Genomic DNA, 57671 nt, shown 5'->3' with positions numbered 1-57671 from the left:
TGCTAATTCACGTGGATTAGTTTTTAATTTTTTTGCCGCGCCCATCGCGCCATTTATTTGGTAATCACCAAATTGTGGGCGTGTGCTTTGTGTTACTGCTGGATTTGAACCTTCAGGTAAGCCAGCAGCATCCATAGCCACTAGAGCTCTTTCTACTAATAATTGACGAATATTCATTTTTATCTCTTTAAATTCTTTCGATTTAAGATGATTCATCATCTTATTTTTATCAAATAAATCTTTTTCAATTCATAAATGATTAGGGCAAAGCCGCAGAATGTTTTTCGATGGGAGTTTAGTCCACTAAATGACTATCGAAAAACATGATGGCAATGCAGCCATCATCATTTATGAGCCGAAAAATTAGTGTTCACGTGTCTGATGGAACTCAACATCTGGATAACGCTCTCTAGATAGGTTCAAATTAACCATACTAGGTGCAACATAAGACAAGTTACCACCGCCATCTAACGATAAGTTCACTTCACATTTACGCTTAAATTCTGCAAGTTTTTTCTCATCATCACATGTAACCCAACGTGCAGTTGCGACATTAACACTCTCGTAAATAGCATCAACGTTATATTCTGATTTTAAGCGTGCAACAACAACATCAAACTGTAGTACACCAACGGCACCAACAATGAGGTCATTACTGATCAAAGGCCTAAATACTTGAACAGCACCTTCTTCAGATAACTGAATAAGCCCTTTAAGAAGTTGTTTTTGCTTTAACGGATCTTTTAAACGAATACGACGGAATAATTCCGGTGCGAAGTTAGGTATGCCACTGAATTTCAACTTTTCACCTTGCGTAAAAGTATCACCAATTTGAATGGTACCGTGATTATGTAAACCGATAATATCACCTGCAAAAGCCTCTTCTGCACGAGCACGATCACCAGCCATAAACGTTACCGCATCTGAGATGCTTACTTTTTTACCTAAACGAACATGATCCATTTTCATACCTTGGCTATATTTGCCCGATACAATACGCATAAATGCAATGCGGTCACGATGTTTTGGATCCATATTAGCTTGTATTTTAAATACAAAGCCTGAGAACTTTTCTTCTTTTGCTTCAACTTCACGTTCAGCTGTTTGACGAGATAATGGCTCCGGTGCCCATTTTGTTAAACCATCTAACATATGATCTACACCAAAGTTACCTAATGCAGTACCAAAGTAAACAGGTGATAATTCACCTTTTAAAAATAGTTCTTGATCAAATTCATGTGAAGCACCAATTACAAGTTCTAGCTCTTCACGTAAACTTTCAGCTAGGTCTTCACCAATTTCAGCATCAAGGTCGGAATTGTCTAAACCTTTAATAATACGTACTTCTTGAATAGTATGACCTTGACCTGTTTGATAAAGAATCGTTTCATCACGATGTATGTGATAAACACCTTTAAACTCTTTACCACAACCAATTGGCCAAGTAACTGGAGCACAAGCAATTTTAAGCTCATGTTCTACTTCATCTAATACTTCCATTGGATCACGTGTATCACGGTCACATTTATTCATGAAAGTAACAATTGGTGTTGTACGTAAACGTGTTACTTCCATTAATTTACGAGTACGATCTTCTACACCTTTAGCCGCATCAATGACCATTAAACATGAATCAACAGCAGTTAATGTACGATAAGTATCTTCCGAGAAATCTTCATGTCCAGGAGTATCTAGTAAATTAACTAAACGATCGTTATATGGAAATTGCATTACAGAAGTAGTAACAGAGATACCACGCTCTTTTTCCATTTCCATCCAATCAGATTTAGCATGTTGATTAGAGCCGCGCCCTTTTACTGTACCGGCTTTTTGTAAAGCGTTTCCGAATAAAAGAACTTTTTCAGTAATAGTCGTTTTACCGGCATCAGGATGCGAAATAATCGCGAAGGTGCGTCTTTTCGCTACCTCAGTTGGAACACTGGACATTTAAACCGCCAATCTCAGAATTAATAGAATAAAAAAATGGACCCGATTATAGCAAAAACAAATTGCTTTTTGCAGAGAAAATAGCGAATTATAAAAAAATATAAAATGAAAATAATTTCCTCATTTGCGTAAACTTATTAACATTTTTATGCTAAGTTAGAATCATCTATCAAGTTATTTAATTTATTGATGAAATACTCGTACTTATCCATATTAGTTTTATTATTTACCTCCAATCAACTTCATGCGAATGGGGGTGAAGCTAATATTTACAATATAGATAAATTACAATCGTTATCATTAAATGAGTTACTTAACTTAGAAGTGGTCAGTGCCAGTCGGAAAAGTCAAAAAATACTTGATGCACCAGCCAATATCACTGTAGTTACAGCTAATACCATTGAACAGCGCGGTTACGAAAATTTAGTTGAAGTATTAAAAGATGTACCTGGTTTTGATTTTGCGACAGGAGAATCGAATGCGGGTGAATATACAACACATAGCATCAACCGTGGTATTGGCGGATCTCCTGGAAATGTGCAATTACTTATTTTAGTTGATGGTATTGTACAAAATCATATTGCATTTAATTGGTCTCAGCCTTGGGATAATCAACAAATTTTTGTCGATTTAAAACGAATAGAAATTATTCAAGGCCCAGGTTCTGCAACATATGGTGCCAATGCTTATTCTGGTATCATCCACTTTATTACAGCGCAATCAGACAATGAAATTGGCGACCAATTTTTATCTACCATAGGTGAAAATAATACTCGCTCAAATAGCTTTATTGTTGACCATCAATTTAGTGAGCTATATTTACAAGCATCTGGTAGGCTTTACGAAACAGATGGTGACTCTGGACTAGATCGTGCAGATCCAGCTGGATATTTTTCTTCACTACCTTGGCCTACACATATTACTTATAACTATGATGAGCAAGGTAACTTTATTAGTGATAGCCCAAATCCATACGCAGGAACCAATCAACAACTTGGTTATAATAATCAGAGTACAGAATGGGCTTTAAGAGGTAAAGCTGTTTGGCGACCTAAACAAACCGTCAAAAACGGCTTTACACAATTCGCTTTAGGCATGTCGCTTTGGGATCAAAAGCAAGGGCTTGGTAACTATATTGCTGGCTTTGAATATCAAACTCGGGCTTCAAGTTATAAAAAACACCATAGTGCACAATCATTTAATATAGATGCTGATTACAACATAAATTCAAACATTTCACTTATCAATAAACTTTGGTATCGACAAAACAAACAACTACCCGATACGGGTTTTCAATATAGTTACAGGTTTGTGGATTTAGTTAAAAGTTACCATAGCGTAAGTTCGCAAACAGGTTTTGAGCAACAACTAGAATGGCAAATTAACCCCAAGCAAAACCTATTACTTGGTTACAGACTGCAAAGCTCTGATAAAATGGAGCAAGTTGTTTCTCTCGGTGCTTATCAAGATGTAAACAACCAAGGTACTCATTCATCTTGGCTACAAGCATTAAAGGGAAATGGCTTAAATCAATATGAATATGCGCAAGTCAATAAAGTAGATGAAAAAGCAATTTATATTCAATATCAAAACACACTTACAACCAATATTGATTACACATTAGGTTTAAGACATGACATAAGTGATGAGCATGATTCAACAACAAACCCAAGAGTTGCTTTAACTTATAATGCAGATGAGTATATCGAAAAAGCAGATTGGCGTATTAAATTTTTATATGGTGAAGCATTTAGAGAGCCCTCTATTTTTGAGCTAAATGATGAATTTAGAGGCAATCATGATTTACAACCGGAAAAAATAAAAACCTATGAAATAGTCAGTCAATTGGCATCTAATTCAAATGATTTTGATGCCAGCTTAAAAGCATCCGTTTTCTTCAGCCAACAAACTGATATCATCACTTTAAAAATTGATAACTCAGATAGTGGTAGCGGATATATGAATCGAGATCATACTGATACATATGGTTTTTCTTTGGATAGCCAGTGGCGACCAAGTCATTCTTTATCACTATATTTAAATTATCAATATACCGATGGTAAACATGCTTGCCATAACAATCCTTTAGCACATATTGCAAAGAACAAGATCAATTGGGGCTTAAATTATTTAACTTTAAACGACAAATTAAATATCAATTTAAGGTTCAATCATGTTCTTGATAGGCAAGCACCTGAAATTAATAGTTACTTCACTAAAAATGTACCTAATTATCATGTAGCCAACTTATTAGTGAGTTATAAAAACTTTAATATTGGTGAATTAACACTGACACCTTCGATTGAAATTAAAAACTTATTCGATGAAAAATATCTAGGGGTTGGTAGGCAAGATGGTAGTAGTGATATATCCCGATATGACCCACTAAATAACGCTAACCCTCTAGGATTCATTCCCCCTTATCATCCGCAACCAGGTCGCGTGATAGAAGCAAAAATAAGAGTGAAATTTTAGTTAGCGTTTTTAAATTAAACTTAATGGATCCGCTTGTTCTATTTTACATATACCAATGCGACAACCAAATGAGCATTCAGAGCTTAATTTTACAATTCTAGCCATGCCAGAGAATTAATAGTATTAGTATATTTCGGCGACTTTTAAGATTTTCTGATCCCACTTTAACCCTGAAGCAGCACTTGTCGCTAAGTTAATATAAAAATGTGGTCGACCATCCTTTGTGCCTATCGCGACGGTTATTCCTTTTTTTACCCATTGGGTATTTGGTGCAACTAATAAAGCATTATTTTGTGCAGCATACCTCACAGCGGCTTCTATTTTTGTTTCATCGCCAACATAAATTATATTAAAGGATTTTTTTGGTAAACTAGCGCCTATTTCTAATTGGTTTATACTAATTTCACCATAATTTTTAATTTTGAGTTTATTAAATGCTTGATATATCTTCGGCGAACCGAGCACAAAAATAGATACTTGTTTTTTATGGCTGCTAGAGTGTTCAAAAGACAGGATTTTAGATATTAAAACAACTTGAAGGCTTGCTGGCAGCTCAGTTGCACGAAGCGAAAAAGAAAAAATAGCAAACACAAATGCATAAGTGCCCAAACGCCACTTATTCATCCTTGTTACTTTCTCCTTGCTTTGTAAACTGTAGATCATGCTATTATTTAAAATAAGTCCTTTATTAAAATAAACTAATACTACAAATAGATTAATCTATTTAATTATAATCCACCAGATGTTATAAATAAAAAGTAGCAACTATTTACCAAAAAATAAGGAAAGGAAGAATAAATAATGATTGAAAGCAAGTTGAGCATTAAGTTACTTTGGTATGTAACGCCTCTTGTGATTATTCCTTTACTTTTTTTAGGTGGGTTCACATTATCCAATGTAACCCAATCTACAGAAAAACAAGCTGATATAATTGTGAGTCACTTTGTTCAGCAACAACAGCAAAACATTTTCAATTACATAGAAGTATTTCACTCTGCAACAGATCTTTTATCTAATTCACCCGTTTTAAGTCAATTTATAGAGACAGACTCAAATGAACCTTCTAATAATACCGCTCGCATTGGCGCCCTATTAGATGTTTTTGCCAGTTATACAGATGCATACCCTGATATATTAAGTATTGACTTAATAACCTTAGAAGAAAAAAGTTTAGCTTTTTATTCTAGCGACCTCTTTGCTGAACCAAAAAAATATCCCTTTACTAAATATTTTAAAAAAAATAACCTCTCTAGAATGCAGTTTATGCAGCAATCTGAAAATGGCATAACATCAATTTACTTTGTAAAACCCATTTTTAAATCACAGTTTCATTTAGAAAGCCCCAAACTATTAGCCTATTTAATATTGCATTTAGACCCATCAGTGATTAATGCGAGCATTTTAGATGCGCCTTATGAGCATACACTTAACCTTATTATAAATAATGAAGGCAAAATATTATTTAGTTCTGACTTTTCAAAACGCGGTATATTTTTAACTGAATATGAATTAAGAAAAATTAAGCTTGCAGCAAAAGGCGAGCATCTTATCCCATTAAAAATAAGTAGCATAGATCAAAAATCTCGCATGTTATATTCATACCAAATGAATGATGGCTCTTATTATGCGTCTTCAATCCCTAAAGATACTTTGTATGAATCAGGCAAGACTATTAGTCTGATCACTGCATTAATCGTACTTATTTCTGTTGTTTTATTGCCTATATTAATTTTTATCGTTGTCAGAACATTATTGTTAACGCCTTTAGCGCAATTAGGTAAAGCTAGTCAAAGAGTCGGAGATGGCGATCTAAAAGTACGTTTACCGATTGTTAGTAAAGATGAAATGGGCGCATTATTTCACGACTTTAATCACATGGTTAATCAGATCAGACATTACCAAGGTCAATTAGAAGACTATAAGGAACATCTTGAAGATAAAGTTCATGCCAGAACTGAAGCCCTAGCAAAAATGAATCATCAACTTGAACATGCTATAGATCAAGCAAAACAGGCAAGCGAGCTGAAAAGTCGATTTTTAGCAAATATGAGCCATGAAATTCGCACCCCGCTTACCGCGATTATCGGTTTTACTGAACAAATGCTTGTAAAAGAGGTTCACCATATTCAAGATAATCATTTAAATACAGTATTAAGAAATTCAAAACATCTATTGGAGCTGATAAATAATATTTTAGATCTTTCTAAAATTGAGGCCGAAAAATTAGAAATAGAACAACAAGAATGTGATTTAGCACAACTTATTGAAGATGTTAATTCCGTTATCAATGTATTAGCTAACAGCAAAAACTTAGAATTTAGAATTGACTATAGCTTCCCTTTACCTAGAACAATCAAAAGCGATATCACGCGACTTAAACAAGTATTACTCAACATTTGTACTAATGGCGTAAAGTTTACTGAACAAGGTTATGTAAGCCTTGCTATTGAATATATTCCCAATATTGAAAAGCTCAAATTTGTTATTACCGATTCAGGTATCGGCATGTCTAAAAATGAACTTGAAAGAATTTTTAAACCTTTTGAACAAGCTGATTCAAGCACCACAAGAAAATTTGGTGGAACAGGTTTAGGTCTATGCATCTCTAAAAATCTGGCTCACTTATTAGGCGGGGATGTTGAAGTCGCCAGTGAAAAAGGGATAGGCAGTCGGTTTTCTCTTACTATTGCAACAAACAACCAAAATACCGATATTAAATTATTAGAATCAACAGTAGATTTAAACCCGATTAAAATAATAAAACAACCAATTGAATCAGCACATTATGATGCAAGAATTCTAGTCGCAGAAGATAACTTAGATAATCAAGAATTAATAAGGCTATTACTTGAACATTGGGGGTTAAATCCAGAGTTTGCCAACAATGGTTCAGAAGCCGTTGAAATGGCTTTAACTAACGATTACGACTTGATCCTAATGGATATGCAAATGCCCGTTATGGGAGGCCAAGAAGCCACTCAAATGCTAAGGCATACGGCCTACGATGGCCCTATCATCGCTTTGACTGCAAATGTAATGAAACATGATGTAGAAACCTATATTGAAGCAGGCTGTAATGAAGCGTTAGCCAAACCAATTGATAAAAAAGCACTTGAATTTACACTTGAAAAATATCTGAGCTTACAAAAAATAAGTAATCAAAAGTGGGATGATATTTTAGCTAACAATGAATTTACAAAATTAAATGAGACTTATAAAAGTAAATTGCCAGGCCTTGTAACTGATCTTGAATCATTTCACGACGCCCAACAGTGGGAAAAACTAAAAGACTTGTCACATAACATTAAAGGCAGCTCCGGCTGTTTTGGTTTTATGGCGATTAGCGATGCGGCTTCTACGTTAGAAATGAATTTAAAACAACAAGAGTATGATAATGTACAGCATAGTTTTGATAAGCTAATACATTCTATAAACCAAAGTGCATAACTTTATTAAACAGATCTATTATTTAACTAAAAGAGAACAGCACTAAGCCCATTAATTTACCATCTTCACGTCCATTATCTGCAGGATAATAATCTTTTCTTATTCCCATCTCATTAAAACCACATTTTTCATAGAGTGAAATTGCACTGAGGTTACTGACTCTGACTTCTAAGAATATACTTTCAGCACTACGATTATTGGCTTCTTCAATCAGGTTTGCGATTAATAATTTAGCATACCCTTTACCTTGATACTGAGGTGCAATGCAAATATCCATTAAAGTAAAATCTGGACCTGCCATCTCAGCCATATAAAAACCAACTAAGGTATCAGCGATATATAGTCCTTTACTAAAATAGCGCCCGCCAAAGCACGACAGCATGTTTTTGTGCGTCATTGGGTGAGTATGGCAAGATTGTTCTATTAACATCATAGAATCAATGCAGGCCTCTGTTAGTGCTTGTATTTGTGTCATAGAGCGTCACTGCTAATTTTTAGAGTATTGGTTAATGCCAGCCATAGCTGTTTTTTATGTTCAATGCTTAAACCTTCAAAACAAATTGAAATACTCAAAACATCGGTTTGTAATATTTCATAACCGGCCTTTTCTTGGGCGACTAAACAATACGCCTGGTTATTATCATCATTGAGCGATTCGATCGTTTTAATCAAATCCCTTTGAAGTTGTTCAGGCATATTAAAAGGTGCATCAAAGTTACTTTGTTCATCACTGTCTATTAGCTTTGAAAAGTGTTTATTTAAACTTAATGATTCGACACCAAAAATATCGGCATAATTTAAGTGCATTTAAAATTTCCAGTCTAAAAGCTAAAAACAAAATTGAAGATAAAGTATTTTAAGGAATTTGTAATTTAAGGTAAAGCTAAGATATAAAAAAGAAGTGGCAGGGGCGGAGAGACTCGAACTCCCAACCATCGGTTTTGGAGACCGCTGTTCTACCAATTGGAACTACGCCCCTGCAATGACGTCGTATTATAGGGAGATAACTTTAAAGGTAAAGTACTTTTTTCACTTTTTTAATTAACCGCTTAGTAATTAAACACAACGATTATTTAGCCATCAATTATCTCTATAAAACCAATAAAACAGTTAAATTTAATTAATGTTTTATTTTTAATAAAATTATTAAAAACAAAAAACGCGACTAAAAAGCCGCGTTTTAAAAAATATTTAAGCTATTTTTAAATAATTTAAATTATTCCCACTCTATTGTTGCAGGTGGCTTTCCAGAAATATCATAAACAACTCGCGAAATACCATCAATTTCATTTATGATTCTATTTGAAACTAAACCTAAGAAATCATATGGTAAATGTGACCAACGCGCTGTCATGAAATCGATTGTTTCAACACAACGTAGTGATACAACCCAATCATATTTACGTGCATCGCCCATAACACCAACAGATTTAACTGGTAAAAATACGGTAAATGCTTGGCTTACTTTATGGTATAGCTCAGCTTTATGTAATTCTTCAATGAAGATTGCATCTGCACGACGTAATAAGTCACAGTATTCTTTTTTGATTTCGCCAAGAACACGTACACCTAAACCAGGTCCAGGGAAAGGATGACGGTAAAGCATGTCATATGGTAAACCTAGCTCTAAACCAATTTTACGTACTTCATCTTTAAATAACTCACGTAAAGGCTCAACTAAACCCATTTCCATATCATCAGGTAAGCCACCTACGTTATGATGTGATTTAATTACATGTGCTTTACCAGTAGCTGATGCAGCTGATTCGATAACGTCAGGGTAAATAGTACCTTGTGCTAACCATTTTGCATTTTTGAGCTTTTTAGATTCAGCATCAAAAATATCAATAAATGTATGGCCAATGGCTTTACGCTTAAGTTCTGGATCTGATAAACCTTCAAGATCTTTTAAGAACTGCGCTTCAGCATCCACTTTAATAATATTTAAACCAAAGTGATCACCAAACATTTCCATCACTTGCTGACCTTCGTTTAAACGAAGTAGACCGTTATCAACAAATACACATGTTAGTTTATCGCCAATAGCACGATTTAATAACATAGCAACAACTGATGAATCAACACCACCCGATAAACCAAGAATTACTTCATCATCGCCAACTTGCTCTTTCATACGCGCAACAGCGTCTTCAATAATTGTTGCTGGCGTCCATAATTTTTCACAACCACAAATATCAATCGCAAAACGTTCTAAAATACGTAAGCCTTGTTTTGTATGTGTTACTTCTGGGTGGAATTGAATGCCGTAGAAACGTTTTTCATCATTAGCCATAATTGCATGAGGACAAGTATCTGTTTGTGCAATTGTTGTAAAATCACTTGGAATTTCAATTACTTTATCGCCATGGCTCATCCACACATCTAATAAACCATTACCATTGTCTGATAAATGATCTTCAATATTTTCCATTAGGTTAGAATGTGCAATGTTTTCTACTTGTGCGTAACCAAACTCTTTTTTATCTGAGCTTTCAACTTTACCGCCAAGTTGTTTTGCCATTGTTTGCATGCCGTAACATACACCCAATACTGGCACACCTGCATTAAATACATATTCAGGTGCACGTGGACTACCTTCTAATGTAGTCGACTCAGGACCACCAGATAATATGATACCTTGAGGATTAAATTCTTTAATTTGCTCTTCAGTAACATCCCATGCCCAAAGTTCACAGTAAACACCAATTTCACGTATTTTACGTGCAATTAATTGCGTGTATTGAGAACCGAAATCTAAAATTAGGATACGTGAATCGTGTATGTTTTTGCTCATGAATAGTCTCTCTTAAAAATTCCAAAATAAAATCATATTTCGATATTTTTACTGGTAATAGCTTTGCTATTGAATATTTCAGGATCAAGCAGATAATACGATGTTTTAATATTCTGCTATATAAAGTATAAATAAAGGCTAACTCATGTTAGCCCTTATTATGCTTTTGTCATCCTGTGGACTTAATAGAATTTATTAGTAATTCTATTGACGGTAGTTTGGCGCTTCTTTAGTGATTTGCACGTCATGAACGTGCGACTCACCCATACCAGCAGAAGTAACACGTACAAACATAGGTTTAGTGTTCATTTCTGTGATAGTTGCACAACCCGTTAAGCCCATAGAGCTACGGATACCACCAACTTGCTGATGTATAATATTAGCAATAGGTCCTTTATATGCAACACGACCTTCAATACCTTCAGGAACGAGCTTTTCAGCTTCTTTAGAGTCTTGGAAGTAACGATCTGATGAACCTTCTTTTTGGTTCATCGCACCTAAACTACCCATACCACGGTATGATTTGTAGTAACGGCCTTGGTATAGCTCAACTTCACCTGGCGCTTCTTCAGTACCAGCAAGCATAGAACCTACCATTACACATGATGCACCAGCAACAAGTGCTTTAGCGATATCACCTGAGAAACGAATACCACCATCAGCAATCACTGGAATACCGCGACCCTTTAAGCCTTCAACAGCATCTGAAATTGCAGTGATTTGTGGTACACCACAACCTGTAACGATACGTGTAGTACAGATTGAACCTGGGCCGATACCAACTTTAACAGCATCTACACCCGCATCTGCAAGTGCAATAGCACCTTCAGCTGTTGCAACATTACCAGCAACGATTTGTAAATCAGGGAAATCTTTACGTGCTTGGGCAACACGGTCAATAACACCTTGAGAGTGACCATGAGAAGTATCGATTAGTAATACATCAAGGCCGGCTTCAACTAGTGCATGAATGCGTTCATCAGTACCCGCACCAACACCTACAGCAGCACCAACACGTAAACGACCAAACTCGTCTTTACATGCATTCGGTTTCTCTTGTGCTTTTTGGTAATCTTTTACTGTGATCATACCTTTAAGTTTAAATGCATCATCAACAACTAGAATTTTTTCAATTCTGTGTTCGTGCATTAAGCTTAAGATTTCTTCACGTTTAGCGCCCTCTTTCACTGTTACTAACTTGTCTTGCTTAGTCATAACAGTTGAAACTGGTTGCTCTAATTTAGTTTCAAAACGCATATCACGGCTTGTCACTATGCCCATTAAAGTATTGTTAGCATCAGTTACTGGAAAACCAGAAAAACCTTTATCTTCAGATAAGATTAATGCATCTTTAATTGTTAACTCTGCAGTAACAGTAACAGGATCAGAAACAATCCCTGCTTCGTAATTTTTTACTTTACGAACATTGTTAGCTTGTTCTTCAATCGTCATATTTTTATGAATAAAACCTAAACCGCCCTCTTGTGCCATAGCGATCGCAAGACGCGCTTCTGTCACTGTATCCATTGAAGCAGATACTAAAGGTAAATTAAGTTCAATACCACGCGTTAAGCGCGTATTTAGATTGGCAGTATGAGGTAATACAGTAGAATGACCAGGTACTAAAAGTACGTCATCAAAGGTTAAAGCTTCTTTAGCTATTCGTAGCATGTGGCAACTTCTCACAATTGAAGGTTAATATAAAATTATATAGAGTTGCGGCCGGATTTTAACAGCAGTTTGTCGTTTAGTAAATTAAAATAATTATTTATTTATGGTACAGTGAGCGTGCTACAACTTATTCACTTGGAAAATCATGTTTGGCTCAGAAAAAATGCAAAGTAAACAACAAGTTTATACAGTCTCAAAATTAAACAAAGAAATTCGCTTTTTATTGGAACGAAATTTTGCTTCACTCACTTTGAACGGAGAAATTTCTAATTTTGTTGCGCCTGCATCAGGACATTGGTATTTCACTTTAAAAGACGATAACGCACAAATTCGTGCTGCTATGTGGCGAGGCAATAATCGCGCATCAAGTTTTAGACCTAAAAATGGTGAGCAAGTCACCGTACGTGCACGTATTTCCTTATATGAGCCACGAGGTGATTATCAGCTTATCGTTGAACAAATTGAACCCGCTGGACAAGGTTTATTAAAACAAGAGTTTGAAGCGTTACAACAAAAATTAGCCGCTGAAGGTTTATTCAATGCCATGGATAAACAAGCTTTGCCAAGTGCTATAAATAAAGTAGGTGTGATCACCTCTGCAACGGGTGCTGCTTTTAAAGATATTTTAACTGTATTAAAGCGCCGTGCTCCGCAACTTGAAGTTATTTTATATCCAGCCCAAGTGCAAGGTGCACAAGCCCACCAGCAATTGATAGACAAAATTAATCTAGCCAATCAAAGAGATGAAGTTGATGTCATTATTTTAGGTCGCGGTGGTGGCTCATTAGAAGATTTATGGTGTTTTAATCATGAACAACTTGCTTATGCTATTTTTGATTCTGATATTCCGATTGTAAGTGCTGTAGGCCATGAGATAGATACGACCATCAGTGATTTTGTTGCAGATATACGTGCAGCAACACCTTCGGCAGCAGCAGAGTTAGTAAGTCCTGATTCAAGCTATATACATAATCAAATAAATGAATTTAAAAGCCGATTACAACGTGCATTTACTTTATATTTAACGCAGCAACAACATAAACAAAACGATTTATACCAAAATTTAAAGTTACATCACCCAGAACATAAACTACAGCAGCAAAGTCAAAAATTAGATGAGCTATCAATGAGGCTTGAACGTGCCATTGAAAGAAAGATCAATAATAATCAGCATCAGTTAAACTATTTAAAACCAAGATTACAAAGACACAACCCACAAGAAAACATTAACCAAGCAAATATGAATTTGGCTTATTTAAAAAACAAGTTAGAAAATGTGATGTCAGTCAAATTACAGACTTGTCAAAATAAACTGGCGATAACAGCTTCAAAATTAGATAGCACAAGCCCGCTAACAGTACTTTCACGAGGATACTCAATTACCAGTAATCAAGGGAAAGTGATCAACTCAGTTAAATCAACTAGCCTTGAAGATGAATTAGTAACTCAACTAGCTGATGGTAAAGTGATAAGTAAAGTAATAGAAATCAGTTAATAAAAAAGGCGGGTTAAGTCGCCTTTAGTTTAATTTATTTTTAAATAAAACTTACAAATAAGCACTTGATAATGAATCTTCATCTTCATAAAAATTTTGTTCCATAGATTTAGCTGGGCATTGAGAATCTGGTTTACCAACTGATTTAGCAGGTACACCGACTACTGTTGTATGTGGTTTAACATCATTTAGTACAACAGAACCTGAACCAACTTTAGCACCCGCACCCACTTCAATATTGCCTAATACTTTAGCGCCTGCACCAATTAATACACCTTCACGGATTTTAGGATGTCGATCACCTTGCTCATTACCTGTACCACCTAAAGTAACGGACTGTAGAATCGATACGTTGTCTTCAATAACAGCTGTTTCGCCAATAACAATACCTGTCGCATGGTCAAACATTATGCCTTTACCTACTTTACAGGCAGGATGAATATCAACACCAAATACTTCAGAATTACGGCTTTGAATAAAACGAGCGAGTTCTTTACGGTCTTGGCGCCATAAACAGTGTGCTAATCTGTGTACTTGAATTGATTGAAACCCTTTAAGGTTCAGTAGAACAGTTAAATAATTAACCGCTGCAGGATCTCGCTCTGTTACCGCTTTAATATCAGTTGCAACAAAAGTCAGCATGCGATCACAATCAACAAAAGCCTGATCAAATAACTCTCTAAATGTAAAAGGAGAAACCACTGCATCAGATAACTTATTGGCAACAATAAAACTCAAAGCAGATCCTAAACACTCATGGTTTAAAACACATGAATATACATGACTTGCCAAAAGTGGTTCTTTTTTTACTAAGGCAGTAGCTTCAACTCTTAATTGTTCCCAAACTTCATAACGCATTATGCTGTACTCTTATCAATATACGATCGTTCACTTCTTATTATAACAGTTTAACTGAATTCATGTTTAATGTGTGATCACATCCTTGCTTTATTGGTTATAAGCCATAACTAAAAGTTAAATAGCATTAAATGTAACAAAATATAAGTTTGTGTTTACGCAAATAAACACGTATTTTCGACGTCTAAAAAAAATACCAAAAACTATAAATGAATAAAAATGTATTAATACTCGCTTTTTGCCAAGGTTTAATTACCACTGGTAATATTATGCTAGTAACAGTGACTGCACTCATTGGCCAGCAACTCAGCCCTAATGAAGGCTGGATCACCCTACCCGTTGCGACACAAAGTTTAGGTTTATTATTTGCAACTATTCCAGCCTCTTTACTAATGGCAAAAATAGGCAGAAAAAATGGCTTTAGCTTAGGTAATGCAATCGGCATCGTGGGTATTTTAATAGCGGTTTATGCGTTAGAAACAAGCTCATTTAGCTTATTTTGTTTTGCCACAGGTTTAATAGGTATCGCGATTGGTTTTGCCACCCTTTATCGCTTTGCAGCGATTGAGGCTGATCCAAAAAATCCAAGCCGTGCAATCTCACTTATAATGGCAAGTGGCATAATCGCAGCCATTTTAGGTCCAAACTTAGCGATTTGGGTTGAGAAATCATTCCCTTCGCTTAATTTTAGCAATACATTTATAGCCCTTGCCTGCCTTTATTCTTTGGCTATTTTTATGTTGCAGTTTGCCTCTTTTGCTAAAATACAACAAACACAAAATGAAGATCCTGAAAGGGATTTAAAAACGATATTAATACAACCAAAATTTATCATAGCTGTTACTGCTGCAATGATTAGTTTTACTTTAATGAACCTATTGATGACAGCAACCCCCCTTGCCATGCACCGCCATGGTTTTGACTTTGAAGATTCCGCTTTTGTTATTCAATGGCACGTACTAGGTATGTTTGTACCTTCACTTTTTACAGGCAAACTCATAGAGAAATTTGGCTCAATTAATATGATATTTATAGGCGCTGTTTTAATTGGCTTATGCATTATTATAAATTTACATGGCATTACTCATACTCATTTTTTATTGGCCTTATTTTTATTAGGTGTGGGTTGGAACTTTATGTTTATCAGTGCTACGCAAATGGTGAGCACAACATATACCTCAAGTGAGAGGGCAAAGACCCAAGCTGCGAATGAATTTTTGGTATTTAGTACGGTAACGCTTTCTTCATTAAGTGCCGGCTGGCTTGAGTCTAGTTTAGGTTGGCAAACGCTAAACCTTATCTCAATCGCGCCACTGTCTATTATAATAATGGGTGTAATCTACTATCAGAAAGTAAAGTTAAAGGTAATTAATTCATAACAAGCTGATTTTAACTTGTTTTAATATTTATAAGCCAGTACACTTTTTATACTTTTATTGTATTTATTACTTCGTTAATAGTTTTTACTTTCAAAGTAAATGGATGAATACATTGCATGGAGCCACTTATATTATAAGGCGTTAATGTGAATGTATTAATAATTGAACCATCAAAAACTTACTGTTTATTACTTGAGGAGTTACTCAGAGGATATTCGGTCACACCTACAATAGTTTCTAACCCCCAAGATGCATTTATAGAACTTAAAAACAGCACCTTTGATTTCATATGTATTTCAATGCACTTATCAAATATGACAGGTATTGAGTTTAGCACTCAAATAAAATCTGATGTAAACAATAAAAACCCGCTTACGGTTATTTTAAGCAGTGAAACTAATACCAATAAATTCCCAAAAATAGCAAAAAATGAAGCTAATTATATTTGTCAAAAAATGGATATTGATTCATTAAAAAGCTTATTCTCAAGTTTAACTAAAAATGAAATCATAAAGTGTGAAAGATCTGGTCATGTATTATATGTAGAAGATCATTTATCTGTTGCAAATATGACAATGGAAATTCTAAAGCAAATGGGCCTATCTATTACCCATCATATAGATGCTAATGCAGCATTAACAGCCTTTGAAAGTTCAAATTTTGATTTGGTTTTATTAGATATTATTTTACCTGGTGATAAAGACGGCATTGAGGTTATTAAGCAGATACGTGCTCGAACCGATGGAAAATCTTTGATCCCAATTTTAGCGCTATCGGGAAAACTCAATTCAACACAACGCATTGATGCATTAAAAAAAGGCGCAAACGATTTCATCACTAAACCTGTGATCCAAGCAGAGCTAGCAGCAAGAGTAAATAACCTTGTTTTAGCCCATCATCTATATTTGCAAGTAAAGCAACAGCAACATGCATTAGAACAAGTCGCTATGACAGATCATCTAACTGGCTTATATAACCGCCACTTTTTAATGCCATTTGTAGAAAAAGCCCTGATGCTCGCTAAACGACAAAACCATGACGTCAGCTTAGTTATGATTGATTTAGATAACTTTAAACCTATAAACGATCAACTTGGACATGATGCAGGAGATGAAGTACTGATCGCTGTCGCCAATATATTGCAAGCTTCAACACGTGTAGAAGATATCGCAGTGCGACTAGGTGGTGATGAGTTTTTAATGGTGCTGCCTTATTGTAATTTAGCGCAAGCAAAAGAAAAAGCAGAAAGTGTTCGCAAAAAAATTGAACAAATAATAATAAAAAATGCTTCTGTATCAGCAAGCTTTGGTGTGTCATCTAGCCAAAATGATTGTTTTGAGTTTAATGAATTATTAGCAAGTGCAGATAAAACAGTATATTTAGCTAAAAAGTATGGCCGTAATCGCGTAGAAAACTAATCAATAAATTGTTACATAAAAAAGCCCATTATAATATATATTGCAATGGGCTTATCTTAAAAACTAAAAAGTTTATTTAAAAACATCATCTATTGCTAATACTTCAATATTCTTTTTAGGAATACTCAGTTTATAACTTTCAATGATCTTATCTTCAGCGACAAGTTCAGCTGGTTTATCAGTATTATATTTTAACGGTGAAACCTGCTCAGACGCTAAGCGTTTTTGCATATCTTTACCATCACCCGTGATAAATACGTATTGAATATTATCAGTTTGTAAGTTCTCTTTTATTACACGGTTTATATCTGCAACTGTTAGAGATTCTAATTGTTTACGTACATAAGATACAAACTCATCCGTTTTATAGAACTGGCTATCGAGCGCATAACCTAACTGTTTATCTTGGCTAGCAACCATTTGTGGCACAAAGTTAGTTAAGAAATTACGAGTTGCTTCAAAACTTTCTTGAGTCATACCTTCTTTTATTAAGTTGTCTAATTCAAATAAAGCAGTACGTGTTGCAAAATGAGCATCATTATTTGAACGTAATGGTCTTAGCCAAATTTGGAAGATTTGTTCAGAGCGCCCTAAATTAGCATCTGGTTTTGTTTGATACATACCACGAGGGAAATATTCAATATAAGAATAATCACCATAGTTCATACCACGCGTTTGACGAATTCTTTGATATAAGAAGCTATTAGAGCTTCTATGCTCACCAAAATATGAGCGTACTAACCAAAGTGCTGTCCAGTCTTTATCACTACGTATGGTATCAATCGGGAAACCAAACGATACCGCTGTCGATTTAGCTGATTTCTCTACGATAGTTGCATGATGTCCTACAAGTTCGGGTGCATCAGCAACCTTTAGGCGAGTTTCATCGCCTTTAGGCAAGCTCATTAAATCAGTAAACATGTCTTGTTTCAGTTTTTCAGGCATGGCACCTGTAATACCAACATTTAATTTAGCTTGCGTTAACTCTGCTTTATAAAAAGCCTTAACATCAGCGAGTGTTATCGCTTCTAAATCAGATAAGTCACCATAGTTATAACTTTCATAAGCATGATTTCTATAAAGCTTAGAATAAAGCACCTCTTTACCTAACTCTTCATCATTAGAGGCTTTTAGACCTGCTTTAATGCCATCTACCATCTCTTTTTTGATGCGTTTAAAGTCATCTTCACGCCAGCCTGGGTTCAATAATTGGTCGCTAATTAATGCGTACCAAGTATCAGCTTTGTTTTTATGCACTCGGCCTGAAAAAGATATCATCTCTTTATCTAACTGAGCAGAAAAGCTACCCGCGAGTGGATACATAGCTTTTTTGATCTCTTTATAACTACGAGACTCTGAGCCGCCTTGTGAAATCATGTTAGCAGTTAATGCAGCTAAGCCTTTTTTACCTTGTGGATCTGCAGCCGCACCCGTGTAAAATAAAAAGTTAACATCAACTAATGGTGAGTCATTTGTTTTATCTAATACATTAAAGTGACGTTCTGTTGATTTGTTATTTAAAGCCGTTACTGCGGTATTTAAATCAACTTCTTTTTCAAAACCTGATACAGACTTCAAGTCAGACATAGTGACAGTTGTACGACCAGAATCTACAAAATACTTATTTGCAATATCTTTAATATCTTTTGCAGTAATCGAATCAGAGCTTGCATAAAGTTGGTTAATCACTTCAGGATCACGCTCAAAATGCATATACCTGGCAAGCGTAGAAGCAATAGATTGTGATGAATCTAAGCCATTAATAAAACTATATTTTAAATTAGACTTTAAGTTTGCAAGCTTATCAGCGTCAACAAGTTCAGTACGCACTTGCGCATATGTTTGGTTAACTAAATCTCGTGCTACCGCTAAATCAGACTCTTTATCTACCTTCACAAAAACGTGTAATAAGCCTTCATCTTTGGTTTCTGGATTATAAGTAAACATTTGGCTGGCAATTTGTTTTTCTACTACTAGCTCTTGATATAAATCTGAGTTTTCAGAAAAATAAAGTTGAGAGATTAAATCTAAGCCCGCTCTGTCTTTTTGCTTAGGCTGCCAAGCAGTGCCTTTGTAAGACACTAATAACCAATGACCAGGTAAACCATCATTTTTTTCGTGAATATATTTAGGCGCAGTTTGTTTAGGCTCTGCTGGTACTAAAGCATCTACGCCCTTTGCTTGCCACTGACCCCAAGTTTGTTTAACTAATTGCATAGTTTGAGCAGGGTCTACATCACCTACAATCACTAAAGATACATTTTTTGGCACATAGAAATTTTCAAAGAACTTTTGCCCGTATTCCATTTGATCTGGCATTGCTTGAATATCTTCAAAAAAACCCATAGTAGTATGTTTGTATGTATGGGTATCAAATGCTTCTTTACGTACAGCTGATAACAATTTACGAATTGGGCTTGCATTATTCTTTAAATATTCGCCTTTAACCGTTTGAGCTTCTGTTCTAAATTGCTCTTCTGTATAAGATAAATTTTGAAAGATATCAGCTTCTATTTCTAATACTTTAGCTAAATGCTCTTTTGAAAAGTTTAAATGATAGTTTGTATAGTCATTTGTTGTATAAGCGCGGTTATCAACACCTGAGTTTTTCAAAATATCTGAATAGACTTCTTGCGGATATTTTTCTGAACCTTTAAACATCATATGCTCAAAAAAGTGAGCAAAACCTGTTTTGCCAACTTCTACTTCATCACGAGAACCAACAGATACTGGAATTTGTAATGACACAACGTCCGGGTAATCAGTTTTAACTACCATAACCTTTAAGCCATTTGATAACTCTTCTAATACATAATCTTGTGCAAAAACTTTATTGTTTGACTTCTGAGTGGCTTTCACACTTGTTGTTTGTTCTGATGAAGCCTGTGCAGAGTTGTCATTATTATCACGATTATTTGCATCAATATGGAATACACAACCCGATAACGCCATAGACACAGCCATTGCAGATGCCAGTAATTTAAATTTCATTCATTTCCCCTGAACTTTTATTATATGAAATACTAATTGAACTAAACTTTATTAGTATCAAACACCGTCATTATGCTAGAGCAATATTTTCTAATCGAGTAAATCCGATGAATAACGTGAAAAAATGTAAACAGTAATTACTATGCCATCAAAGCATCAACTTGAATTTAATTCAAGCCAAATGAAAAAGACTCAACAAAAAAAGACTATCTAGACGTCTAAATGGCTGCTATATTTAATTCCTAAGATAATTACGGTGGAAAAAAAATGGCTTTATCATTAAAACAGAAAATTCAAGACCCAAAGCAAGGTGTATATCTGATCGGTACTACTCCACCAAAAATGGGCACTGATAAAGCACAACTAGAAACCATTGCTAATAAGCTATTAGCGCGTTTACATGAAATTGAATACGATGGTGTAATAATTTACGACATTCAAGACGAAAGTAGCCGCACTGCAGTGCCACGCCCTTTTCCATTTAGAAAAACAGTTGACCCACGTGAATATAGTCAGCTTATCAGCCAATTATCTGAATTAGACGTTATTACCTATAAAAGTGTCGCGCAACGTGATGAAGCTGAATTTAATGCTTGGTTAGATGAGACAGCTGAAAAATATAAACTTAAGAACATTGTTTTAGTAGGTAGTCCTTCTTCAACTGGCGATATCAAGCTAAGTCTGCCAAATGCGTACAAAGCGTTAGGTGAACATAAAAGTAATACATTTTTAGGTGGTGTTACTATTGCGGAACGCCACGCAAGTAAACGTAACGAACATGAGCGTTTATTAGAAAAAATTGATCAAGGCTGTGAATATTTTATTTCTCAAGCTGTTTATAACGCACAAGAAACAATTGATTTGATCACAAGTTACTCTAGAAGCTGCCGTCATAAAGGTATTTCTCCAAAACGTATTATTTTGACTTTCACGCCTTGTGGAGGTGAGAAAACCCTAGATTTTATGAAGTGGTTAGGTATTTCAGTGCCTGAAGCAACTAAATGGCGTATTCTAGATTCGAATGATTCTTTAAATGAATCCATTAGGATCTGTCGTGACAACCTAAACCAAATTTTACAAAGCTGTGCGCACTTAGATGTGCCATTAGGTTTAAACATAGAAAGTTTAACTAACCGTAAAGAAGAAATTGATGCATCAATTAATCTTTACCGTTTATTAAAAGCAACTATGGAATTAAACCTAGCTGAGAAACAAATCGCTTAAAGATTTAAACGATCCCGTCTGTGAAAGGCTTAACATTATTGTTAAGCCTTTTTTTTCTTTTGAGATATAAAATATGTAGAAACAATTTCGTATTTCAACTTGTTAGTAAAATCCTTTATATTAATCAAAAAAATATAAGGAAGTTACAGTGCGTCAACTCAATTTTTTTTCATTATTAGTCTTATTTTTTAATTGCCTATCAGCCAATGCTAACAATATAGAAATAGGTCAAACCTATCATCTGGATTCTAAAGTATTAAAACAAACACGCCCTTTATCAGTCTATTTACCGCCCTCTTACCATAAAAATCCAAAGCAAACATACCCTGTAATATATGCTTTAGATGGCGACCAAACCAGATTTAAAGGCTTAGTGGGTATGGCTGAGTCATTAAGTTCCCATAATTTAGAACAGCAAATAAATGAGCATATTATTGTTGCGCTACCCAATGTCGGTTCACGAGAGCAATACTTTACGCCAAGCAATGCTGAATTTACATTTGACGGCAAGTTATTAGACGATTTAGGTAAAGTGGGTGATGCAAACAAGCTCATCTCTTTTATTAATGAAGAGCTATTTACTTATATGGGCAATAACTTTCGCGTAAATAAACAACGCACTTTAATTGGCGAGTCGTTTGCAGGTCTGTTCACAGCACATGTATTGCTTAGCCAACCAGAGCTATTTACCCATTATTTAATCACCGATGCCACTTATATCTGGCATGATAATTACTTAAACCGAATGTATTCTGAAAACTCATTAAAAAATACCCGAGCTAAAGTATATTTTGCACTGGCTAATAATTCACACCTAGGAAAAATAGGTAAAACTAACTACCAATGGGGTTTAACATTCGCCAATAAAGTTAAAAATACTGATAGTTTAAATAATGATGTTAAAGTGCAATATTTTGAACAAGAAAGGCATGGCACGGTTGGTATGTTAGCTTGGTATCATGGTTTAAGGTTTTTACACCATAAAAGCAATTGATTTATATGCTTTATTTATTTTTAGATTCAAGCGATAATTTCTTTAAGTAAAACAATAAGACAGTATATGAAAATATTAATTGTAGGTTCTGGTATTGCGGGTTTGAGCCTTTTTCATAATTTAAAGCATACCCAGCATGAGATTGATCTCATTGAAAAAGCACCAAGTGCGCGCCTGCAAGGTGCTGGTATTTGTTTACCTGCAAATGCTATGGCTGGTTTTGAAAGCTTAGGTTTTAAAGATGAAATATTAAAACATGCGCATCAAGTGACTGAAGTGCGTTTTGAAAAAGCCTCCAGAAAGCTATTGAGCAAAGCGTCATTATTAGAAGCGCCGCTCAATCAGCAGCCTTTTGTTGCATTAGAGCGTGATAATTTAATGCAGGTTTTACTTAAAGATATTGAAACTGATGTGCAATATAATAAATTCATCTGTGATCTACAGCACAATGACAATGCATGCTTAGTCTCTTTTAATGATAACTCACAAAAAGAGTATGATTTAATCATTGCAGCTGATGGCATTAATTCAGATACACGAAATAAAGTATTTGATACGCCAGATTTACTCGACTTAAAGGTATCAAACTGGCGGTTTTGCATTGATTACCCAAATCATAATATGCAACCAAGTTACCTACTTGGGGAAAATGATTTATTCATGTTTTACCCAATATCAAAAGATAAACTTTATTGTTATGGTCAAATTTCAGACCCTACCGGTGAGATTTTTAAACTTGATGCCAAACAAGCGATGAAACAGGTGTTTTCTGGTTATGAGCAATCAGTACAAAATGCCATTTATAACGCGGATGAGGTTATTAAAGGCCAGATAAAATCAGTGAAATCTCGTGAAGTATTTAAACATAATGTATTGCTTATTGGTGATGCTTTACATGGTTGCCCTCCTTCGTTACAACAAGGTGTTGGTATGGCACTCGAAGATGTTTTAGCACTAATCGAACTATTAGCTGACGCTAACAATACATCAGAACAAGTTTTGAGGTTATTTAAAGAACAGAGGCTTACTCGGATCAGTTGGGTCATTGATGAATCAAACAAAGTGATAAAGCTAGCTGAGCTTGGTAAAAGTTTATGTGGCCGTTTATTACGTAATACCATAGTGCGGTTCACAGGGCCACAAAACGTAAAAGGTTGGCGAAAGTTAATTAATAACGACCTCTAAATAATCATTTTATAAGTACTGAGTTATTTCACACCATTAAACAGCACTTATAATACTTTCATTGAATTGTCATTCACAAGTAACACTTCTGTCATATTTTCAATTTAAAGTTTGCATAAACCACAAACAAGGAAATAATCATGGCAGAATCACAGTTTTTAGACGACATTTCAGATTTACTGGAAGACTCAGAGAATACAACATCTGAGCGCAGAGGCAGAAAAACAAAAAAAAGAAAATGGCGTGAAATAGAGGCTATTAAGGAAAAACAACGCTTACGCCGTGAATTGATTGAATACAATGAATTCACTTATGAAGACGATATCGAAGAAATTTTTGCTTAACTACCCAGCTTAATTACGACTTGTATTACACAGTTTGGGTTTAGATATTAAACAGTGTTTATTGTGCATAAGCTAATACACGAAACACTGTTTAAATCTTATAATTTGATTTTAGTATGAAAAATATTATTAAGCTGCCTTCTCATACGTATTTTGGTCTACTAGTTTTAATAACTCACTCAAGTTATTATCTTTTTATTATAAGTCATTTTCCCAATACTCAAATTACTTATTGGTAAATTTTGGGTACTTAAATTATGTAAATTAGAATTTTAAAGATAATGATCATATTTGTTAAATTTGATTCGAATTTGATATGTAAAACCACAACAAATTCATTATTGACTAAGCTGACAATTACATCAACGCCTCTAAATTCATGCTTAGAGTAAAAGTAAATACTTTCAAAACTTTCTCAACCACATCATTTCAAAAATTATCGTTCAGGTTTTTAAAGTCATTAATATCAATAAATAATACCGCGGATTATATATTCATTTTTGATCCAATAATCAATCATATGTATTTAGCATTAGCCACCTCAAAGAATAGCCTCTGATCACTTAAGATTGGTTTTTTATTTTAATAAGCAAATATATCAAACAAGTTTTTATTCAGTAACTTTGACCTTTATTGGATTTTTTAAGTGATACTACTCATAATTAAATATCACTTTTTTGAACTTAACATCTCTATGAACATGCGTTTATACTGCTTTTTTATTTTGTTATGTATATTCAGTGACTCGTCCACTTTTGCTGAATCAAAACGTCCAAATTTAATTAGGGATTACGACATTTTGGTTGTAACTGAACCATGGCCACCATTCAATTATGTCAACAAAGATAATCAAGTCGCCGGCATAGCAACAGAAATACTCAAAAAGGTAATGAAAGAAGCAGGATTTAAATACAAAATAGAAGTGTATGGTTGGAATAGAGCGTATAACCTATCTAAAAATAATAAAAACACGCTTATTTACACGATTTTTAGAATTGACAGTCGAGAGTCTGATTTTCAATGGATTTGCCCGCTAATTTCAACGCAAGGAGTTAGCATATACAGCTTAGATAATCGAAAGGATATAAAAATAAGCCATATAAATGATCTAAAACAGTATCATTTAGGTGTCGTAGGCAGCGGTGTCACTTATGACTATTTGATGGCTCAAGGGTTTTCTGTCGATAAGAATGTGGATATCGCAACCAATGAATTAGCCAATATTCGAAAATTATTTAAAGGCAGAATAGATTTAATCATTCAAGAAGAAGAACCTTTAGAACTTAGAATGCAACAAGCAGGCTTACCTATAGCAAGACTGAAAAAGGTATTTTCAATTTTATCTAACGAAGAAAGACAAGCATGTATGGCTATGAGCCTAGATACACCAAAGTTAGTTACTCAAAGATTACAAAACGCGTTAAATAAAGTACAGAATAAAAAGTAGCGCAATTATTTTTTCAGAATAACTCAAGTGTTTTCCTAGCGATTAAGGTATATTCTTGCCCAAGAGTAATCAAGCTAAAATATATAACCATGAAAGAAGATATTCCTAAGGTATCAACCTCTGAGCGTGATGCTTTACTTGAAAACGTAAAAACAGATTTTGAATACTACCAAGCTAGTATTATAAAAGATGATGAAACAGGCAACGGTCAAAAATTTAAACTATTTGTAATGGCTAATATGACCACGTTTCACTTGATCCATAACTCAAGTACCGCAGCTGAATTAGATGAGTTTTGTAATAAATATCAATGGTTTTACCCACTATTTATTACCATCAAAGAATTACTTGAAGAAAAAGAATAAAGTGACTATTTGCTTTATTCTTTTTTTAAATCTATCAGTCTTTAATTAGTATGAATGTTTTTTAATATCATGATACTGCCAAAGCACATTAATAATTTGCCATTGATTTTTATCATTTTTTACTAAGTGCATATAATCAACCCAATCATCAGCAGTTAATTTAACAGAAGCAATGCGTTTATCTAAAGCGAGAACTTCTATTTCAACTTTTGGATTATCTTCAAATTTATCTCCATTTTTATTATAGTTTTTCGCTACTTTAAGCATAGTGTCAAAGCTTGTTTGCATAATAAACTCTGAACCATCTTTTTGTTGCCAATGGGTTCTTTTAGCTAATTCAGGATGCAAAGCCTTTTCAATTATTGTCTAAGCTAGCTTTTAATAATTTCACCAAAGTTCACATGAAAATGCAGATGCTTTGAATCTTGGTAATCACCTAAGTTAGTCATTACTCTGGCTGCACCATGTTCCTCACTGACCTTTTTAGATATAAGCTGCACAACTTTAATCAACTCATCAAATACCGCTTTATAGGGAGACTCGACTTCAATAAATGAGCTAATATGCATCTTAGGGATCACCACAATATGCACCTGCCAATGAGGCTGAGTATGCTTAAAAGCTAAAATAGCATCTGTTTCATGTACAACCTCAACAGCTAACTCGCCTGTTAAAATTAAATCACAATAAATATCTGTTCCGGTATAAAGCATATCAACCTCCAACAAAGATGAACCTAATTTAAATAGCATAAACTCTCATATTGGTAATAGCTACACATGTAGCATTCATTAATTGCTCATAAATAATCTTGTGAAAAGTTTTTAATTATTTATAACTTTTTAAAAATATGTGATATTAGCGCTACTTAAGTAACTGTTTCATAAACCCATATCCTTTATTGAGAATTCTGTTCTATATGCCCTTTTTAATCACAATTTTTATTAGTTCCTTTTTATTGTTTCAAGTGCAACCTATTATAGCCAAAATGGCCTTGCCTTATTTTGGTGGTGGTGCAGCAATTTGGACTGCATGTATGTTATTTTTTCAACTATTTTTACTACTTGGTTATTTATACGCACATACATTAAGTAAAATTAAAAAAGTTAACCAACAAATAACGATCCACAGCGGGTTTATTTTATTAAGTCTAGTGGCTATTCCCATTGGTCAATTGAATTCAGAACATTTACTGACTAGCCAAACGCCACAAATCAATATCATAACTAGCCTTTTTATGGCAATTGGCTTTCCCTATTTTTTACTCAGCACGACAGCACCATTAATTCAGAAATGGTACAGTTTAAACCCTAATAACAATCAACCTTATCGCCTTTATGCTTTATCAAACTTAGGCTCTTTATTAGCATTATTATCATATCCATTTGTTATAGAGCCTAATTTAGACACCACACTTCAAAGTACTATTTGGGGCTATGGATATTATCTATTTATGATCAGCATTCTTTTTTGTAGTTTTAGATTATTTAAGTTTAATTACTTACTTGAAAACCAAAAGAATGATAAAGCGCCGACCGATTTTAAGTGCGTTTGTTTATGGTTAGGGTTATCTGCTTGTAGTGTTATTTTAATGATGGCAACAACCAGTGCGATGACTATTAATATTCCGCCAACGCCATTTTTATGGATACTGCCTTTGTGCATCTATTTATTGACTTATATTATTTGTTTTAATAGCCCCAAGTGGTACATACAAAAATTTTGGTTTACGTGTTTTGCATGTAGCAGTTTTGCTGGCACTTTTTTATTTTTTGTTGGTATACAATTTAGCCTCCTACAGCAAGTGTTCACTTACAGCATACTATTATTATCAGCATGTATGATTTGTCATGGGGAGCTCGCTAAATTACAGCCACATAAAAATAAGTTAACGCTTTTCTATTTAATCCTTGCACTAGGCGGTGTACTTGGTAGCTTGTTTACAGCGATTGTTGCTGAGAAAATTTTTACGCAATATTACGAACTTATTGTGGGAATTGGTTTTATATATCTTTTATTTTCACTCAGCTTATACTGGCAAAACCAATCACCTGAACTAAGTAAAATTAAAAAGGCCAATAACAAGTTTTTATGTATCGCCTCAAGTATTTCTTTCGTTACTTTTGGATTTTATTTTAATCAGTTAGATAGCCGATATTTTACATCTGATGTGCATAATAGTCGTAATTTTTATGGTGTTTTGGCCGTTAAAGATCAAACACTAAACGACAGCCCTATTAGAGTGTTATTTGATGGTGCAACAAACCATGGCAGCCAATCTCTTATTGAAGCGCATAAAAGCCAACCTACTAGTTACTATCGTGCAAATAGTGGCGTAGCGTTAGCTTTAAATAACTTAGATAAGATGCAATCAAATAAAGTTGGCATTGTCGGCTTAGGCACGGGTACTTTAGCAAGCTACGCACAACCACAAGATCATTATGTATTTTATGAACTTAATCCTGCAGTTGCAACCGTTGCTAGACAACATTTCAGCTACTTATCTGATAGCAAAGCAAAAACAGATATTAGGCTTGGAGATGCAAGAATAACGATGCAAAATGAGCTAAAGAATACTGGAAGCCAACAGTATGATGCCCTTGTTATAGATGCTTTTTCAAGTGATGCAATACCCGTGCATTTATTAACACTCGAGGCATTTGAGTTATATTTAAAACACCTTAAAAAAGAAGGTTTACTCGCATTACATATCTCTAATAACCACTTAGATTTATTGCCTTTAATAAATGCATTAGCAGTAAAGCTAAATATTCCTTTAAACCATTTTATTGCAGCTTCAAGTTCATCAGCAGAGCAAACAACACAATGGGCTGTTTTAACGCATAATAAAGATTTCATCAATAATGGCATGGTAAAAATAAGAGTCACTTATTTAAATTTAAAGCCTGAAGAAACTCAAATATGGACTGATAAATATTCAAACCTATTATCTGTGATTAAGTTTTAATTTAATCCATAAAAAACCCTAATATAATGATGTATTAGGGTTTATATAAATCGATAGCTAATCACTTTGTAAAGCATCAATTGGATCAAGCTTTGATGCTTTTATCGCAGGATATACACCAAAAGTGAGGCCTACCATGGCACATATACTAAACGATAAAATTATCGCAGTTAGCGACCAAGAAACTGCCCACTGTGAATAAATAGAGATTAGCTCTGATAATAAGATGCCAAAAAACACGCCTAATATTCCACCTAATATTGAAATAGTAAAGCTCTCTGAAATAAACTGTAGTTGAATATCTTTTTGAGTTGCACCAATGGCACGTAATAAGCCTATTTCCTTAGTACGCTCAAGTACAGTGGCAAGCATGATATTCATAATACCTATGCCACCTACTAATAATGAAATACCCGCAACACATGACATTACGATATTAAATATCTGTTGTGTTTGTTTTTGCTGTGCGAGTAAAGCCGCAGGGATCACTAAAGTGTAATCATCTACTTTATTATGGCGACGCGTTAATAAATGACTTACTGCTTTAGCCGCCTCAATCGGGTCTACAGCCTTATTGATCTTTAACTTAATACTGGTAACTTCACTATCTAGCTCTTTACTTGCAAACTTATGCATAGATGTTTTAAGTGGTACAAATACGCGGCTTTGTGCGCCACCAAGTTTAATGCCTTGAAACTCTTGTTTTTTCAAGAATGGGGCCTCTAAAACACCTACTACTTTAAACCATAAATGGTTTATTTTGATATTTTGGCCCACAGCCCCACCTAAAGGGAATAATTGTTTTGCAGTAGCTGAGCCTAATAATGCAACTTGAGAAAAACTTAAATCATCATCGTCATTGAGCATACGTCCTTGTGCTAAATTAAATTTTGATAATTCAAAAAAGCTTGAACTAACACCGATTGCCTCTCCATCACTTTTACCTTGGGCACTGAAAATGCTATACGTATCAATTAACTTTTGAGCACTAAAAGCCTCGACAAAAGGTAATGATTTGGCTGCTATTTCACCATCTCTAATACTTAACCCTGCAGAGTGTTTACGCTGCTCTTTAAGCTCTTTATCTTCAAATTCTTTAGCTTCAATAATAAGATTATGTAAACCCATCGTATCTATCATTTTTAAGGCTTCGCGCTCCGCACCTTCACCAATATTAAGCATCGCAATTACCGCACCTACACCAAAAATCATACCTAATAAAGTAAGCAAAGTACGTAATTTATGCTGCGCTAACTCTGCCGCAGTATCAATAAATATATCAAGATATTTCATTTAGCTTTGCTCCTGATCCATTAAAGTGATTTCCTGACCCACTGTTAATCCAGTCAATATTTCAACATGACTTAAACTTGCTTGTCCTAATGTTACAGCTGTCATAGTTAATTCATCATCTTGATAAATGTATACAAATGATTGATTTTCTTTGGTGTATATGGCCTGTAACGGTACGATTAATTTAGATTCAGGCTTTGCTATTACAATACTTGCTTGTAATTTTCTACCAGGAACAAACAGTTTAGGGTTTTGTTCATCTAAAGTAACAATCACTTCAAAGTACTTTTGTGGATCACCTCTTTTTATTGACGCAGGAAAAGGAGCAACCGATTCAACCACCCCCTTAAAAGGCAGATTTGAATATGCAAATAATTGCAAATTAACGGCTTTGCCTTCAGCTAAGTCAATTGCTTCACTTTCAATGACATATAACTTGGCTTTCATTTGCGTAATATTTGGTAACTCAGCGATTTTCTCACCTGGCCACATTGATTGGCCAGCTCTGGGTTTTTCACCACGCCAATTTTTTTTATAAACTAATAAACCATCGTGTGGCGCTTTGATTTCTAATTGATTTAAACTATCGTTCAGTAAATCAAGCTTACCTTGATGTTGATCTTGCTGCATTTTTAATAAGCCCATATCTCCAGCTGAGCTTTCATTGAAACTATCACTTTTCCAATTTAAATAATCTTGCTTAGAGCCAAGATAAGCTGTATTTTGCAGTGAATCTATAATTTCTAATTTAGAGCGGATCCTTTCATCATCAATAGAGAATTTTTCAGCAAAAAGCTTTTCCTGACCTATGATTAAAATATCCTTACTGATAGCATCAAGCTCTTTACTTAAAACACCTGTTTTTTCTATAATTTCTTGTTTAGTGATCGCAAGTTCATTTTCTTTCTCTCTACTTTTGACTTGCATTGCTTCACCATCAAAACGCGCAATAACATCACCTTGTTTAACCAAAGAAAATTCAGGTGCAAGCCAAGCAATACTCTGCACACCATTACGCGAAACCGGTGAACTTATCACTGTTGCTTTGGCAGCAAACAACTCTCCTTTTGCAGGTATGCTGACAGAAAAGTTTTCATTTTTTACTGTGTACTTTAAAGTAGCGTTCTCCTCAGAATTACAAGCTAATAAAAAGAGCATAGGTATAAAAATTAATTTATTCATAGCGCGACGATATCTCCTTGTTTTACACCTTTAGCTAACACAACTTTATTGCCTATGATATGTGCGACTTCTACAGGTTTCTCTAGACCTGACTCAAGTGTGATTACTTTGCTATCAGCAGCGCCTTTCACGGCCTCTAAAGGTAAAGTTAACGCTTTATCAAGCACTTTAGTGATCACCTCTATTCGAGCGGTCATCCCCGGGCGCATTACTGATGAATTGGTTTTATCAAATTCAATGATGGTATCTAAAATACGTTTTTTATCTTGAGCCGATTTACTTCTAAATACACGACCTAAATTAACAACTTTACCGCTAAAGATTTGCTCCTGAGTACCATCAAGTATAATTTTTACTTTTTGCCCTAATACCAACTTACCACTATCTGGCTCTGCAACTTGAGCTTTTAACTGCATGTGTTCAATGACGGCTAACTCAAGGATAGGTTGTCCAAACTGTACACTTTCTCCCACGGCTGGTTTTTCTCCCTCCCAATTAGCTTTATAAATCACCATACCGTCCATTGGCGCTTTAACTTTCAGTCTTTCTATATCTCTATTAAAGTCATCTACTTCGACTGTTAAACGCGCTACTTTCCCTTGGGCTAATTTAAGGTTCAATATACTATTCTTTTTATGAAAATTTAATTTTTCTTGTGATAAAAACAAATCATTTTTCGCTACTGTAAAGTCGATTTCAGATTTTTTTCTATCATTTTCAGAACGGCTATTATCAACAATTTCTGCCTTACGTTTTGCTTTTTCAAACTCCATTTCTTTTTCGGCTACCGCTAATATGAATTCTTGTTCGGTAGCGATTTCTTTTATTTTTTTATTATCTAATTCTTTTTGAGCACGGTCTAATTCAACCTGCTTATCAAACAATCTATCTGTTATTTTTTTATCATCAAAAGAGACCAGTACTTCCCCTTTTTTTACTTGAGTATTTTCAGGCAGCATCTGTTTTATTTGGTACTGCCACATTCTAGCTATTGAAGGAGGCGCTATAACCGCTGTTTGTTTAGATTCAAGTTCTCCGCTGGCATAAACTATGACTTCTATTTTCTCTACTTTTACAGCTTCACTTACAACTTGCTCACAGCCGAGCAATAAAACTACAATAGATAATATTAATAGCTTATTCATTTATTATTCCCTCAAACTCTAATTGTGCACTCATTCCTGGTAAGACTTTAAAATGCGTATTAGCATTGAACTCAAAAACAGTTCGGTAATATACATCATTACCCCACTCTTTTTGAGCCTCTGGTTGCGTAGAAATTTCGGTTAATTTGGCTGATAAATGAGTATTGGGGTAAGCATCAAATTTCAGTTGTGCCTGACTATTCAATAGTAAATTTTTATGATCAACTTCATGAACCCAGGCTTCAATATATAAGCCATTTAAGGAAGGGATCTCTGCAATTTTCCAAGCGGGTTGTGCGGTCATACCGACAAATACTTTTTCTCCGTTCCAAGGGTGACTTGCGTACAACACAGGACCTGAACGTTCTGCATAAACACTCATTTTTTTGAATTTATTTTGATTATACTTTAATTGCTGTTGGTATTTTTTTATTGTTATTTTTTGTTTAGTTATAGCAACTTTATTGGCAACCTTAGTTTGCTTTAAAGTTTCTTGTGCTTTTGCATCCGCTATCACTGCTTTTTCAAATTCTAATTGATTCATTTTATAGTCATACTGGCTAAGGTTATCAGCAGACACACCCGCATCAATACGTGATTTAGTTAATAACAGTTCAGTTCTTTTTTTCCCATAACTTGCTTCGAGTAAACTTTGAGCATTACTACTTTGTATGCGATGTAACTCTTCTTCAGCGGAAATCAAACTTGTTCTTAATTGATCTATTTCGCTTTGAATTGTGCCACTATCAAATACAACAATAAGGTCACCTTTTTCAGCGACTTCACCTTCAGGTAACATCCATTGCACCTGAACTTTCCAACTGCCTGTTTTTGGTGCATAAAATGTTTGATTATCAGCAGCTTTAACTTGTCCAGACAAAATTACTGATGCCATTGAAGCATGAGACGTTAATAACAGACCTAAACCTAATATTATTGCTTGGTACATAATCTGTCCTCAACCACTTTACCGTCTTTCATACGAATAATTCTATTAGCAAAGGCCGCTATATCTTCCTCATGGGTGACCATTACAATAGTTTGACCTTGAGCATGTAATTGACATAACAAATCCATAATTTCATATGATGTTTTAGAATCTAAATTACCGGTAGGTTCATCAGCAAAAATCACTTTTGGTTTGTTTACTAGTGCTCTTGCGATTGCAACTCTTTGGCGTTGACCACCTGACATTTCAAATGGTTTATGATGGCTACGGTCTTTCAAACCAACCTTATCTAACATTTCATTGCCGTGCTTTAATGCTTCATCAGGATCTATATCACTATACCTCAATGGCAAGGTCACATTTTGTAGCGCTGTTAATCTTGGTAATAAATGGAATGTTTGAAAAATAAAACCTATTTTTTCATTTCTAATTTTAGATAAGCTCACATCATCAATTTCTTTGATAGATTGATCTGACAGTAAATACTCACCCGAAGTTGGCGTATCTAAACAGCCTAGAATATTCATTAAAGTTGACTTACCTGAACCAGAAGTGCCCATAACAGCCACAAACTCATTCTCTTCAATGGTGAGTGATACATCGCTCAGTGCATTGACTTGAATCTCACCAGAACCATAAGTTCGGGTGAGATTATCAATTTTTATCAATTTCAAACCCCTTTTACATAGCATACAAACTTTAAACTCAGCAAAATAATATACAGTGTTAACGACATAAAAAGCAAATAAAGCCTTTAATATAAATAACTTAACATTATTTAAATATTTATTTAAATGCTGAGTTTTAATAAGGTGAACTTCATAACCACTAGGTGTTACCGTTATTAGGCACTAACATTAACAAAAAAATAAAAGTAAAATGCAAAATAGATGTAAATTAAAAGCTGCCTCTTTTCTTTGTATTTAGTCAAATTTCGGCATAAAAAAGCCCTTAACAAAGCTAAGGGTTAAAAATTGGTACCAGTAGGCGAACTCCCACCAACACAACCGAAGGTGGGCCAGATTATGAGAGTGAATCCCCTAAACCTTTCTTGTTAAACTCAAGTTTCAGGCATAAAAAAACCCTTAGCAAAGCTAAGGGTTAAAAAGTGGTACCAGTAGGCGGACTCGAACCAACTCAACCGAAGGTGGGCTAGATTATGAGAGTGAATCCCCTAAACCTTTCTTGTTAAACTCAAGTTTCAGGCATAAAAAAACCCTTAGCAAAGCTAAAGGTTAAAAAGTGGTACCAGTAGGCGGACTCGAACCAACTTAACCGAAGGTGGGCCAGATTATGAGAGTGAATCCCCTAAACCTTTCTTGTTAAACTCAAGTTTCAGGCATAAAAAAACCCTTAGCAAAGCTAAGGGTTAAAAAGTGGTACCAGTAGGCGGACTCGAACCGCCACACCCGAAGGCGGGGGATTTTGAATCCCCTATGTCTACCAATTCCATCATACTGGCATAATTTTTCTTTCACTCTCTCGCTTTAATCAGTATTAAAACAGATGAAAAAATAAAGAAAAACCACTTTAGAGCTCAAGCTTTATAAAAGTTATTTTTTTTAGATGCTCTCGTCTCTATGCAAAGCATTATACAAAGATGAGACTGTGCGGCAAGTACTTTTTCCCCTACAGCGACTAACTGCTCGGTTATTGTTCAATATAAGTATTATTGATTTTATTGATAGCTATAACTAAGAATATTTAGTTTTAATAAACATTTTTATCTAATAAATTCCCTCGCGGTATCTGGTTTGATAAAATAAGTTTTTGCGAAAACGCTTTAAATAAATTAGGTATGAAATGACGAGTAACGAAATAAACTTTCCAAGAACAGGACTTGGTCGCAGATTAGCTTCTTGGGTATATGACGCTTTGGTTGTTGTTGCGTTCTCTATGGTAACTACAGTACTTTTTTTATTTGCTGTACAAGGGTTAATCTCTTTAGAAATACTCAAATTGGGTAATGCAATTGATGTTTCAGATTTAATTGAGAGCAACCTGATCTTAGAGAGTATTCGAGGTATTTTATTAATTGGTGTTAATTGTGCTTTTTTTGTTTATTTTTGGACTAAAGGCGGACAAACAATTGGTATGCGCTCATGGCGTTTAAAAGTTCAAAACTTAGATGGCAGTAATATCTCAATTAAGCAGGGGATTATTCGCGCTTTCTGCTCGTTATTGGGTCTAGGTAATTTATTAGTTGTTATTGATTTTAAAAATAAACGAGCTTTACAAGATTATGCTGCTAATACTGAAATGGTTACTTTAACTAAAGAAGAAAATAAACGCATTTATCAATCTATGGACTAATTATGTTATTAATTTAGCGAGTATGCTTACTCGCTAAATTTTTACTGCTAGCCGTTTTTAAATTAAAGTCTCGCTTCAACCATTAAACGTTTCATATCTCTAACTGCTTTTTCTAAACCATCAATCGCCGCACGTGCAATGATTGCATGACCAATATTTAGCTCATAAATCTCTTCTATTGCCGCAATTGGTTTTACATTATGATAATTTAAGCCATGACCTGCATTGACAATCAAATCAAGGCCTGCAGCAAAAGTAACGCCATCTTTAATACGGTTTAGTTCTGCTAATTGATCTTTATCATTTTGGGCATCAGCGTAAGCACCGGTATGAATTTCAATATAAGGTGCACCCACATATGAACAGGCTTTTAATTGCTTTTCATCTGCATCTACAAATAAAGACACTTTAATACCCGCATCTGTTAAACGCTTTACTGCATCAGCTATTTTGTCTTGATTGCCAGCAACATCTAAACCACCTTCTGTTGTCAGCTCTTCACGTTTTTCTGGTACTAAGCATACATATTCAGGTTGAGTATCTATTGCTATTGCAATCATTTCTTCAGTTACAGCAATTTCAAGATTCATTCTGGTTTGAATTGTCTGCTTCATCACAGCAACATCTCTGTCTTGTATATGACGGCGATCTTCACGTAAATGAATTGTAATACCATCAGCACCAGCATGCTCCGCAACGCTTGCTGCATGAGCAGGATCTGGATAAGTTGTGCCCCTTGCTTGGCGTAATGTAGCTATGTGATCAACATTAATACCTAATAAAACATCTTTCATTGTTATTGCCTTATAATTTTATAAAATCAGGGCTTTATAAATAGCTCTCTGCTTTTTAAAGGTTTATTTCCCAATAAGGGTTTTAATAAATAGCGACTGAGTTTTTTCGCCAATTGCCTTACGGCTGACTTTCTAAAGTCATAGTTTAAAATTGCTAATAATTGTTCACCGCATACAGCTTGCTGATAGCTATAATAGTCAGCTTCATTTGGCAGTATTTTTCCCCATCCCATTTCATCAAAAAACTGATATTGACTTTTAGTTTGAATTTTATCGCCAGCGATATCAAACTCAAAATCAATGCCATAACCTAATAATTCTAACAATTGAAATTCAAATGTTCTCAAATAAGGCTCTACTTCATTATCTTGTTGTAAATGATTAATATGCTGATGATAAAGCGCGTAAGCATCTTCTATAGGTTCATTATGGGGAATGATGCGTTGGCATAATTCATTTAAATAAAACCCGCAATAAAGAGATTTGCCTTTAAGCAAAGTGACTTTACCAGATAATTCAAATTGTGTGAGGTATTTTAAATCACCTTTACCAGTAAAGCTGATCAGAAGTTGTTGGAATGGTTGCAGTTGTGCTTTGTGTTTAATTGAATGCCTGCCTTTAAGTCTAGCAAGCATTCTAAGTTGCCCTACGCCCTCTACAAGCATATCAATCATTATTTGCGAATCACTATAAGGTCTGTGATGCAATAGATATGCATTGTAAAGTATTGTATTCATTTTATTTTATAATGCGCTATTCGCTACCATAACCTAAGCTACGTAAAGCACGTTCGTCATCAGCCCAGCCAGACTTCACTTTAACCCAAAGCTCTAAGAAAACTTTGTTATCCAACATGGTTTCCATGTCTTTACGCGCTTCTCGGCCAATTGTTTTAAGCTTTTCGCCTTTATTGCCAATCACCATACGCTTTTGAGTTTCACGCTCTACTAATATCAAGCCATTTACCTGCCAAACGCCATTGTCTTGCCATTTGAACTGCTCGATTTCTACAGTAATTGAGTAAGGTACTTCATCACCCATAAAGCGCATTAACTTTTCACGAATGATTTCAGCGGCTAAAAAGCGCATAGATCTATCGGTAACATAATCTTCAGGAAAATAAAACTCACAAGGCTGTAAGTGATCTTTCACATGATTTTTGATTATTTCGATATTTTTACCTTTAGTCGCAGAGATAGGTAAAATATCTAAAAAGTCACCTTTTTTCGCTAAAAACTCAAGATGAGGTAATAACTCTTCTTTATCTTTAACTAAGTCAACTTTATTGATCAATAATAAAACAGGCGTACCACTAAGCATTACCTTATTTAGTACCATTTCATCATCTTCAGTCCAATGTGTGCCTTCAACTAAAAATAGTATTAGCTCGACATCACCAATAGAACTACTTGCAGCACGGTTCATTAAACGGTTAATGGCACGTTTTTCATCTATATGTAACCCTGGTGTATCAATATAAACAGCTTGATAATTATCTTCTGTATGTATACCCATAATACGATGTCTCGTCGTTTGCGGTTTACGAGAAGTAATACTCACCTTTTGTTCAATTATTTCATTTAATAAAGTAGATTTACCCACATTTGGACGACCAACAATGGCTACCATGCCACAGTGGGTGTCTGGAATATCATGTTTAAGATCTAAGCTATCAGATAAAATGCTATCAGGTGCTTCATCGTGTTTCATATCGTTTTCAGGTTTCATTTTTTAGCTTCATTCTTTAATTTATGTAACGCAAGTTCAGCAGATTTTTGCTCTGCTTTGCGTCGAGATGTTCCCGCACATGTAAAGCTATCCATGCCTTCAACAACACACTCAACCGTAAACATTTGGTTATGTGCCTGCCCTTTCGTATCTATTACAGTATAGCTAGGTAAAGGTAATTTACGCGCTTGTAGATACTCTTGTAATAAGGTTTTTGGGTCTTTTTGATTGATTTCAGGAGAAATCGCTTCAAGACGAGATGCATACCACTTTAAGATTAATTCCTGACAATTATCGATACCAGAATCTAAAAATACAGCACCTATTATCGCTTCAACAGCATCAGCTAAGGTTGACTCTCTGCGATAACCACCACTTTTCAGCTCTCCAGGGCCTAACCTTAAAAAGTCACCTAATTTAAACTCAACACCAAACTCGGCAAGGGTTTGTCCTCGCACTAAAGTTGAGCGCATTCTGCTTAAATCACCTTCTCTTGCTTTTGGAAATTGATGATAAAGTTTATCAGCAATAACAAAGCTCAATATTGAATCACCTAAAAACTCAAGTCTTTCGTTATGCTGACCTTTATGGCTTCTATGTGTTAAAGCTTGCTCTAATAACTGAGGGTTTACAAACGAATACCCAATTTTAGAATATAAATCTTTTGCGTCTTTTTTCATTATCTAATTTTCATTCTTTAAATTACGCTGTAAAACTAAGGCTTATTGGATAGAGCCTAGGCGATTAAAACGAACGCCTGTTGGTATCCAACCAGGTAAAAAGTCATCTGCTGTGTTATCAAACTCGAAACTCATCCAGATAAAAACAGCTTTACCTACTAAATTTTCTTTTGGTACAAATCCCCAAAAACGACCATCCGCACTATTATCACGGTTATCACCCATTACAAAGTAACTATCTGCTGGAACACGCCATTCATCAGCTTTAGTACCAGGTTGTTGAAAGTAACGACCTTTTGCTTCTAGTGCCATAGGATTAATTAAAATATCATGCCCGACCCCTGATAACTCTTCAGTTAAACGTGGTAACGCCATGCCTTGCATTGAAAATTCATCTTCATTTACAAGGTTTAAACCTATTTTATTAAACTCACCACATTTAAGGCCAGCATTTTGTGTTTCACCTGACTGGCATTGAGGTTTTATATATAACTGTTTATTGCGATAAACAACGGTATCTCCAGGTAATCCAACTACACGTTTAATAAAGTCTACATTGGTATCTATTGGATATTTAAATACCGTAATATCGCCACGTTCTGGATTATCCATTTCAACTAATTGTGTACGCCAAACTGGATCTTTTATACCATAGGTATACTTTTGAACTAATATAAAATCACCAACAAGCAATGTTGGCATCATTGAACCTGATGGAATTTGGAAAGGTTCAAATATAAAAGATCTAAAAATAGTGATAGCTGCAATCATCGGAAATATCGAGATTGCAGATTCAGTTATAGCAGGTAATGGCGCTATTTTATCAAGCGCTTCTTGGTCAAGTGCAACACCAGATGAACTTTGTGCTAATGCGATGCGCTCTTTTCTTTTAGGTGCAAACATTAAATGGTCAACTAACCAAATTAAGCCACTGCCTAATGTCAAGATCACTAAAAAGGTTGAAAAATACCCTGCCATAATATGTGTTTTCCTTATTTACCAACTTTGAGGATTGCTAAAAACGCTTCTTGTGGAACTTCAACATTACCCACTTGCTTCATGCGTTTTTTACCTTCTTTTTGTTTTTTCAGTAATTTTTTCTTACGACTCACATCACCACCGTAACATTTAGCGATTACGTTTTTACGTAACTGCTTAATTGTTGTACGAGCAATAACATGTGCACCAATCGCTGCTTGAATCGCAATATCAAACTGTTGACGTGGAATAAGCTCTTTTAATGCTTCAGCTAATTGGCGACCACGCGTTTGTGCGCTTTCATGATGTGCAATAATAGCTAAAGCATCTACACGCTCACCATTAATTAAAATATCAACACGTACCATGTTAGATGCTTGGAAATGCTTAAAATTATAATCCAACGATGCAAAACCACGACTAGTTGATTTCAATTTATCAAAGAAATCCATTACTACTTCAGCCATAGGTAATTCATAAGTAAGAGCGACTTGATTACCATGGTAAGACATATTAGTTTGCATACCACGTTTTTCGATACATAAAGTAATGACATTACCTAAGTAATCTTTTGGTACTAATATATGTGCTTCCACGATAGGCTCACGAATTTCAACAATATCGTTAAGTGGCGGCAGTTCAGACGGATTATCAATTTGAATTGTTTCACGTTTAGTTTCAATTTCATAAATTACCGTTGGCGCAGTGGTAATTAAATCCATATCGTATTCACGCTCTAAACGCTCTTGAATAATTTCCATGTGTAACATACCAAGGAAACCACAACGGAAACCAAAACCTAGTGCAGTTGAACTCTCTGGCTCATAAAATAAAGAGGCATCATTTAGGCTCAGTTTTGCAAGTGCATCACGGAAGTTCTCGTAATCATCAGATGAGATAGGGAACATACCAGCGTAAACTTGTGGTTTTGCTTTTTCAAAACCAGATAAAGGTTCTTCAGCGCCTTTACGCGCTAAAGTGATTGTATCACCTACTGGTGCACCGTGGATCTCTTTAATACCGGCGATAATAAATCCAACTTCACCTGTTTTTAGAGTTTGTGTTGCAGTTTGCTTAGGAGTGAAAATACCAATATTATCAGCGCCGTGTATTTGGTCTGTCGACATAACTCTGATTTTATCACCTGAGTTTAATACACCTTGCTTAATACGTACTAAAGATACGACACCTTGGTATGGGTCAAACCACGAATCTATAATTAAGGCTTGCAAAGGTGCGTCTGTTTCCCCTTTTGGTGCTGGGATATTTTCAACAATGGTTTCTAAAACATCTTGTATACCTATGCCTGTTTTAGCAGAACATTGCACAGCATCTGTTGCTTCGATGCCAACAATATCTTCAATTTCTTCTGAAACACGTTCAGGCTCTGCCTGTGGTAAATCAATTTTATTTAAAATAGGAAGTACTTCTACGTCCATTTCTAATGCAGTGTAACAGTTGGCAACTGTTTGCGCTTCAACGCCCTGACCGGCATCAACTACTAATAATGCGCCTTCACAGGCAGCAAGAGATCGTGATACTTCATAAGAAAAATCTACATGACCAGGTGTGTCGATGAAATTTAGTTGATATGTCTCACCATCTTTTGCTTTATAGTCCAAAGTGACACTTTGCGCTTTAATGGTAATACCACGTTCGCGTTCAATGTCCATTGAATCCAAAACTTGAGCTTGCATTTCACGGTCTGATAAACCACCACAAAAATGGATCAGACGATCTGAAAGAGTTGATTTACCATGGTCAATATGTGCGATGATCGAAAAATTACGGATATGCTTCATAAACTGGATTCAATACTACTATAAAAAAAAGGACAGCTATTATTAAAGACAATAGCGCGAAAGGAGAATTTTACAATTAAATGCGCCTAATCACCATCTATTTGCGTTAATGGTAGGCTATTTGGGTAAATTTTTATGACTTTTATATCATAATTTACTTTTTCAAGCTGTTTTTTGGCTAATAAGAAACCAATGACACCGCCAATAAATGCCAACAAGATTTGCCAACCTTCAGATAATGACATTAATGCAGCACCTGAAATAGCAAAAACAATCGCAAATAATAGTGGTAATAAATAAACTAGCAGTGAGCTTTTGAGTACATGACTATCATCAAGTGCCATTTTTACTTTTTGTCCGATGTTGAGTTGCTCTTCAAAAACAAAAGCAAGCTCAGGTGATTTATCACCAAAAAGCTTGCTAAATATTTTGCTGCCACATTGACCATTACATCCTTCACAGGTAGGTTTTTCTTCTGGTCTTAAAAATGCTGTTAAGCCATCCACAGAGGTAACAGTTAAAGTTTGTTCTATCACGCTATTTACTCAACTTACTCAACATAAAAATAACACTTTATTTTCGCTGAACTGATTGTGCGATTGTTTTTGCTGTCATGCCAGGAATATTACCAACAACAGAAACATCATAGCCATCAGCATTATGGACAAATATCGAAGTCGCCCCTGAAGATAAAATACCACCTCTTCTTTTACCTGGTAATGGGCGTTGAACAAAAACAGAAACTTCGATTAAACCATCACCATATAAGTAATAGTCAGCTAACTCATTATTTAAATTTAAGTTATGACGATCTGATTTTAATAATTTAAAACCATCAGGTAACCAGCCTATTAACCAATTTCCCTGTGCATCTTTGATATCACCGCTCGAAACTTCTTTTTCTACGGCAACAACTTCAGGAAGTTGTTTATTACTCATTTCAATAAGTTCAGGTGCGATATGTTTGGTCATGCTAACATGGGTTAGTTGCAGCTGCTCTAGTGCTTCCCCTTTATTATTAACATAAGCGGCTTTTAGCAATAAAGTTGACTCTAGATCTAACCATAACCAATAATTAAACTTAGATTCATCTTTAGCTTCAATTTTTACTAATTGCGCTGCACGTCCGGCGATTCGGCCTTTTCCGCCTAGCGTAAAATTATATGCTTGTTCTAATACGGTAATATCTTGAAATAAAACATCAGGGATAGGACCTGAAATATGTTTGGCTATTACAGTATAAGGTGCAGATTGTGGTTCAAAATAGGTGACTTTATTGTTAACACGAAAAACTTCGAGTCCTGCGCCATTTAATAAACTTAAGTGCTCTAATTCATCGTTGCCATTAATGCCATGCAACCATTTATAAGGTTCCATATTATTACCTTTAACGACTGCAAATGAGGCGTTAAAGTTGTTTTTATGAACGGCTTCTGACATTTTCATCAGCAATGACTTTGCTGTTTCAGGACGTGCTTCTTTATTTATTTGGGTTGTTACTTCACTATCTTGCGCCACTACAGAGTTACTGTAAACTGGCGCACTCATTGTGACAAAATAAGTACCTATAAAAAGAAAAATACTACTTACAGAGGCTAGTTTTCTCATTATTTTATTTGGCATCCTCATTTTCATGATTATTTAAGTCTTCATTTTGCTGTTTTTTTGCTGAACTAGCAATACGAGTTTGTCTTTGATGCTCTAAAACCAAAGCCCCAATACGTTGTTGTTGTAACTTCCTTAATCCAGAAGCTGCATTTTGCAATGCTGGTTGCTCTGTAGAGTAACTCACTGGCGCTACCATACCGCCAAAAGGAACCGTTTGTAAACTCGGTAATGACTCAGTTATAGCCTGCGATTCATCTGAAGGTACGGTTTGCACACCAATAATCGCAAACATAGCAACACTTGCAGCTATTGCAATTTGGCTAAACGGTTTCTTCCAATTAAATGCCACTACATTATCTGGCACTTTTTCTTCTTTAACGGATGCTGTTTTTACTTCTGATTTATTAAAGTCTGCAAAAATAGGCTCATGCTCTAATTGGCTTGCTACTTTACTTGCTATATCTAAATGAATGAAATCTTTATCATCGGCGCGCATTGCATCACCAATTAAAGAATATCTTTCTAGCGTTTTTCCCGCTTCAGATTGAGCCATTAAATCACTCATGCCTTCTTCTGCATCTAAAAACGCAGATATTTCAGCTTTATCTTGTTCGGTTAACTGCTTAATAGTCATATTCTAACTCGCCTGTTTTTGCATCGATTAACTATGATGCTTATTCATTTTCGATTAAAGGATTTAACTTACTGTCAATTGCTTCACGTGCTCTAAATATGCGAGATCTAACCGTCCCAACAGGGCAATCCATGATCAAAGCGATATCTTCATAACTCATGCCTTCAAGTTCTCGTAGAGTTATAGCTGTTTTTAAATCGTCTGGTAAAGTCTCAATGGTAGAAAAAATTACCTTTTTAACTTCATCACTTAACAATAAATTCTCTGGCGTAGCACTTACTTTCAAAGCATGTGCGCCGTCATAAAACTCAGCGTCATCGGCATCTACATCATTTGCAGGCGGCTTTCTTTTTTGAGCCACCAAATAATTTTTAGCGCAATTTACAGCAATACGATACAACCAAGTATAAAATGCACTATCTCCTCTAAAGCCTGGCAACGCACGATAAGCCTTTATAAAAGCCTCTTGTGCAACATCAGAAACATCTGCATGATTTGATACATAACGCGATATCAAGCTTGCCACTTTATTCTGATATTTCCTGACCAATAGGTTGAAGGCGTTTTTATCCCCTTGCTGAACCTTTCTTATTATCGCTAAATCTAATTCCTGCTCGCTCATTCGAGCCGGTACTCCTATTATTATTTCGCAAAATCAATGTTACTTTTTACTACTGTTTTTTATTACAATAAGTCTTAATTCAAATAATCAGACCAAGATATAAATAAAAAGTTCTATTTCTTTGCAAATTTTTTTAAAATAAATGAAAAGTATACTTAAACAATCTTAAAACCAGTGTCTCAGATTGTTTAAGTATATGCATTGTAACCTAAGTGATACAAATACATGAACCAAAAAAAACACCATAATACTGATGTCGTTATTATTGGCAGTGGCGCTGCAGGACTTTCTCTTGCATTAACTTTAGCTAATCACTGTAAAGTACTCGTTGTCAGTAAAGGCCCTTTAAATGAAGGTTCAACATTATACGCTCAAGGCGGTATTGCAGCAGTATTTGATAAAAATGATAGCGTAGACTCTCATGTGGAAGATACTTTAGATGCCGGAGCCGGTCTATGTAGTCGAGATGCGGTGCATTATACTGCGAGTAATGCAAAATCTTGTATGAAGTGGTTAATCAAACAAGGTGTTCCCTTTGATATGGAGCATGACAGTGCAGGCAAAGAGCGTTATCACCTAACCAGAGAAGGTGGACATAGTCATAGACGTATATTGCATGCAGCAGACGCTACAGGTAAAGCGGTGCAAACAACTTTAATCTCTCGGGTAAAAGAACATGACAACATTACCTTGCTTGAGAAGTATAATGCAATTGATTTAGTTATTTCAAAAACAGATAAAAGTCACTGCCAAGGGCTTTATGTTTGGAACAGAAATAAAGAACAAGTAGAAACCATATCCGCAAAATTTGTATCTCTTGCAACAGGGGGTGCAAGTAAAGTTTACCTTTATACTTCGAACCCAGATATCGCCAGTGGTGATGGTATTGCTATGGCATGGCGAGCTGGTTGCCGTGTCGGTAATATGGAATTTAATCAATTTCATCCAACAAGTTTATATCATCCAGAATTACAAAACTTTTTAATCACAGAAGCGATGCGTGGTGAAGGCGCATATTTAAAACGTCCCGATGGTACGCGTTTTATGCCTGACTTTGACGAGCGTGCAGAGCTTGCACCAAGAGATATCGTAGCGCGCGCAATAGATTTTGAAATGAAACGTTTAGGCGCTAATTGTGTTTATCTGGATATTAGCCATAAAGATAAAGATTTCATAATTGAACATTTCCCGACTATTTACGCAAAGTGTTTAAGTGTTGGTCTAGATATCACAAGAGAAGCTTTACCTGTGGTACCTGCTGCACATTATACCTGTGGTGGTGTTGTAACTGACTTTAATGGTAAAACTGATTTAGATAATCTTTATGCCATTGGAGAAGTCGCTTATACCGGTCTACACGGTGCTAACCGTATGGCGAGTAACTCTTTATTAGAGTGTATTGTTTTTGCTCATGCTGCCGCTAAAGATATTTTAACTAAACTTGATGCAAGTGAATCATCTAGCCTTAATTCAATTCCTGAATGGGATGAGAGTCGCGTTTCAGATTCAGATGAAGAAGTTGTTATCACTCATAACTGGCATGAACTTCGATTATTTATGTGGGATTATGTCGGCATCGTAAGAACAACTAAACGTTTAGAACGCGCGCAAAGAAGGGTTGAGTTATTACAGCAAGAAATTCAAGATTATTATGCTAATTTTAAAGTTAGTAACAATTTATTAGAGTTAAGAAATTTAGTACAAGTGGCAGAGTTGATAATTCAATGTGCACTTTCGCGTAAAGAAAGCAGAGGCTTACACTACACATTAGATTACCTCGAACAATTAACATCACCTGAACCAACAATCTTAAAACCTAACCAAACAAACCATACTGAATTTTAAAACGACTCAGAGCTAACTTTGCTGATTAGTTTTTAACGCCAAGATCATACGACGCAACCGAGTAAAATCGGTTGTATTCATACTTTCCCTTTTAAGGATCAGCCAATTTTTATTATTTGAATGTGTATTCTGAATTTTAAGACGTATTATAATAAACCGATCGTTATGAATACTTGAGGTCATCACCCGAGCTATTGATGAATTACCTTGATTAACTTTAATACCACTGTGACTCGATAAATTCAGTTCTATTTTATCTTTGGAAAATAATAACAAAGAGCCCGATTCAGGCCATATTTCTGGGATTTTATAGCGGCAATATATATAACTGAATATGCAAGTAATAAAACTAACAACATATGAAATAGTATGTGTGCTAGAGATAATTAACACAAAAAAAACGAAAATAAAAAAGGCAGCGATAAGCGACATATCTTTTTTATTTTCACTAAAGGTGATTTTATAGCCTGTGTTTATATCAGGCAAATCGTTAAACTTTAACGCGGTTTAAGATAAGTTTAACCATAGAGTTAAGCTCTTCATCTTTACATTCTTCATGACCCATAAACCAAGCAAAAAGCTCAGGATCTTCACCAGTTAATAAACGCTGAAAGATAGCTTTCTCATTATCTGACAATGAATCATATGCATCTTCAACAAAAGGCATAAATAATACATCTAATTCCAACATACCACGGCGGCAAGCCCAACGTAATTTTGCCTTACTATCTAAGTTACTCATCTAAATCATCTGTCATTTTATTTAATTAGCTTTATTCTACCAAATTTTTGATGTTTAGCACTGTAAATACGTTATTATGTACATATAAATCAACTGATACTAAAAAGCTAATGCCTCAAATATATGCTTGCCATTTATCGGATCAATTGATCCAATTTACTGGTGAAGATAAAAAGTCATATCTTCACGGTCAAATAACTCAAGATACAAATTTATTTACCAATGATTCATTCCTGTGGGCTGGACAATGTGACGCCAAAGGTAAACTTTGGGCTATTTTAAGATTTTTTAATTATCAAGATGATTATTTTGCAATCACATCTAAAGATGAATTTGAAAATGCTTTAGCAGAATTTAAAAAGTATGCTGTTTTTGCAAAGGTCGATATTGTAAAAAATGAAAGCCACCAGCTGATAGGTATTTTTGGTGATGATCTTTCCAGTGCTTTAAATGAGCTAAACATTCAATTTCCTGAATCAGATAACTGCACAGCAGACTTCAGTTTAGGAAAAGCGATCAAGTTAGATAATAATCGCCTTATTTTATGCATAGATAAAACAAAGCTTGATCAACTTCCAGCTTCATTTTCACTGTTAGACAATGAAGATAAATGGAACAGTATAGCTATATTAGCGGGCGAACCTAAACTAAACGGCCAGTCAATTTCTGAGTTTGTTCCACAAATGGTAAACTTACAGGCAATTGGTGGTATCAGCTTCAAAAAAGGCTGTTACAAAGGTCAAGAAACCGTTGCTAGAATGAAGTTCTTAGGTAAAAACAAACGCGCTATGTATATTTTAGAGGCTGATTCTACTAAGGAACTTGAAGCTAACGAAGTTGAACAGCAAATGGGTGAAAACTGGCGACGTGCAGGTAAATTACTGCAAACCAGCTTCGATTCTGATAACAATAAAGCATACGCTTTAGCAGTTATGCCTAACGATATCGCATTAGATACACCACTTAGAACAAAACAAGACAACCCAATTTCTTTCGCTATTAAGGCATTACCTTATAGCCTTATTGAAGAAAATTAATCTGGAAATTTAAAAATGAAAATAGCTGACAAAAAAGTTGTAAAAATGCACTACAGTGTGATGGATCAAAACCAAAACGCGATTGATAGTTCATTTGATAATGAGCCGCTTGAAATGATTATTGGTAGTGGCTTTTTGATCCCTGGTCTTGAAAAGGCACTATTAGAAAAAACTGTTGGTGATAAATTCACTGTTGAAGTTCCTGCGATCGACGGTTATGGCGAACGTCATGAAGGTTTGATGCAAGCTGTCTCTAAAGATATGTTTGAAGGCATTGAAGTTGAAGTTGGTATGCAATTTCGTGCAACAACAGATCAAGGCGAACAATCTGTAACTGTAATTGAAATTCAAGGTGATGACGTTGTAATTGATGGTAACCACCCTCTTTCAGGTATTGACCTTACTTTTGATGTTGAAGTACTTGAAGTGCGTGATGCAACTGAAGAAGAGTTAACGCATGGACATGTTCATAGTGCTGGCGGTTGTGGCCACGACCATTCTGAAGATCACTCACATCAGCATGGTGAAGACGATGATTGTTGTAGCACTGGTAGCTGTAAAAGCTAAGCCCACTGCAAGACATAAAAAAACCGCCTGTAGGCGGTTTTTTTATGTCTTTAATTTACGCAACTAAAGTCTCGTCTACTTTTATTTCTTTAGTATCGACTCTAACGAAGATAATAATTTCTCTTGATCGTTAGTACCTAAACGAATAGAAGTACCATCTTTAAGTTCTAACTCAACAGCGCTAAACCCATGTACTGCATATACCCAACCATCATGGGTGATCCTAACACCAACACCATGGCGAAATGAGTTTGTAACCGGTTTTACACTTTCTATATCGGATAGTTTAACTGTTTTGCCAAAAACACCTGGACCAAAACCCCAAGAGACTTCATCATCAGTTACTTTTATCGTTAGTCCATGAAATAAAAAACCCACCACTACAAGTATGATTAAAAATATCACCATAGGGATCATAGGACCTAATAAAGCAATAGCCAATGCAGTAAAAGTTGCGATCCAGCTTAATAAGATAAAAATAATATAAGCAAACTGTTTGTGAAGATATACTGCTGTTGAATTCAAAATTAATTCTCTTTAGCTCATATGTAAATTATTGGAAGTTATATACTATGGTAGCGCTGGTCTCGCCATCAAAATTCAGTTTATCATCTTCAGGTGTCGAGTTATAACGATATAGGTATGAAAACTTCAATGAGAAATCATTATTTATTTGACTGATTAAAGATGTTTCTGATTTTAACCTTGAGTTTAATCCCGACAGTGACTTTTCGCTGCTTAAAGTTTGGTTAAAGCGGGTTCTTTCAGAGATATTTCTTTGCCAATGCAAAGCCAAGCGAATTAACAAACCCGCCTCTGAAATATCCTCTTCTTTAACTTGATAGTTTACACCAGGACCAATATCAAAATCTAAGGTATTCTTCTCACCTGAGTATAAACGATTGCCATAGCCCGATGATAAAGATGTTTGGTAATCAAAACCGCTAAATTTATCTTTTTCAAAGTCACTATAGATAAAAAAAGAGGCTTCTTGCTCTCCTAATTTATAGTTGCCTTGGGCAGAAGCAAAATAACGTTCGGCAGACTTTTCGGTCTCGCCGGTATCTTGATTTTTATCTTTTTTTAGCAAGCTATCAAACTTAAATTGATTACGCCATTTATCAAAATCTTGAAAAACATTTGCTTTTAACTTTACAGCTAATGAATCTGTATTACCTGAAGTTACAATAAAACCGAATTCGGTATCACCGTAAAATAGCTCTCCATGCCTCTCGTTGTGCATTTCATCATCATCCAATTGACCATACTCAGATAATTCTTCAAAAAAAGACTCTTTAGCATGAGTTGTGAAACTGGCTAAAGTACAAGCCAACATCAATACTCGGTAATACATTTTAAACTCCTAATCTTTCCAAATTACGTGACAAAAAGGTGCCGCTTTATCACGACTAATTAATATTTTAGCAAAAATAATATCTTGGTTTTCTACGCCAATACCGTCATATTCTAAGCCAACAATGACTTGAGCATAATCTTCTTGATCTATTTCGAATTCCACAAAGCCATTCCAGCTCTCATCTGCGATATCTTCTTCAATAAACCCATGCTCTTCGCGGTCATCGTTAAATTTAGTGATATCTTCTGGTTTTAAGTTATCTGGTGCGAGCTCTAAAAACACATCATAAGCTTGCTTGCCAACTTCTTCTAACGTCCACAAATGTGATTGATTTTCCATATTATCTACCTAATTTATATAATTGAATCGTTATACCTTAATCAAAAAAAAAGCCAAGTAAAACTTGGCTTTTATAAAAAACATTCAAGTTTAAACGCTCTCGCTTGGCTTCCCTTTAAACTTTTCACGCATTCTTTGAATAAGTGAATAAAATACAGGAATAAACAAGGTACCAAATATCGTTGCCGTTATCATACCTGCTAGCACTGTGATACCAAGGAAAATACGACTACTTGCACCTGCACCCGATGAAAATACTAAAGGTAATACGCCAAGTACAAATGATAATGCCGTCATCAATACTGCTCTAAAGCGTAATCTTGCAGCATTAAGTGCAGCTTCATAAATACTTTGACCTTGTGCTCTGAGTTCCATCGCAAATTCAACAATTAAGATCGCTGTTTTAGTTGATAAACCAATGAGTAATACTAAACCAACTTGCGCATAGATATTATTTTCCATACCTAAAGTATATAAGGTCAACATTGAACCAAATACGGCTAATGGCACAGCTGAAATAACCGAGAATGGAATTGTCCAACTCTCATATTGTGCCACTAAAAATAGGTAAACAAATATAATGGCTAAGCCAAATAACATAGGCGCTAAATCACCCGCTTCAAGTTCTTGCTTAGATTGACCCGCCCACTCATATATATAACCATCTGGTAAGTTTTCAGCTAATTCTTGCATCACAGCTATGGCTTCACCACTAGAATAACCCGGTGCTGCAGAACCTGTAATACTTGCACTACGATATAGGTTGAAGTGATTCATGCTTGTTGGCCCAAGAATTGGCTCTAATTTAGCAAGTGTTGTTAATGGCACCATATCGCCCTGTGCATTTCGAACAAAATAATATCTTAAATCAGATGGGTCTTTTCTAAACTTAGTTTCTGCTTGGATCATTACACGATATGTACGGCCAAACTGATTAAAGTCGTTTATATACATAGAGCCAAGCTGTGCCTGTAATGTCGTAAATATATCACTCAGTGCAACACCTTGTGCCTTGGCTTTATTACGATCGACTTCTAAGAAGTATTGCGGCACGTTAGCACTAAAAGTACTAAATACACGAGTTAGTTCAGGTCTTTGGTTCGCTTCATAAATTAAACCGTTCATCACTTGCGCTAACTCCATTGGATCGCGCCCTTCACTATCTTGTAATCTAAATTCAAAACCAGAACTATTACCAAGACCAGGAATTGGTGGCGGGTTAAATACCATCACTTGTGCATCAGGCATAGTCCAAAGCTGACCCATAATACGACGAATGACTTGTCGTAACCCAAGCTCAGGCGTAGTTCTATCTTCCCAATCTTTTAATATGATGATACCTAAACCATTATTAGAGCCCGCACCACTTAATAATGACGTACCTGCAACACTAATAAAGTCAGTTACCGCAGGATCTTTTTTAATAACTTCACCGACTTTACTCATTACTTCAGCAGTTCTGACACTTGAAGCTGCATCAGGTAATTGAACATTTACAAATAAATAGCCTTGATCTTCACCTGGTACAAAACCTGTTGGTACTTCTTTAGTTAACCAACCCGTTGCTGCAAACATAATTAAGGCTAATATACCGATACGTGCTGAACGTTTTAATAAAAAGTCTATTTTACCTGTATAGCTAGCAGTCATCTTTTTAATGCCACGCTCTAAAGGCGCAAGCCAGCCAATTGGTTTCATCGCTTTTTCATTTAATAGCAATACACATAAAGCAGGACTTAAAGTCAGCGCATTAATAGATGAAATAATCACAGCAAAAGAAATCGTTACAGAAAATTGTTTATATAGCTCACCTGTTATACCTGGCATAAATGCAACAGGCACAAACACAGCAAGTAGTACTAAAGTGGTTGCAATGATAGGTCCTGATACTTGTTGCATCGCTTTAGTTACTGCTTCTTTGATTGGTAACTTATCTTCTTTAAGTAAACGTTCTACATTTTCAATTACAACAATGGCATCATCAACAACAATACCGATAGCCAATACTAAACCAAATAACGTAATGGTATTAATTGAGTAACCCATTAGCATCATAAATGCAAACGTACCAATTAGAGAGACTGGGATTGCAACAGATGGGATAAGCGTTGCACGCCAGTTTTGTAAGAATAAAAAAACCACTAATATTACTAATACTACGGCTTGAAATAGTGTAACGACAACTTCTTCAATTGAACGGTCAATAAACTTAGTTGTATCAAATGGAATTGAATATTTTAAACCATCAGGAAAACGCTCTGATAAAATTTCCATCTGTGCTTTAACTGATGCCGCTACTTCAGTTGCATTGGCATCAGATAACTGATAAATAACTAAAAATGCAGTATCATTACCGTTTAATTTAGCTTGAATACTATAATCTTGAGAGCCTAACTCTATACTTGCGATATCAGTTAAACGAACAAATCTTCCGTCATTATTAGCACGAATAATCGTTTGACCAAACTCTTCAACTGTTTTTAGACGACCTTTTGCTTGAATTGAATATTCAAACTGTTGGTTAGGTAATGAAGGAGATGCACCTAGTTTACCTGCTGCAACTATCAAGTTTTGCTCTTTTAAAGCCCCTTGAATCTCACTAACAGTAACACCTAATGAAGCCATTTTATCTGGCTTTAACCAAATACGCATAGAGTAGCTTTTTTCACCCATCACAGAGGCTGCTGCAACCCCTTTTAAACGACCAATAGGTTCAGCAAGATAATTAGTTGCGTAGTTACTTAGAAAAATTTCATCTAAATTTTCTTTCTCTGAATATAAAGTAATACCCATTAACATGCTGGTAGATTGCTTTTTAACACTCACACCTTGACGCTTTACTTCTTCGGGTAAACCGCTTTCTGCCAAAGCAACACGATTTTGCACATTAACTTGCGCAATATCACTATCAGTACCTACTTTAAAGAACACATTAATAGTTGCAGTACCATTATTTGATGCGGTTGATTCGATATACATCATATCTTCAACCCCATTTATTTGCTCTTCAATAGGTCTAAGTACTGACTCTTCAACAACTTGTGCACTCGCACCTGGATACATAGCCGTAATTTGCACTTGAGGCGGTGTTATTTGTGGATACATATTAACTGGCAATAATCCCAAAGAGATTAAACCTGCTAATGTGATCACAATAGAAATGACTAAGGCAAGCTTAGGTCTATTGATAAATATTTTACTGATCATAGTCGGCCTCTATTTTGCGCTTATATTATTTATAACGCCTGTAATTGCATTTACAGATTTTTCAACAGGATTAACTTCAACGCCTTGTTTTACTTTTTGCAGACCTTCAATAATCACGCTTTCATTCGCTTTTAACCCTGACTCCACTAACCACATTGCATTAATACGACGTCCTAGTTTGACATGACGTGTAACAACCTTATTGTTCTCATCTATTACTAATACAAACTTACCTTGTTGGTTTTCTTGCACAGCAGCTTGAGGGACTAAAGACATAGCTTTTTTATCTTGGCTTTCTACAATTAAAGTTACAAATAAACCCGGTAGTACAATTCCTTCAGGATTTGGAAAAACCGCACGCATTTCAACAGTACCTGTACCTTGATCGATTTTAGTATCTGCAAAGTCTAATTTACCCATTTGCCCATACTGAGAGTTATTAGGTAAACGAAGCGCTAAATCCATAGGTACTTGTTGAGCAGATTTAATCTCTTTGTGTTTTTGTAAATAAGTGATGTAATCAGACTCTTCAACCTGAAAATTTACATAGATAGGATCAATTGAAGTCAACGTTGCTAAAGCGTTGCTTTGTGGGCCAACAATATTACCGACATTAAAGTTTACTTTACCGATTTTTCCAGAAAAAGGTGCCGATATTTTGGTATAGCTTAAATTAAGTTTCGCCTTGGCCAGAGCTGCTTCAGCAGCTTTTACTGCAGCCGAAGTTTGTGCCGCATTTGTTGTTAATTTATCTAAATCAGATTGAGAGATAAACCCTTGCTTTGCAACATCTTTACCACGTTTTAAATCTCTTGCCGCACCATTTTGAGCCGCTATTTTACTTTTAAGATCAGCTTGAGCTTGAATAAGGCTGGCTTGAAATTCAGCTGGATCTATCTCTAATAATGCTTGGCCTTGTGCGATTGCAGTACCTTCATTAAAGTGCCTTTTTAATAATTCGCCTTCAACACGTGCTTTTATTTCAGCTTCTTGATGCGCTTGTGTACGCGCTACAAATTCTCTGTAATTACCAACTTCATCTGTTTTAATTGTATAAACAGAAACAGCCGCTGGCGGTGTTACTTTTTTTGCTGCTTCTTGTTTCCCACAAGCAGTTAAAGCTAAAGCGATTGAAGATATCAATACGCTTTGAATCAACTTTGATTTTATTTGTTTATTATATTTATTAAGCGAATCATGCGCAGACATAAATAATCTTCCTTTAACTGTTTTAATTTGATTAAAAAATAACGTGTTGTTACCAATAGTAATACTTATCAATAATAAAGTAATGTAATTGACTGATAAAAGACAACAACTCAGCGATTTATTTTATTAAGCTGATAAATAATGAAATTATTATATATTATTAAAAGTCTACAAAATGTGACTTTTCATCAAAACCTTAAATACCTTGATTAGTAAGCCATCGCCTTAATTGTAACGATAGAAAAATGAACCTAGTATGAGTAGACTGATTATTTATCTTCCAGTTCCTTAAATTTGCCACTTTACTTTTTGCTATTAAAATTTTACGCTGATTAAAAAGGAGGTCCGATGAGTAACAATCTAATTATACTTAGTGTTAATAACCAAATTGCCACTGTCACGTTAAATCGCTCAGAAAAACTCAATGCACTTAATTTCTCTATGTTCCTAGCGATAGACCGCGTGATAAAAAAAATAAAAAAAGATAAAAATATTCGCGCAGTTATTTTAAAAGCAAATGGCAATGACTTTTGCACAGGCTTAGATGTTGCCAGTGTAATGAAACAGCCCATTCAAGTATTCAAACTATTATTCAAATGGCTACCAGGAAACCAAAACTTAGCTCAAAGAGTCACACTAGGTTGGCAATCACTGTCTATTCCTGTCATTGCACAAATTCAGGGTCGTTGTTGGGGAGGTGGTATGCAGATCGCTTTGGGTGCAGATTACCGAATTGCACGTAAAGATTGTAGCTTTGCAATTATGGAAGCACGCTGGGGATTATGCCCAGATATGGGAGCAAGTGTCCAATTGGCTAAACTGATGCCATATGATCAAGCGCTTTGGTTAACAACACATGCTGAACCCATTTCAGCCCAACAAGCATTAGAACAAAATTTAATTAGCTTTATAACTGATGATTTAGATGGGCAAACTAATATTTTATTAGAGCAGATAATACAAAAATCACCTGATACAATTGCAGCAGTAAAACGTTTATATCAAACAAGCCACCAATCAAATAATCGAAGAATCTTAGCCAGAGAAACTTGCAACCAAATCAAATTATTGCTTAATGAAAACACAAAAAAAGTAATCAAAGCAAATAAGAAAAAACAACAAGCTGAGTTTTCACCCAGATCTCACTGGTAACCTAATGGCTAGTAACCGAGTCATGATTTATATGTTAGCTTATTAGTTAAGTATTCGTTGGTGTATATTAAATGTTGAAGTATTTTATCAGTGCAATCATTATTTTAGCTTGTCTATTTTCAGGCAAGCTAATTTCTTACACATTTAACCTTGTTTTTCCAAGTGCCATTTTTGGCATGTTAATACTTTTTACTTTATTAATGACCGGCGTTGTAAAACATCACACAGTATTACCTTGCTCTGCACCATTATTAAAATCTATGCCTTTGCTTTTTATTCCTACTCTTGTAGGGATTATTGAGCATTTAGGATTATTAAAAGATAACTTAATAACGATAAGTATCAGTGTTATTGCAAGCTGCATTATCACTTTAGCTGTCGTCGGCCTTATATTTCAGAAGTTAAATAAGTCGACATCATGATTTATATCGGAATTATTCTTACCATCGTTATATTTTTTATATTTAAAGCTATTCAAAATAAAACGACTTGGCTTATTCTTAACCCGATTTTATTGACTATGCTTTTAATTATGCTGATTTTAATTTCAAGTGACAGTACTTATTCAGACTACGCAAACAGTAATTTACCTTTAACTTTATTACTAGAGCCCGCAATTGTGGCGTTAGCAATGCCTTTATATAAAGAGTTTGTTTATATAAAATCTCAGTTAAATAATATTTTAATTGCTTGCACTTTAGGTGTACTAAGTTCTACAAGCATAGCTTTATTTATCGCTTATATCTTAGGTGCTGATAATCAGATAATCGCTTCTATTGCCCCCAATGCGGTAACTTCTCCTATCGCAATGACATTAGCAAACTCTTTAGGAGGCATCGCCGCCCTCGCCGCCGCTATTGTGATATTAATTGGCGTATTAGGGGCTATTTTTGCTCATCCATTTTTAAAATTAATAGGTGTATCAGATAAAGCTGCACAAGGATTAGCTATGGGAGCAGCATGCCATGCACTTGGTACAGCACGTGCTGTAGAGATTGATTCTAAAATAGGTGCTTTTGCGTCGGTATCTTTAATTGTCAGTGCTGTACTCACTTCTATTATCTTACCTATTTTATACCCTTTGCTTATGAGTGCATTGAAAAGTATATAGCTTTAGTCTGCCGGTAAAATAAATGAAGCTCTTTGTTATGGTAAGAATCTAAAGAGCCCAAAACTCAAATTTCAGGCACAAAAAAACCGACTTAAGTGTCGGCCTATATCTCTATTACGAGAGTCTAAAGTGGTGGGCGCAGGAGGATTCGAACCTCCGACCGCTCGGTTCGTAGCCGAGTACTCTATCCAGCTGAGCTATGCACCCACTTTAGATATTACTTTACCTCTAAATTAGATTAACGAACCAGGTTCGTATCCATTTTAGATTAACTTTATTTTTCATCTTAAGTTAATGATCTATTTATTAGACAAAAAAACCGACTTAATGTCGGCTTGTATCTCTAATGAAAGAGTCTAAAGTGGTGGGCGCAGG

General features: G+C 35.2%; 51 protein-coding genes and 3 tRNA genes (1 of these 54 running past the window's edge). 19 read left to right on the top strand and 35 right to left on the bottom strand.

The features are described from left to right. A protein-coding gene (gene argS / locus KO527_RS07175) for an arginine--tRNA ligase (protein WP_216039649.1) crosses the window boundary here: on the bottom strand, positions 1-177 show its 5' end (the start). 1566 nt of this gene lie to the left of the window's left edge; only the first 177 of its 1743 coding nucleotides appear in the window; it begins with the start codon at positions 175-177; its stop codon lies off the left edge, out of view. A gap of 186 nt (positions 178-363) precedes the next feature. Beyond that, the gene (gene prfC, locus KO527_RS07170) at positions 364-1947 is read right to left on the bottom strand and encodes a peptide chain release factor 3 (RefSeq protein WP_216039648.1); all 1584 of its coding nucleotides are present in this window, start codon (positions 1945-1947) and stop codon (positions 364-366) included. A 189-nt stretch (positions 1948-2136) separates the two neighbouring features. Here prfC and KO527_RS07165 point away from each other — a divergent pair, with 189 nt between their 5' ends. After that, positions 2137-4422 carry a TonB-dependent receptor gene (locus KO527_RS07165; RefSeq protein ID WP_216039647.1) on the top strand — a complete coding sequence of 762 codons (2286 nt, stop codon included), beginning with the start codon at positions 2137-2139 and terminating at the stop codon, positions 4420-4422. A gap of 123 nt (positions 4423-4545) precedes the next feature. On the opposite strand, the gene KO527_RS07160 is transcribed toward KO527_RS07165, so the two are convergent. After that, positions 4546-5046, bottom strand: a complete 501-nt coding sequence (locus KO527_RS07160; protein ID WP_216039646.1) for a YfiR family protein — start codon at positions 5044-5046, stop codon at positions 4546-4548. Between the two features lie 177 nt (positions 5047-5223). Between KO527_RS07160 and KO527_RS07155 the strand changes: the two genes are divergently transcribed. Beyond that, positions 5224-7869, top strand: coding sequence for a hybrid sensor histidine kinase/response regulator (locus KO527_RS07155; RefSeq protein WP_216039645.1), 2646 nt, complete (start codon positions 5224-5226; stop codon positions 7867-7869). A 22-nt stretch (positions 7870-7891) separates the two neighbouring features. Here the strand turns inward: KO527_RS07155 and rimI are convergent, their stop codons facing one another. From rimI to guaB, 5 genes are all read right to left on the bottom strand, one after another. After that, positions 7892-8344, bottom strand: a complete 453-nt coding sequence (gene rimI, locus KO527_RS07150) for a ribosomal protein S18-alanine N-acetyltransferase (RefSeq protein ID WP_216039644.1) — start codon at positions 8342-8344, stop codon at positions 7892-7894. Further along, on the bottom strand, positions 8341-8676 hold the full coding sequence (locus KO527_RS07145; protein WP_216039643.1) for a hypothetical protein: 336 nt from the start codon (positions 8674-8676) through the stop codon (positions 8341-8343). The genes rimI and KO527_RS07145 overlap by 4 nt, the downstream gene beginning before the upstream one ends. Positions 8677-8771: 95 nt before the next feature. Beyond that, positions 8772-8848 (bottom strand) — tRNA-Trp (locus KO527_RS07140). A gap of 237 nt (positions 8849-9085) precedes the next feature. Further along, complete coding sequence (guaA, locus tag KO527_RS07135; RefSeq protein ID WP_216039642.1) at positions 9086-10663, bottom strand: glutamine-hydrolyzing GMP synthase; 1578 nt, start codon at positions 10661-10663, stop codon at positions 9086-9088. Between the two features lie 204 nt (positions 10664-10867). Further along, on the bottom strand, positions 10868-12334 hold the full coding sequence (gene guaB, locus KO527_RS07130; protein ID WP_216039641.1) for an IMP dehydrogenase: 1467 nt from the start codon (positions 12332-12334) through the stop codon (positions 10868-10870). 163 nt (positions 12335-12497) lie between these two features. On the opposite strand from guaB, the gene xseA reads away from it, so the two are divergent. Next, positions 12498-13829, top strand: coding sequence for an exodeoxyribonuclease VII large subunit (gene xseA / locus KO527_RS07125; RefSeq protein ID WP_216039781.1), 1332 nt, complete (start codon positions 12498-12500; stop codon positions 13827-13829). A 51-nt stretch (positions 13830-13880) separates the two neighbouring features. Here the strand turns inward: xseA and cysE are convergent, their stop codons facing one another. Beyond that, entirely contained in the window at positions 13881-14687 is an 807-nt protein-coding gene (gene cysE / locus KO527_RS07120) for a serine O-acetyltransferase (protein WP_216039640.1), read from the bottom strand. A 209-nt stretch (positions 14688-14896) separates the two neighbouring features. On the opposite strand from cysE, the gene KO527_RS07115 reads away from it, so the two are divergent. Beyond that, positions 14897-16066: an MFS transporter gene (locus KO527_RS07115; RefSeq protein ID WP_216039639.1), complete on the top strand. Its 1170-nt coding sequence runs from the start codon at positions 14897-14899 to the stop codon at positions 16064-16066. Between the two features lie 146 nt (positions 16067-16212). Further along, positions 16213-17484: a diguanylate cyclase gene (locus tag KO527_RS25850; RefSeq protein ID WP_216039638.1), complete on the top strand. Its 1272-nt coding sequence runs from the start codon at positions 16213-16215 to the stop codon at positions 17482-17484. A 72-nt stretch (positions 17485-17556) separates the two neighbouring features. On the opposite strand, the gene KO527_RS07105 is transcribed toward KO527_RS25850, so the two are convergent. Beyond that, entirely contained in the window at positions 17557-20475 is a 2919-nt protein-coding gene (locus tag KO527_RS07105; protein WP_216039637.1) for a M16 family metallopeptidase, read from the bottom strand. Between the two features lie 267 nt (positions 20476-20742). On the opposite strand from KO527_RS07105, the gene KO527_RS07100 reads away from it, so the two are divergent. The 6 genes from KO527_RS07100 (at position 20743) to KO527_RS07075 (ending at position 26034) form a co-directional block, all read left to right on the top strand. Further along, positions 20743-21699, top strand: coding sequence for a methylenetetrahydrofolate reductase (locus KO527_RS07100; protein ID WP_216039636.1), 957 nt, complete (start codon positions 20743-20745; stop codon positions 21697-21699). Positions 21700-21847: 148 nt separating this feature from the next. Continuing rightward, on the top strand, positions 21848-22693 hold the full coding sequence (locus KO527_RS07095; RefSeq protein WP_216039635.1) for an alpha/beta hydrolase-fold protein: 846 nt from the start codon (positions 21848-21850) through the stop codon (positions 22691-22693). Between the two features lie 66 nt (positions 22694-22759). Next, positions 22760-23878, top strand: coding sequence for an FAD-dependent monooxygenase (locus tag KO527_RS07090; protein ID WP_216039634.1), 1119 nt, complete (start codon positions 22760-22762; stop codon positions 23876-23878). Positions 23879-24018: 140 nt separating this feature from the next. After that, on the top strand, positions 24019-24222 hold the full coding sequence (locus tag KO527_RS07085) for a DUF3545 family protein (RefSeq protein ID WP_216039633.1): 204 nt from the start codon (positions 24019-24021) through the stop codon (positions 24220-24222). 646 nt (positions 24223-24868) lie between these two features. After that, a complete protein-coding gene (locus tag KO527_RS07080) occupies positions 24869-25669 on the top strand; it encodes a transporter substrate-binding domain-containing protein (protein WP_216039632.1) in 801 nt (266 codons plus the stop codon). Between the two features lie 89 nt (positions 25670-25758). Next, on the top strand, positions 25759-26034 hold the full coding sequence (locus KO527_RS07075) for a hypothetical protein (protein WP_042142754.1): 276 nt from the start codon (positions 25759-25761) through the stop codon (positions 26032-26034). A 45-nt stretch (positions 26035-26079) separates the two neighbouring features. Here KO527_RS07075 and KO527_RS07070 read toward each other — a convergent pair whose 3' ends face one another. Then, positions 26080-26382: a nuclear transport factor 2 family protein gene (locus KO527_RS07070; protein ID WP_252733516.1), complete on the bottom strand. Its 303-nt coding sequence runs from the start codon at positions 26380-26382 to the stop codon at positions 26080-26082. Between the two features lie 23 nt (positions 26383-26405). After that, a complete protein-coding gene (locus KO527_RS07065) occupies positions 26406-26786 on the bottom strand; it encodes an HIT domain-containing protein (RefSeq protein ID WP_252733514.1) in 381 nt (126 codons plus the stop codon). A gap of 215 nt (positions 26787-27001) precedes the next feature. On the opposite strand from KO527_RS07065, the gene KO527_RS26375 reads away from it, so the two are divergent. Then, positions 27002-29002 carry a fused MFS/spermidine synthase gene (locus tag KO527_RS26375; RefSeq protein ID WP_216039631.1) on the top strand — a complete coding sequence of 667 codons (2001 nt, stop codon included), beginning with the start codon at positions 27002-27004 and terminating at the stop codon, positions 29000-29002. Positions 29003-29059: 57 nt separating this feature from the next. Here the strand turns inward: KO527_RS26375 and KO527_RS07055 are convergent, their stop codons facing one another. From KO527_RS07055 to KO527_RS07030, 6 genes are all read right to left on the bottom strand, one after another. Continuing rightward, positions 29060-30295: an ABC transporter permease gene (locus KO527_RS07055; RefSeq protein ID WP_216039630.1), complete on the bottom strand. Its 1236-nt coding sequence runs from the start codon at positions 30293-30295 to the stop codon at positions 29060-29062. Beyond that, on the bottom strand, positions 30296-31477 hold the full coding sequence (locus KO527_RS07050) for an HlyD family efflux transporter periplasmic adaptor subunit (RefSeq protein WP_216039629.1): 1182 nt from the start codon (positions 31475-31477) through the stop codon (positions 30296-30298). Continuing rightward, positions 31474-32622 carry an HlyD family efflux transporter periplasmic adaptor subunit gene (locus tag KO527_RS07045; protein WP_216039628.1) on the bottom strand — a complete coding sequence of 383 codons (1149 nt, stop codon included), beginning with the start codon at positions 32620-32622 and terminating at the stop codon, positions 31474-31476. Before KO527_RS07045 ends, KO527_RS07050 begins: the two co-directional genes overlap by 4 nt. After that, complete coding sequence (locus tag KO527_RS07040) at positions 32615-33571, bottom strand: HlyD family secretion protein (protein WP_216039627.1); 957 nt, start codon at positions 33569-33571, stop codon at positions 32615-32617. The genes KO527_RS07045 and KO527_RS07040 overlap by 8 nt, the downstream gene beginning before the upstream one ends. Continuing rightward, positions 33556-34239, bottom strand: coding sequence for an ABC transporter ATP-binding protein (locus KO527_RS07035; protein ID WP_216039626.1), 684 nt, complete (start codon positions 34237-34239; stop codon positions 33556-33558). Before KO527_RS07035 ends, KO527_RS07040 begins: the two co-directional genes overlap by 16 nt. Positions 34240-34948: 709 nt before the next feature. After that, a tRNA-Leu gene (locus tag KO527_RS07030) sits at positions 34949-35033 on the bottom strand. Between the two features lie 341 nt (positions 35034-35374). Here KO527_RS07030 and KO527_RS07025 point away from each other — a divergent pair. Next, a complete protein-coding gene (locus tag KO527_RS07025; protein WP_216039625.1) occupies positions 35375-35884 on the top strand; it encodes an RDD family protein in 510 nt (169 codons plus the stop codon). Positions 35885-35946: 62 nt separating this feature from the next. On the opposite strand, the gene pdxJ is transcribed toward KO527_RS07025, so the two are convergent. The 10 genes from pdxJ to rpoE all read right to left on the bottom strand — a co-directional run bounded on the left by pdxJ (position 35947) and on the right by rpoE (position 44730). Continuing rightward, positions 35947-36678 carry a pyridoxine 5'-phosphate synthase gene (gene pdxJ, locus KO527_RS07020; RefSeq protein ID WP_216039624.1) on the bottom strand — a complete coding sequence of 244 codons (732 nt, stop codon included), beginning with the start codon at positions 36676-36678 and terminating at the stop codon, positions 35947-35949. Between the two features lie 26 nt (positions 36679-36704). Beyond that, entirely contained in the window at positions 36705-37415 is a 711-nt protein-coding gene (gene recO, locus KO527_RS07015) for a DNA repair protein RecO (protein ID WP_216039623.1), read from the bottom strand. 16 nt (positions 37416-37431) lie between these two features. Then, on the bottom strand, positions 37432-38307 hold the full coding sequence (gene era / locus KO527_RS07010; protein ID WP_042142848.1) for a GTPase Era: 876 nt from the start codon (positions 38305-38307) through the stop codon (positions 37432-37434). 95 nt (positions 38308-38402) lie between these two features. Beyond that, positions 38403-39086: a ribonuclease III gene (rnc, locus tag KO527_RS07005; RefSeq protein ID WP_042142794.1), complete on the bottom strand. Its 684-nt coding sequence runs from the start codon at positions 39084-39086 to the stop codon at positions 38403-38405. 42 nt (positions 39087-39128) lie between these two features. Next, positions 39129-40064, bottom strand: coding sequence for a signal peptidase I (lepB, locus tag KO527_RS07000; protein ID WP_216039622.1), 936 nt, complete (start codon positions 40062-40064; stop codon positions 39129-39131). Positions 40065-40078: 14 nt separating this feature from the next. Then, complete coding sequence (gene lepA / locus KO527_RS06995) at positions 40079-41866, bottom strand: translation elongation factor 4 (protein ID WP_216039621.1); 1788 nt, start codon at positions 41864-41866, stop codon at positions 40079-40081. Positions 41867-41952: 86 nt separating this feature from the next. Continuing rightward, entirely contained in the window at positions 41953-42402 is a 450-nt protein-coding gene (locus KO527_RS06990) for a SoxR reducing system RseC family protein (RefSeq protein ID WP_216039620.1), read from the bottom strand. Positions 42403-42439: 37 nt separating this feature from the next. Next, the gene (locus KO527_RS06985) at positions 42440-43474 is read right to left on the bottom strand and encodes a MucB/RseB C-terminal domain-containing protein (protein WP_252733512.1); all 1035 of its coding nucleotides are present in this window, start codon (positions 43472-43474) and stop codon (positions 42440-42442) included. 4 nt (positions 43475-43478) lie between these two features. After that, positions 43479-44108 carry an RseA family anti-sigma factor gene (locus KO527_RS06980; protein WP_216039619.1) on the bottom strand — a complete coding sequence of 210 codons (630 nt, stop codon included), beginning with the start codon at positions 44106-44108 and terminating at the stop codon, positions 43479-43481. Positions 44109-44148: 40 nt separating this feature from the next. Then, positions 44149-44730, bottom strand: a complete 582-nt coding sequence (gene rpoE / locus KO527_RS06975) for an RNA polymerase sigma factor RpoE (RefSeq protein WP_042142804.1) — start codon at positions 44728-44730, stop codon at positions 44149-44151. 225 nt (positions 44731-44955) lie between these two features. On the opposite strand from rpoE, the gene nadB reads away from it, so the two are divergent. Continuing rightward, a complete protein-coding gene (nadB, locus tag KO527_RS06970) occupies positions 44956-46575 on the top strand; it encodes an L-aspartate oxidase (protein ID WP_216039618.1) in 1620 nt (539 codons plus the stop codon). Positions 46576-47065: 490 nt separating this feature from the next. On the opposite strand, the gene KO527_RS06965 is transcribed toward nadB, so the two are convergent. Continuing rightward, positions 47066-47317: a succinate dehydrogenase assembly factor 2 gene (locus tag KO527_RS06965; protein WP_216039617.1), complete on the bottom strand. Its 252-nt coding sequence runs from the start codon at positions 47315-47317 to the stop codon at positions 47066-47068. Positions 47318-47367: 50 nt separating this feature from the next. Here KO527_RS06965 and ygfZ point away from each other — a divergent pair, with 50 nt between their 5' ends. Both ygfZ and KO527_RS06955 read left to right on the top strand, forming a co-directional pair. Continuing rightward, on the top strand, positions 47368-48354 hold the full coding sequence (ygfZ, locus tag KO527_RS06960) for a tRNA-modifying protein YgfZ (protein ID WP_252733510.1): 987 nt from the start codon (positions 47368-47370) through the stop codon (positions 48352-48354). A 15-nt stretch (positions 48355-48369) separates the two neighbouring features. Further along, positions 48370-48921 carry a peptidylprolyl isomerase gene (locus KO527_RS06955; RefSeq protein WP_216039616.1) on the top strand — a complete coding sequence of 184 codons (552 nt, stop codon included), beginning with the start codon at positions 48370-48372 and terminating at the stop codon, positions 48919-48921. A gap of 81 nt (positions 48922-49002) precedes the next feature. On the opposite strand, the gene KO527_RS06950 is transcribed toward KO527_RS06955, so the two are convergent. The 5 genes from KO527_RS06950 to KO527_RS06930 form a co-directional block, all read right to left on the bottom strand. Continuing rightward, positions 49003-49446 (bottom strand): hypothetical protein, encoded by a 444-nt coding sequence (locus KO527_RS06950; RefSeq protein ID WP_216039615.1) that lies wholly within the window; start codon positions 49444-49446, stop codon positions 49003-49005. 28 nt (positions 49447-49474) lie between these two features. Continuing rightward, positions 49475-50275, bottom strand: a complete 801-nt coding sequence (locus KO527_RS06945; RefSeq protein ID WP_252733509.1) for a DUF481 domain-containing protein — start codon at positions 50273-50275, stop codon at positions 49475-49477. Positions 50276-50284: 9 nt separating this feature from the next. Further along, positions 50285-50617: an HI1450 family dsDNA-mimic protein gene (locus KO527_RS06940; RefSeq protein ID WP_216039614.1), complete on the bottom strand. Its 333-nt coding sequence runs from the start codon at positions 50615-50617 to the stop codon at positions 50285-50287. Positions 50618-50707: 90 nt separating this feature from the next. Continuing rightward, positions 50708-53824, bottom strand: a complete 3117-nt coding sequence (locus tag KO527_RS06935) for a multidrug efflux RND transporter permease subunit (RefSeq protein ID WP_216039613.1) — start codon at positions 53822-53824, stop codon at positions 50708-50710. 9 nt (positions 53825-53833) lie between these two features. Further along, positions 53834-55033: an efflux RND transporter periplasmic adaptor subunit gene (locus KO527_RS06930; protein WP_216039612.1), complete on the bottom strand. Its 1200-nt coding sequence runs from the start codon at positions 55031-55033 to the stop codon at positions 53834-53836. Between the two features lie 348 nt (positions 55034-55381). On the opposite strand from KO527_RS06930, the gene KO527_RS06925 reads away from it, so the two are divergent. The 3 genes from KO527_RS06925 (at position 55382) to KO527_RS06915 (ending at position 57296) form a co-directional block, all read left to right on the top strand. After that, the gene (locus KO527_RS06925) at positions 55382-56185 is read left to right on the top strand and encodes a crotonase/enoyl-CoA hydratase family protein (protein WP_216039611.1); all 804 of its coding nucleotides are present in this window, start codon (positions 55382-55384) and stop codon (positions 56183-56185) included. Positions 56186-56256: 71 nt separating this feature from the next. Then, positions 56257-56607 carry a CidA/LrgA family protein gene (locus KO527_RS06920; protein ID WP_216039610.1) on the top strand — a complete coding sequence of 117 codons (351 nt, stop codon included), beginning with the start codon at positions 56257-56259 and terminating at the stop codon, positions 56605-56607. Next, positions 56604-57296 (top strand): LrgB family protein, encoded by a 693-nt coding sequence (locus KO527_RS06915; protein ID WP_252733507.1) that lies wholly within the window; start codon positions 56604-56606, stop codon positions 57294-57296. Before KO527_RS06920 ends, KO527_RS06915 begins: the two co-directional genes overlap by 4 nt. Before the next feature lie 130 nt (positions 57297-57426). Here the strand turns inward: KO527_RS06915 and KO527_RS06910 are convergent. Beyond that, positions 57427-57503: transfer RNA gene (locus KO527_RS06910), tRNA-Arg, on the bottom strand. Between the last annotated feature and the right edge of the window lie 168 nt (positions 57504-57671).

The organism is Pseudoalteromonas sp. C2R02 (assembly GCF_018860845.1).
Classification (GTDB): domain Bacteria; phylum Pseudomonadota; class Gammaproteobacteria; order Enterobacterales; family Alteromonadaceae; genus Pseudoalteromonas.
Note: the sequence above shows the minus strand (reverse complement) of the source record. Positions and strands in the feature narration are given on the sequence as shown.

Coding starts and splice junctions, on each gene's coding strand:
- prfC (WP_216039648.1), bottom strand. CDS start 1,947: ATGTCCAGTGTTCCAACTGAGGTAGCGAAAAGACGCACCTTCGCGATT.
- KO527_RS07165 (WP_216039647.1), top strand. CDS start 2,137: ATGAAATACTCGTACTTATCCATATTAGTTTTATTATTTACCTCCAAT.
- KO527_RS07160 (WP_216039646.1), bottom strand. CDS start 5,046: ATGAATAAGTGGCGTTTGGGCACTTATGCATTTGTGTTTGCTATTTTT.
- KO527_RS07155 (WP_216039645.1), top strand. CDS start 5,224: ATGATTGAAAGCAAGTTGAGCATTAAGTTACTTTGGTATGTAACGCCT.
- rimI (WP_216039644.1), bottom strand. CDS start 8,344: ATGACACAAATACAAGCACTAACAGAGGCCTGCATTGATTCTATGATG.
- KO527_RS07145 (WP_216039643.1), bottom strand. CDS start 8,676: ATGCACTTAAATTATGCCGATATTTTTGGTGTCGAATCATTAAGTTTA.
- guaA (WP_216039642.1), bottom strand. CDS start 10,663: ATGAGCAAAAACATACACGATTCACGTATCCTAATTTTAGATTTCGGT.
- guaB (WP_216039641.1), bottom strand. CDS start 12,334: ATGCTACGAATAGCTAAAGAAGCTTTAACCTTTGATGACGTACTTTTA.
- xseA (WP_216039781.1), top strand. CDS start 12,498: ATGCAAAGTAAACAACAAGTTTATACAGTCTCAAAATTAAACAAAGAA.
- cysE (WP_216039640.1), bottom strand. CDS start 14,687: ATGCGTTATGAAGTTTGGGAACAATTAAGAGTTGAAGCTACTGCCTTA.
- KO527_RS07115 (WP_216039639.1), top strand. CDS start 14,897: ATGAATAAAAATGTATTAATACTCGCTTTTTGCCAAGGTTTAATTACC.
- KO527_RS07105 (WP_216039637.1), bottom strand. CDS start 20,475: ATGAAATTTAAATTACTGGCATCTGCAATGGCTGTGTCTATGGCGTTA.
- KO527_RS07100 (WP_216039636.1), top strand. CDS start 20,743: ATGGCTTTATCATTAAAACAGAAAATTCAAGACCCAAAGCAAGGTGTA.
- KO527_RS07090 (WP_216039634.1), top strand. CDS start 22,760: ATGAAAATATTAATTGTAGGTTCTGGTATTGCGGGTTTGAGCCTTTTT.
- KO527_RS07085 (WP_216039633.1), top strand. CDS start 24,019: ATGGCAGAATCACAGTTTTTAGACGACATTTCAGATTTACTGGAAGAC.
- KO527_RS07075 (WP_042142754.1), top strand. CDS start 25,759: ATGAAAGAAGATATTCCTAAGGTATCAACCTCTGAGCGTGATGCTTTA.
- KO527_RS07065 (WP_252733514.1), bottom strand. CDS start 26,786: ATGCTATTTAAATTAGGTTCATCTTTGTTGGAGGTTGATATGCTTTAT.
- KO527_RS07055 (WP_216039630.1), bottom strand. CDS start 30,295: ATGAAATATCTTGATATATTTATTGATACTGCGGCAGAGTTAGCGCAG.
- KO527_RS07050 (WP_216039629.1), bottom strand. CDS start 31,477: ATGAATAAATTAATTTTTATACCTATGCTCTTTTTATTAGCTTGTAAT.
- KO527_RS07045 (WP_216039628.1), bottom strand. CDS start 32,622: ATGAATAAGCTATTAATATTATCTATTGTAGTTTTATTGCTCGGCTGT.
- KO527_RS07040 (WP_216039627.1), bottom strand. CDS start 33,571: ATGTACCAAGCAATAATATTAGGTTTAGGTCTGTTATTAACGTCTCAT.
- KO527_RS07025 (WP_216039625.1), top strand. CDS start 35,375: ATGACGAGTAACGAAATAAACTTTCCAAGAACAGGACTTGGTCGCAGA.
- pdxJ (WP_216039624.1), bottom strand. CDS start 36,678: ATGAAAGATGTTTTATTAGGTATTAATGTTGATCACATAGCTACATTA.
- recO (WP_216039623.1), bottom strand. CDS start 37,415: ATGAATACAATACTTTACAATGCATATCTATTGCATCACAGACCTTAT.
- era (WP_042142848.1), bottom strand. CDS start 38,307: ATGGTAGCCATTGTTGGTCGTCCAAATGTGGGTAAATCTACTTTATTA.
- rnc (WP_042142794.1), bottom strand. CDS start 39,086: ATGAAAAAAGACGCAAAAGATTTATATTCTAAAATTGGGTATTCGTTT.
- lepB (WP_216039622.1), bottom strand. CDS start 40,064: ATGGCAGGGTATTTTTCAACCTTTTTAGTGATCTTGACATTAGGCAGT.
- lepA (WP_216039621.1), bottom strand. CDS start 41,866: ATGAAGCATATCCGTAATTTTTCGATCATCGCACATATTGACCATGGT.
- KO527_RS06985 (WP_252733512.1), bottom strand. CDS start 43,474: ATGAGAAAACTAGCCTCTGTAAGTAGTATTTTTCTTTTTATAGGTACT.
- KO527_RS06980 (WP_216039619.1), bottom strand. CDS start 44,108: ATGACTATTAAGCAGTTAACCGAACAAGATAAAGCTGAAATATCTGCG.
- rpoE (WP_042142804.1), bottom strand. CDS start 44,730: ATGAGCGAGCAGGAATTAGATTTAGCGATAATAAGAAAGGTTCAGCAA.
- nadB (WP_216039618.1), top strand. CDS start 44,956: ATGAACCAAAAAAAACACCATAATACTGATGTCGTTATTATTGGCAGT.
- KO527_RS06965 (WP_216039617.1), bottom strand. CDS start 47,317: ATGAGTAACTTAGATAGTAAGGCAAAATTACGTTGGGCTTGCCGCCGT.
- ygfZ (WP_252733510.1), top strand. CDS start 47,368: ATGTTTAGCACTGTAAATACGTTATTATGTACATATAAATCAACTGAT.
- KO527_RS06955 (WP_216039616.1), top strand. CDS start 48,370: ATGAAAATAGCTGACAAAAAAGTTGTAAAAATGCACTACAGTGTGATG.
- KO527_RS06945 (WP_252733509.1), bottom strand. CDS start 50,275: ATGTATTACCGAGTATTGATGTTGGCTTGTACTTTAGCCAGTTTCACA.
- KO527_RS06940 (WP_216039614.1), bottom strand. CDS start 50,617: ATGGAAAATCAATCACATTTGTGGACGTTAGAAGAAGTTGGCAAGCAA.
- KO527_RS06935 (WP_216039613.1), bottom strand. CDS start 53,824: ATGATCAGTAAAATATTTATCAATAGACCTAAGCTTGCCTTAGTCATT.
- KO527_RS06930 (WP_216039612.1), bottom strand. CDS start 55,033: ATGTCTGCGCATGATTCGCTTAATAAATATAATAAACAAATAAAATCA.
- KO527_RS06925 (WP_216039611.1), top strand. CDS start 55,382: ATGAGTAACAATCTAATTATACTTAGTGTTAATAACCAAATTGCCACT.
- KO527_RS06920 (WP_216039610.1), top strand. CDS start 56,257: ATGTTGAAGTATTTTATCAGTGCAATCATTATTTTAGCTTGTCTATTT.
- KO527_RS06915 (WP_252733507.1), top strand. CDS start 56,604: ATGATTTATATCGGAATTATTCTTACCATCGTTATATTTTTTATATTT.